Here is a 57,671-nt window from a genome sequence, read left to right as displayed (position 1 = left end):
GCTCCTCCGGCGACTCCGGCGGGTCGGACGGGTCCGGCTCCTCCGGGGGCGCCACCGAGATCAAGGTGGGCCTCATCCCCATCGTCGACGTCGCGCCCCTGTACCTGGGTCAGCAGAAGGGGTTCTTCGAGGAGCAGGGCCTGAAGCTGTCCTTCTCCAGTGCGCAGGGCGGCGCGGCGATCGTGCCGGGCGTGGTCAGCGGCCAGTTCCAGTTCGGCTTCAGCAACATGACGTCCCTGCTGATCGCCCAGTCGAACGACGTGCCGGTGAAGGCGGTGGCCAACGGCATCGCCTCGACCGGTGAGGTGGGCGGGGACTTCGAGGCGCTCACCGTCAAGGGGGACAGCCCGCTGAAGTCGCCGAAGGAGCTGGAGGGCAAGAAGGTCGCCATCAACACGCTCAAGAACATCAACGAGACCGCGGTACGGGCCTCGGTGCGCAAGGCGGGCGGCGACCCGGACGAGGTGGAGCTGGTGGAGCTGGCCTTCGACCAGATGCCGGCCGCGCTGGACGCCGGGCGGATCGACGCGGCGATGGTGGTGGAGCCGGCGCTGGCCACGATCAAGAGCCAGGGCGGCCGGGAGATCGCCTCCCCCATGATCGACATCGCCCCGAAGCTCACGGTCGCCATGTACTTCACCTCCGCCGAGTACGCGCAGGAGCACCCCGAGGTGGTGAAGAAGTTCCAGGCGGCCACCGCCGAGTCCCTCGCGTACGCCGACGCCCACCCCGACGAGGTCCGCGAGATCGTCACCACGTACACGAAGATCCCGGCGGACGTGCTGGCGAAGGTGACCCTGCCGAAGTGGCCGGCCGAGCCCGACCGCGCGGGCGTCGAGGAGCTGGCGCGGCTCGGCGAGGCGGACGGCCTGTTCAAGCGGACGCCAAACCTGGACGAGCTGCTGCCGTGAGGGGTGCGAACGCCGCACTCGGTGCGGCCGGGCTCGCGGCCTTCCTCGCCCTGGGCGAGGCGGTGCCGCGGCTCGGCCTGGTCGGGGAGGAGTACTTCCCGCCCACCAGCCGCATCGCCGACGCGCTCGGCACGGAGGCCGCCGACGGCACCTTCTGGACGGCGCTGGGCGACACCCTGACCGGCTGGGCGCTGGGCCTGGCCGTGGCGGTCTGCGCGGGGATCGTCGTGGGCGTGCTGCTGTCCGTGGTGCCGTATCTGCGCGAGGCGACGGCGTCCACGATCGAGTTCCTGCGCCCGATCCCGTCGGTCGCGCTGATCCCGCTGGCCGTGCTGCTGTACGGCACCGAGCTGCGGTCGGTGCTGCTGCTGGTGGTGTACGCCTCCTTCTGGCAGGTGCTGATCCAGGTCCTGTACGGCGTGCGGGACGTCGACCCGGTCGCCGAGGAGACGGCACGCTCCTACGGCCTGGGCACCTGGGCGCGGATCCGGTACGTGCTGTGGCCGACCGCGCTGCCGTACGTCATGACCGGAGTGCGGCTGGCGGCGGCCGTGGCGCTGATCCTCGCCGTCACCGCCGAACTGGTCGTCGGGGCGCCGGGCCTCGGTGCCCGGATCGCCGTGGCGCAGACCTCGCAGGCGGTCCCCGAGATGTACGCGCTGATCGTCGTCACCGGGCTGCTGGGCCTGCTGATCAACGTCGGCGCGCGGGCGGTGGAGCGGCGGGCGCTGGCCTGGCACCAGTCGGTGCGCGGGGAGGTGGCGGTGTGAGGCGCCTGCTGCGGCGGCTGGTGTTCGCGCTGGCGCTGCCGGTGGTCCTGGTGGCCGTCTGGTGGGTCTCCTCGTCGGGCAGCGAGGACGTGTACTGGCCGCCGCTGCGGACGATCGTGTCGGCCTTCCCGGACGTGTGGACCGGCGAGCGGTGGCGCGGTGACGTGCTGCCCAGCGTGCTGCGGCTCGCCGCCGGTTACCTGCTCGCGGGCGTGGCCGGTGTCGCGCTCGGCACGCTGATCGGCTCCTACCGGCGGGTGCGGGCGGTGTGCGAACCGGTGCTGGAGTTCCTGCGCGCGGTGCCGCCGCCGGTGCTGGTGCCGGTGATCATGCTGTTCGCGGGCATCGGCGACACCATGAAGATCGTCGTCATCGCGAGCGGATGTGTCTGGCCGGTGCTGCTCAACACGGTCGAGGGGGTGCGGGCGGTGGACACCGTGACGGCCGAGACGGCCCGCTCCTACGGCATCACGGGCGCGGCACGGCTGCGGCACGTGGTGCTGCCCTCGGCGAGCCCGCAGGTCTTCGCGGGGCTGCGCCAGGCGCTGTCCGTCGGCATCATCCTCATGGTGATCAGCGAGATGTTCGCCGCCAGCAACGGGCTGGGCTTCACCGTCGTGCAGTTCCAGCGTTCCTTCGCGATCCCCGACATGTGGACCGGCATCCTGCTGCTCGGTCTGCTCGGGTTCGTGCTGTCGGTCCTCTTCCAGCTGGTCGAGCGGCGGGCGCTCGGCTGGTACCACGGCCTGCGCGCCGCCGCCCGGCGGTCCCGGTGAACCCGCGCCCGGCAACTCGTGTCTCGTGAAAGGGCGGTCCATGCTCGACGTACGCGGCCTGAAGAAGGTGTACGAGGGTCCGGGGCGGCGGGTCGAGGCGGTGCGCGATCTGACCTTCACCGTGGCGGCCGGCGAACTGGTGTGCCTGGTCGGCCCGTCCGGGTGCGGCAAGACGACGCTGCTGAAGTGCGTGGGCGGACTGCTCGAACCGACGGCGGGCGAGGTGTTCCTGGCCGGCCGCCGGGTGGCCGGCCCGCCGCCCGGGATGGCGTTCGTCTTCCAGGAGTACGGGCGCAGCCTGTTCCCGTGGATGCGGGTCGGCGCGAACGTCGAACTGCCCCTGAGGCAGAAGGGCCTGGGCAGGGCGCGGCGCGGGGAGCTGGTCGCGGACGCCCTCGCGTCGGTCGGGCTCGCGGACGCCGCCGGGGCCTACCCCTGGCAGTTGTCCGGCGGCATGCAGCAGCGGGTGGCCATCGCGCGGGCGCTGGCGTACGAGCCCGAGGTGCTGCTGATGGACGAGCCGTTCGCGGCGGTGGACGCGCAGACCCGCGCCGACCTGGAGGACCTGGTGCGGGCGCTGTGGCGGGAGCGGGGCATCACGGTCCTGTTCGTCACCCATGACATCGACGAGGCCGTCTACCTGGGGCAGCGGGTGATCGTGCTGTCCGCCTCCCCCACCGTCGTACAGGAGCAGCTCCGGGTCGACCTGCCGGACGGGCGGGACCAGGTGCACACCCGGGTGGCGCCGCGCTTCGCGGAGTTGCGCACCCGTGTGTACGAGCAGATCCAGGCGGCGAAGCGCTCGGCGGCGGGGGCGCCGCTGAAGGAGCCGCGGCGGGCGGACGCCCCGCCCCCGCACTGAGCACGGGTCACTCGGCGGCGGGGACGACCCTCAGGTGGGCGGCGGCACGGCGGGCGCGCGGCAGCCGCTGGCCGGTGCGGCGCGGCTCCCGCAGGACCAGCGTCAGCCGGGTGTAGCCCAGCTCCTGGAGCGCCCCGGGCGTTTCGACCACGACCCGGCACTCGGTGGTGCCCCGGCGCGGGTCGGGGTGGTGCAGCGGCCGTACGGCGCCGTCGTGGTCGACGGCCCGCGCGCCGACCGCGCGGACCCAGTGCGGCAGGCCCTGGCGGTAGGCGGCCTCCATGATCGGGTCCTGCGCGATGTCCCGGCGGACGGCCTGCAGGCCGGGGTCGTGGCCGTACCGCTCCAGGGTGGCGGCGAAGTGCGCCAGCATGGGCAGGCACCAGCTCGACTCGTGCTCGCCGAGGACCGTGGCGGCGTCCGGGTGGAAGAGGACGAACCGGAGGAAGTTGTCGTCCGGCATGGCCGTCGGGTGCGATCCGACGCCCTGGAAGAGTGTCCGGAAGGCGCCGTTGGCCAGCACCACGTCCCAGCGGTGGTCGACGACGAAGGAGGGAAAGGGGACGGCCTCCAGGAGCGCGGTGTAGTCCTGGAGATAGGCCTGGGCCTCGGGGGTCGCGGGGGCGGGCCGCGGCGCCGACCGCTGCCCTCCTACCTGAAATGCCATCGGGAGGTCACCCCTCTTGCCTATGCGGCCTTCTCGCGGCGTCCCGCATCCTGGCGCCCCGACGCGCGGCGTGTCAACTATCGTGGCATTTCGTGCCTGTTGACGGCTGAAATAGGCCACAGTTGTGGCGATGCCTGGATGTGAGTTCGAGCGGCAGGCTACTCTCCGGGCAGTTCACGGCACCTGCTTGTGAGAAGCCTGTGAGGCCTGAGAGACGTAGGAGAGCTGTCGGTGACGGGTGGCTTCGAAGGTCCGGGCACCATGCCGACCACCACGCTGACCGCCGTCGTCGCCCGGGTCGGCGCACTCGCGGACCGGCTCGGCGTGCCGCACCCCGAGGTCTTCGACGTCGGCCGGCTCTCCGCCGCCTGCGGCGTCCCCGAGGCCGTCGTCGCGGCCCTGCTCGGCGGGCGGCCGGCGGGTGAGCCCGATGTCCAGACCAGGTTCGTGCAGCGCCTGGACCTGCTGCGGCGCACCCGGCTGAAGCCGAACGGCCGCAGGTACACCCAGCAGGAGATAGCCGACGGCGCCGGGATGTCCCGGCAGCAGGCCGGCGCCCTCATCAACGGCGACCGGCGCCCCACCATGGAGCACTGCGACGCCATCCAGCGCTTCTTCCGGGTGCACGCCGGGTTCCTCACCGCCGAGGACCCCGAAGCGCTCGCGGGCGCCCTCCAGCGCACCGAGCAGGAGTTGCTCCAGCAGCTCGCCGACCGGGAGCGGGAGGCGGCCTCGGCCGCCGACGACCCGCTGGAGCGGCTGCTCCAGGACCACGGCGTGCGCGGCATCGCCTGGCGGGCCGCGCAGTTGCCCACCGACCAGCACCGCGACAAGGTCGCCGAATGGCTGGACATGCTCCTGGAGAGCGTCAAGCGGCCCGAGTCGTAGGGCACTCGGGCCCGGCTGCGGACGGGATTGTCAGTGGTGGGCGGCAAGCTGGGAGGGTGCCGCCGCCGTGCGGGGGCGCGTGACCGCCGACGTCGTTGTGGGGAGAGCCGACCGATGACCACCGCCGTACTGACCGACCGCGAGCGCACCGCCGTTCAGGCCTATCTGCGGCTCCTGCACACCGTGCGGGCCGGTTTCGACACCGGGGCGGGGCCGGGCGGCCCTCCCCGGCCGCCGGTCGTCCCGCCGTCGGTGCTGGCCGAGGCGGAGCAGGCGCTGCGCGCCGCGGGACTGACGGGGAACGAGGAGGCGTTCTTCCGGCTGCTGCGGGACTGGTGCCCGCGTCCCTGACGGACGCGGGCGGCCCGGTCGCCGTCAGGTGCGCGGGACCGCGATCGCCGTGGTCACCAGGCCGTCCCGGGCGGTCCAGCGGCCGTCGAAGCGGCTCAGGCGCCGGCCCGCCACGGTCGGGCCCGGCACCAGGAGGGCGGCGTGCAGGGTGCCGCGGCGCGGGTCGGCCGGGTCGACGGAGATCTCGATGTCCGCCTCGGCGAAGTCCAGCCACTTCCCGGTCAGGGGGAACCACGCCTTGTAGACCGACTCCTTGGCGCTGAACAGCAGCCGGTCCCAGTGGACGCCGGGCCGCGCCTCGTCCAGTCGCCGCAGGCGGGCCGCCTCGGCGGGCAGCGCGATGGCCTTCAGCACGCCGTCGGGGAGCGCCCCGTCGGGTTCGGCGTCGATGCCGAGGGAGGCCAGGTCGGACAGGCGGACCAGGGCGGCGGCACAGTATCCGTCGCAGTGGGTCATGCTGCCGGTGAGGCCGTCCGGCCAGCGCGGGGCCCCGCGTTCCCCGGTCAGCACGGGCTGCGCGGGTACGCCGAGCTTCTCCATCGCCCGGCGGGCACAGGAGCGCACGACGGTGAACTCCCGGCGCCGCTTGGCGACCGCCCGGGCGACGATCGCCTCCTCCTCGGGGTAGAGGGGCAGGTGACCGGCGTCGTCGTGTCCGAAGGCCTCCACGGTGACGACCGTGTCGGGCAGCAGTTCCTCGATCAACGGGTCACCTCCTGGCGCGACGCCGCCGTGGACGCCTGCGCCGACGGCAGGATGCGGCGCAGTCGCCCGGGGTCTCCGGGCCGCTTGCGCCACTCGCGGGGATAGCCCACCGACACCTCCTCGAAGCGGACCCCCTCGTGCCAGGTGGTGCGCGGGATGTGCAGGTGACCGTAGACCATGGTGTCCACGCGGAACCTGCGGTGCCAGTCGGCGGTCAGCGTGGTGCCGCACCACATGGCGAACTCGGGGTACCACAGGATCTCGGTGGGGTGCCGGTGCAGCGGATAGTGGTTGACGGGGATCGTCGGCAGGTCCGCGGGGATCTCGGCGAGCCTGCGCCCGGTCTCCTCGACCCGCGCCCGGCACCAGGCCTCACGGCTGGGATAGGGGTCGGGGTGCAGCAGGTACTCGTCGCTGCACACGACGCCGGTGCCCCGTGCGTACTGAAGGCCCTCGGCCTTGGTCGCGCTCCCCGCCGGCAGGAACGAGTAGTCGTAGAGCAGGAAGAGCGGCGCGACGACCGCCGGGCCGCCCGCGCCCTCCCACACCGGGTAGGGGTCCTCGGGGGTGGTCACGCCCAGTTCGCGGCACATCGCGACCAGGTGCTCGTAGCGGGCGACACCGCGCAGGTCGACCTCGTCCTTGGGGTGCGTCCACAGTTCGTGGTTGCCCGGCACCCAGACGACCCGCCGGAAGCGGTCCGCGAGCCGCCCCAGCGCCCAGCGGATGTCGGCGACGGTCTCCGCCACGTCGCCGGCCACCAGGAGCCAGTCGTCGTCGGACTCGGGGCGCATCCGCTCGACCAGGGCCCGGTTCTCCTCGTACCCGATGTGCAGATCGCTGATGGCCCACAGCTTCCCCGGAGCATCGGCCCTCGACGTCATCCCCCACCCCTTCCAGACACCCGTTCGACGCCACGAGATCACATCCCCGCCCGGGTCACAAGGCGGCCCGGTCCCGCCGCGCCGGGCCCGGGGCCGCCCGCACCCGGCCGTCCCGACGCGTCCGTGTGACGCTCGTTGCGTCCGGGGCCGCGCGTACCCCTATGATCGCCCCAACACCACCGCCACGACTCTCCTTTCGCGCAGAGCGGCTCGGTGTCCCTCCAAACCCCTGGCCGGGCACGGCCCGCTCCGCCCTGCCCGCGAAACCCCGGAAGGCGGCTTGCATGGCTTCTCCCGTACGCGTCTGGCTCAACCGCACGTACGCGGAGAACGTCTTCTTCATGGATCAGCTGCGCCGAAATCCCGCCGACCGGGCCGTCGAGATCCATGCCACGCACGGCGATCCGGACTCCCCCGTGCTGGCCGCCGCGGACACCGCCGAGCTGGAGCCGGAGGGGCTGTCCCCCGCCGGGTACGTCGAGTACGCGCTGGACCAGTGCGCGCGGCGCGCCATCGACGTCTTCGTGCCCCGGCTGTACCAGTCGGCGCTCGTGGCGCACCGCGCCGAGTTCGAGGCGGTGGGCACCGCCCTGCTCGCGCCGCCCCCGGAGGCGGTGGCCGTCTTCCGGGACAAGGTGATCGCCTACGAGGCGGTCCGGGCGATCGGCGTTCCGGTGCCGCCGTGGTGGCGGGTGCGCACGGCCGACGAACTGGTCCGCGCGGTGGAGGAACTGGAGGCGGGCGGCCACCGAGCGTGCTTCAAACCGGCGTCCGGCGCGGGCGGCGTGGGCTTCCGTACGGTCACCCGGGACTCCTTCTCGCTCGCGCACCTGAGCGGCTTCCCGAGCCCGTCCGTGCCGCTGCCGCTGGTCGTCGAGGCGCTGCGGGCGGCCGAGGAGCCGGTGGACTGGCTGGTGATGCCGCGTCTGGAGCAGCCGGAGGTCTCGGTGGACTGCCTCACCGGGCCCGACAACCGGGTCCGCCTCGCCGTGGGCCGCACCAAGCACGGCCGCCGCCGCGGGTTCACCCTGCACGAGCAGTGGCTGGCACCGGCGCGGCGGATCGCCGAGGCCTTCGGGCTGCACCACCTGTCCAACGTGCAGTTCCGGATGTACGGCGACCGGCCGGTCCTGATGGACGTCAACACCCGCCCGGCCGGCGGGCTGCACCAGCTGGCCCTGTGCGGCGTCAACGTGCCGTGGGCGGCGGTCCGGCTGGCGCTCGGCGACGACCCGGGCGAGCTGGAGCCGCCGTTCCTCGGGCAGGACTACGCCGTGGTGGCGGGGCCGCGTCCGCTGCGCCCGGTGTCCGTGCCGCACCAGCGTACGGACCTCCCCGCCGCCGCGACGCCGGCGACCGCCCCCGCACCGGCGCAGGCGGCGGCCGCCTCCGCGCCGGTGGGACTCACCTGAGGTAGGCCAGGCCCGGGTGCACCGCCCGGTAGCCGTCGACGAGGCGGTGGGCGACGTCCACCGAATCGACGAGGGGGTGCAGGGCGAAGGCGCGGACCGCGGTCGCGCGGGAGCCGGTCTCGGCCGCGGCCAGGACGTCGCGCTCGACGGCCTTGACCGCGCAGACCAGACCGGTGGCGTGGTCCGGCAGCGGGTCTGCGGCCAGCGGGTGGGCGCCGTTCGCGTCGACCAGGCAGGGGACCTCGATCACCGCGTCGGGGTCGAGGACGGACAGCGTGCCGCGGTTGCGGACGTTGAGGATGAGGGTGGTGCGTTCGTCGCGGGCGACGGCCCGCATCAGTGCCAGCGCCACCTTCTCGTAGCCGCCGGACAGGTCTTCGGCCTCGCGCTCGCCCGCGCCCGCCGTCTCACGGTTCTCGGCCATGTAGGTGGCCTCGCGCTCGGCGCGGGTGCGGTCCCAGGCGGCCAGGGCGGGGGTGCCGGGGCGGCGCATCTCGTCGTAGAAGCGGGCCTGCTGGTCGCGCAGGAACGCGCCGCGGGTGCGGTCGGCCTCCTGGTGGGCGCGGACGGTCTCCCGGTTGAAGTAGTAGTAGTGCAGGTACTCGTTGGGGACCGCGCCGAGGGAGCGCAGCCACTCGGGGCCGAAGAGCCGGCCCTCCTCGAAGGAGCCGAGCAGCGCCGGGTCGGCCAGCAGCCGCGGCAGTTGGTCGCGTCCGCCGACGCGCAGGCCGCGCAGCCAGCCGAGGTGGTTGAGGCCGACGTAGTCGACGAAGGCGTGCTGCGGGTCGGCGCCCAGGACGCGGGCGACCCGCCGGCCGAGCCCGACCGGCGAGTCGCAGATGCCGACGACCCGGTCGCCGAGGTGCCGGGACATGGCCTCGGTGACCAGTCCCGCCGGGTTGGTGAAGTTGATGACCCAGGCGTCCGGCGCCAGCCGGGCCACCCGGCGGGCGATGTCGACGGCGACCGGGACGGTGCGCAGCCCGTACGCGATGCCGCCCGCGCCGACCGTCTCCTGGCCGAGGACGCCCTCGGCGAGCGCCACCCGTTCGTCGTCGGCGCGTCCCTGGAGGCCGCCGACGCGGATCGCGGAGAAGACGAAGTCGGCGCCGCGCAGGGCCTCGTCGAGGTCGGTCGTGGCGGTGACCGCCGGCGCGTCGGGCACCCCGGCCGCCTGCTCCGCCAGCACCCGGGTCACCGCCGACAGCCGGGCCGCGTCCAGGTCGTGCAGGACGACCTCGCTCACCCGCCCCTCGGCGTGGTCCCCGAGGAGCGCCCCGTACACGAGCGGCACCCGGAATCCGCCGCCGCCCAGCATCGTCAGCCTCACGTCCGCACCCTTCCGTCGCCCGCGGCCGCACTCCGGTCCGGCGTCGATCATGGCACGGCCTGGCCCACCGGGTGGTGACCCGCCTGCACCGGGGCTCCGTTCAGTCGTTGCCGAACAGGGTCCGCACGAAGTACTGCGTGTCGAAGAACTCCCGCATGGCCTTGATCCGCCCGTCCTGGAGGGTGAACACCGACACGATGTTCGCCTCGTAGGGCAGGCCGGAACGGGAGGCGGCACGCGCCACGCAGTCGAGCACGACCGTGTCGCCCTCGGCCACGACCTGGGAGATCTCGATGGTGTAGGGCACCTCCGTGGAGAACAGCTCCATCAGCGGCAGCATGAACTTGTTGAGGATCTCGTCCATGCCGACCCAGCTCCCGGCCAGCGCGTGCTCGCCGGGGATGCGGAACTCGGCGTCCTCCCAGAGGGTCGCCCCTATGGCCTCGGCGTCCCGCTCGTCGATGGCCTTGAGGTAGGCGAGGACGACGCTCTTGGCATCCGTTGACGTCATGACTGCTCCCGTTGTTGGGGTGGTTGACGACAGAGTGCGGGCACCGGCGGCTCGACGGGACCGCGGCACTGCGTTCGCACCGGGCCGGGCCCTGGATCGCCGCGCTCCCTCCACTCTCCGGGCCGACGTGTACGCACGGGAGCCCTGGGACGAACGCGGCCTGACCCTTCGGAGGCTACACCGGCCCGATCACTCGGTATTCAGCCAGAACTCACCGACTCCCCGTCGTGGAACAGGCAATTGCCAAGAAGAGTTCGGCCGGAGAGAGGACAATGAGCGCGGGCGCCGGAAGCGGTACCGACCGACCGCAACGCCGGCGACGCACCGCCCGGCTCGTCGAGGTTCATCAGTCGTGTCTCATGGCAAAGGCGTAGTGCGCCTTCTTCGCCCCGACGGCGAAGCGGGCGTGGCCGTACAGGGTGTACGTAGCAGCCTTACCAGCATTGTTAGTAACACTTGTTTTAGGGCATCACGATGGTTAGGGTTGCCCTACCAGCCCGGCCGGATCGGCCTCCGGCGGACTGGCAAACGTCACACACGGGGTCCGCTTCCGCCTTCGGGCGTCAGCGGGTGACACACATGGGGAGACACCGCCTTGGACCAGGCCTGCACACCGACCTTCTCAGCGGCATTCGTCTGCCCGCACTCCGCTCCGCCTGTCAACGGCGCCAGGAGCCCACGGGGAACATCCTGCGGAAACGGTAATTCCGCCCACTAGCCCCTCACCAGTACCGCCTGTTCACCAGGGCGGCCCTCTCCGCGCCCGGCACCCGCCTCGGCCCGGACATCCCCCCACGCGCCTCTTCGGCCTGCCGCGGCGCCTGGGAGATCAACATGCTCAATTGAATTCTCAACCGCGACACCAACCTGCTGATCCTGATTCAGTCAATTGAGGAGCAGTCATGTGGTTTCGAATACTCGGACCATTGGAAGTCCTCGACGGCAATCGGCCCCTCGCCCTGGGCGGGACCAAACAGCGCGCCACCCTTGGTTACCTGCTCCTCAACGCCAACCGCGTGGTCCCGACCCGGGAACTCCTCAGCGCACTGTGGCCGGAGGGAACACCGCCCACAACGGCCCGCAAGATCCTCCAGAACGCGGTGTGGGGTCTTCGCGGATCCCTCTCGGCCCACGGCACCAACCGCCAGAGCGGGCTGCTGCTCACGAAGGCACCCGGATACGTCATGCAGGTGGAACGCGACCAGGTCGACCTGCACCTGTTCCACCGCCGGATACAAGAGGGGCGCACCGCCCTCGAGTCCGGCTCCCCGGCCCAGGCCGCGGCCATCCTGCACGACGCCCTGTCGCTGTGGCAGGGACAGGCCATGTCCGACCTGGTCGAGAGCGGGATCAACTGGCCGGAGCTGGAGGCGGCGGAAAGCGCCCGCCTCGACGCGATGGAGGACTACTTCGAGGCCGAACTGCGCTGCGGGCGGCATCAGTCCGCGCTCGGCGCACTGGAGTCGATGGTCGAGGCCCAGCCGCTGCGCGAGCGGCTGTGCGGGCAGCTGATGCTGGCCCTGTACCGGTGCGGTCGGCAGGCGGACGCGCTGAACGTCTACACCCGCGTCCGGGCGTCCCTGATCGAGGACCTCGGCCTGGAGCCGCGACGCGAGCTGCAGTCGCTGCAGCAGGCGATCCTGACCCAGGACTCCACGCTGTCACCGCCCGAGGCCCCGTCACCGGCGCTGGAGCTGGTACGGACGGGTGCGGGGCACTCCGAGTCCCTGACGCCCGCCCGGTCAGCGCGGCAGCCGTGGGCGACCGCGGCCCCGGAGCCCGCGGGGGTGCGCGAGAACCCGGTCCCGGAGCCCGTGGAGCACGGCTCGGGTCTGTCCGCCGACGTGCCCGCCCTCGCGACCCGCGTACGCGCGCCGGCCCAGCGCACCGCCTCGGCGAGCCGACGCCGCCCGGTGAGTGTCCTGTTAATCCGGACCGGACTCCAGTCGTCCGCGGGAGGCAGGCGGCCGAAGGGCACCGACGAACTGCACGACCGCCTGACGGGGCGCATCCGGGACCTGGTGGGCGACCTGGGCGGATCGGTGATCAGCTCGATAGGAGCCACCCAGCTCGCCGTGTTCGGACCCGGGCACGACGACGACCGCCACGCGGAACGGGCCGTGCGCGCCGCCCTGGCCGTCCGGGACGAGTTCCACTCCGCCCCCGCGGTCACCCCGCTCGACCGCGCCGCCCGGCGCACCGGGGAGGCCACGGTGTACGCCGCGGTGTCCACGGGCGAGGCGCTGCTGCGCTACGAGGGCGCCGGTGCCGTCCGCTCGGCGGACGGTGCGCTGCTCGACGAGTGCCAGGCCCTGCTGTCCCAGGCCTCCGCGGGGGAGGTTCTGGTCTGCGGGAACACCCGGCAGCTGACCGCGTCGGAGCATTCCTTCGTGTCCGTCGGCGACTCACCGCAGGCGTGGAAGGTGAACCGGGCACCCGCCCGCGCCCAACGGCCGCCGGCGACGGCGAGCGTGGTGGACAGCGAGATCGAACTCGACGTCCTGCGGGGCATGCTGGAGCGCGTCCGGCGCCGCGAGACCCCCCACGTCGTCACGATCGTCGGAGAACCCGGCATCGGGAAGAGCAGACTGCTCAAGGAGTTCGAGCGGCGCGCCATGGGGCAGCCGATCGCCACGTGGTTCCTGGCGCCCGCCGGATCGGAACGGGGCCGGCGGCCGGCCGGTGTCGCCCAGCCGTTCCAGCTGCGCAAGAGCCCGCTCTTCGATCCCTACGGGAACGAGACGCTGGAGTTCGATCTGACGCGGTCGCTGGAGTCCGGCGAGAACCTCCTGGAGAGGATCGCGCTGGAGTGCCCCTTGATCATGTTCGTCGATGATCTGCACGACGCGGACAACACGCTGCTGGACTTCGTCGGCCGGATGAGCAGTGAGATGCCCCAGGTCCCGTTGTTCATCGTGGCCACGGCGCGGCCCCAGCTCTTCGACCGGCGTCCGGGCTGGGGCGGTGGAACGCCCCAGTTCACCACGATGTCCATCGATCCGCCGGTGGCGTCCTGGCGGACGCCGGCCGGTCCCGCGGCCGCACCCGCCAACCGGCCGCTTCCCGGCCTCGCCGACTGCACGCCCTGACCGCCTCTCCCCCGCGCCACAGGGAGGGGGGCCAGGGGCCGGCCACCGAACCTGTCCCTCGGCTCAGTGGTGCAGCCCCTTCTTCCCGGGTGTCCAGAACGGCTTGACCTTGATCTGCATGCGAGGCCACTTGCGCACATGGACGAGGTGGTCCCGGACCGCCTGGCAGGTACGCGCCTCGCCGGCGACGTAGGCCATGCCGGCCTCTTCGGGGAGGTCCAGGTCCGACACCGCGCCGAGCAGGGCCTTCGAGGAGACGGGGGACGCGCCCTTCCGATGCACGCGTCCCAGGACGTGCGGTCCCGGCACGGGCACCTCGTCCTCGGGGGACTCGCTCTCCAGCACCCCGTACACCCGCGCCTCGTCCCCGAGCGCCCTGATCATGGGCCCGAACGCGGCGGACGCGGTCTCCTCGCCGACGAACACGTGGTACGGAGCGTCCGCCCGGAGGTCGAAGTCGCCCAACGGCCCCCAGAACGAGACCTCTTCGCCGGGCTCCACGTCACGGACCCAGCGCAGTCCGATACCCTCGCCGTCGTAGAGATGCGCCCGGATCTCCACCTCTCGCCCGTCGGCCGACTGGTCCCAGACCGAGTAGGTGCGCAGGGTCTCGCCCGGACGCAGGATCCCGTACAGCGACAGGGGGTCGTTGATCTGGATCCGCAGGTGCCGACCGGGCGGCACGACCGTTCCCCTCAGCCCGTCGGCGGCGATCCTGATGCGCTTCATCGTCGGGGTCACCAGTCCCGTGTCGGTGACGACCCCCTCCGTCCGCTGCTTGGCGAAGATGTGTTCCAGGGGGTTGAGTGACGGGCGCCGCGCGGGCTTCACCGTACCGTCCGACATGAGGACTCCTTCTCCCCGGCGCGTCGATCAGCCGCTCAGTCTCTTGCACCCGGCCTCTTGCGCACCGCGACTGTGGACTATGCGTCGATTACTCATTAATGTTTGACGCCATGACTTAGATTACTGCCACTAACCAACCATAGCTTGCCTATCATGTCAATGACTGGAAGTGAGGACAGAAGATGCCGCAGCAGACGTCAAGCAGCCGCGTGCAGAAGCGGCGGCAAGCCACCCTGCTGGAGATCCGCAGCACGGCCCGCCAACTCCTGCGCGAGCACGGCCCGACGGGCGTGACGGTCAACGCCGTGGCCCGCGAGATGGGCATGAGCGGCCCCGCCGTGTACCGCTACTACCCCAGTCATGACGCGCTGGTCGAGGCAGTGATCGCGGACTTCTACCAGGAGTTGACGACGACGATGCACGCGGCGCGGGACGCCTGCCCGCCCGGACAGCCCGGCAGACGGCTCACCGCCACCTGTCGCTCGATGCGGGCCTGGGCCATCCAGCACCCCGGCGAGTTCAGCTGGATGTTCGCCAGCCCGGTCGACGCGGCGGCCCGCACCGACGCCGAGTCGCCGCGGCTGCGCGCCGGGCAGCAGTTCGAGAAGGTCTTCCTCGACCAGTTCGTCGACATCTGGGAGCAGAACCCCGTCCCGGCCCGGCCGTTCAAGGACCTGGACCCCTCACTGCAGCGGCAGATCCTCGCGTACGCGAAGCGGTCCGACAGTCCGCTGCCGCCCGAGGCACTGCACCAGTTCCTGACGAGCTGGATCAGGCTCTACGGCCTGCTGTGCATGGAAGTCCTCCACCAACTGGACTTCGCCTACTCCGACCTGGAGCCGGTCTTCGAGGAGACCCTGCGGGAGCTGTGCGCCATGCACCACCTGGAGTACGACCCCCCGCAGGCGTCGTAGCGGCGGCCCGGCCGGCACCGGCCGGGCCGCCGCCGGGCGTCAACGCCGCCCGGGCGCGGGGAAGTGGCCGACGCGCACGAAGAAGTCGACGTACCTGCGGAAGAGTTCCTCGGTGAGCGGCGGGCACTCCACGCCGGTGCCGACCAGGGCCGCCTCCGTGGAGGCCGTGTCGATGCCCGCCGCGGTCTCGTCGCCGGACAGGGCGATCGCCTCGAAGGCGTCGAAGAGCGGCAGCATGGCGTTGTCCCGGTCCGCCCGCACCCGGGCGCGCCAGGCGGAGTGGTCCAGCTCCTCGATCGCGTAGCCGTACGCCCGCAGGTACTCCACGCACCCGCGGAAGGTCGCTCCGCTCTGGTTGAAGAGGTGGAAGGTCTGGCCGGTCGCCTCCTTCTTCCGGGACAGGGCGACGATCGCCGCGCTCACGTAGTCGACCGGCACGAAGTGCACGCTCCCGCCCAGGCCTTCGGGCGCCGCGCCCGCCTGGACCAGGCCCTTGAGGCTGAGCCACACGAAGTCACTGGTCTGGCAGGCGCCCCGGACCCGGTCGCCCGAGATGACGTCCGCCCGGTGGACGGTGACCGGCAGTCCGCGTGCCACGGCGAGGGCCGCGATCTGCTCCGCCACCCACTTGCTCTGCACGTAGCCGGTGGGCTGCGACTCCACCGGCGCGGTCGGGTCCTGGGGCCCGCGGGGCGCGCCGCCGGGCTCCCCGCCGGCGAAGACGCCGGTGGTCGACACGTAGTGGACGGGCACCGACCGGTGCCGGGCGGCCAGCCGCAGCACCTCGACGGTGCCGGACACGTTGGGCGCCTTCAGCTCGGTGTACGGATAGAGCCAGTTGACGGTCGCGCCGGCGTGGTAGACGGCGTCCACCCGCCTGGCCAGGGTGTCGAAGTCCGCCTCGTCGAGCCCGAGGCGCGGGGCGGCGAGGTCGCCGACGACCACCGAGAGGCGGTCGGGGTCGATCTCGTCCCACACCTGGTACCACTCCAGGCTCGTCCTCAGCCGCTCCCGCGCCGCCCGTTCGTCGGCGCCGCGGACGAGGCAGTGCACCCGGCCGTGGCCCGAGCGCATCAGGTCACGGAGCAGGAAGGCGCCGAGGAAGCCGGTGGCGCCCGTCAGCAGCACCTCCTGCGGGTCCGTGACCTCGTAGGACACCTCCGGCGCGGGGACGATGTCGGCGGGCAGCTCGATCTCGGCCGCGAAGTCGACCTCGTCGTGCGGTGCGACGACCTGCTCCCCGAGCCGCTCCAGCAGGACGTTGCGCAGGAAGGCCGCGAGTTCGGCCGGAGTGGGCCGGTCGAAGACCACCGTGGCCGGGAGCCGGCAGCCGGTGGTGGCGATCAGCTGGTTGCGCAGCTCCACGGAGGTGAGCGAGTCGAAGCCCAGCTCGGTGAACCGCTGTTTCGGCCGGATGCCGTCGACGCTCGTGTGCCCGAGCACGGTGGCGGTCTCGGCCAGGACCAGGTCGAGCACGCGGCGCAGTTGTTCCTTCTCGTCGAGTCCGGTCAGCCGCCCGAGCAGGTTGTCGAAGCCGTTGTCGACGTTCTGGGCCGCGCGGCGCACCGGTGTGCGCAGCAGTCCCCGTAGCACGGCCGGTATCTGTGCGGGCCGTTCGCGCAGGGTCGCCGCGTCCAGCGGCATGCCCACCAGGGCCGGTGTGCCCAGCCGCAGCGCGATGTCGAGCATGGCCTGGCCCTGTTCCTGCCCGATGGGCCGGAAGCCGCCTCGCGCGATGCGGTTGAGGTCCGCCTCGTCCAGGTGGCCGGTCATGCCGCTGTCCTGGGTCCACACGCCCCAGGCCACCGAGGTCGCGGCGAGTCCCGCGGCGGCGCGGTGCTCGGCCAGGGCGTCGAGGAAGACGTTGGCGGCCGCGTAGTTGGACTGTCCGGCGCCGCCGATCACACCGGCGACGGAGGAGAAGAGGACGAACGCCGTCAGGTCGAGGTCGCGGGTGAGGTCGTGCAGGTGCCACGCGGCGTCGACCTTGGGACGCATCACGGTGTCGAGCCGCTCGGGCGTCTGGTCCGGCACCAGCCCGTCGTCCAGCACACCGGCCGTGTGCAGGACGCCGGTCAGCGGGCGGTCCGCGGGCACACCGGCCAGCAGGTCCGCCAGCGCCTGCCGGTCGGCGATGTCGCACGCGGCGATGTCCACCTCGGCACCGAGCGCGGTCAGTTCCCGGCGCAGCGCCTGCGCCCCGGGCGCGTCCGGACCGCGTCGGCTCACCAGCAGCAGCCGCGCCACCCCGTGCTCGACGACGAGCCGGCGGGCGAACAGGGCGCCCAGGGAGCCGGTACCACCGGTGATCAGGACCGTTCCGTCGGGCCGCCACCGGTTGCGGTCGGCGGCCGGGTCCTGGGCGGGGGCCGACGGCGCGACACGGCGCAGCCCGGGGACGAGGATCCGGCCCTTCCTGATCGCCGTCTGCGCCTCCTGCGACGCGAGGACCGCCGGCAGCGCGGCCCCGGAGCGCGGGTCGTCGTCGAGGTCGGCCAGCACGATCCGGCCGGGTGCCTCCGACTGCGCCGAGCGCAGCAGCCCCCACAGCGCGGCGGCGGCCGGCTCCGCCGCCCCCTCCCCCAGCGGGCTCATCGCACCCCGGGTCGCCACCACGAGCCGGGTGGCCAGCCCTTCCTGCGCCAGCCATTCCTGGAGCAGCGCCAGCATCCGGTGCGCGTCCGCGCGCACCGCGCCGGGGACGTCCGCCCCGGACGCCGGCTGCCGGTTTTCGGTGAGGTCGAGGAGCAGCGCGTCCACCGGCTCGCCGGCGCCCACGACGGCGGGTACGTCGGCGAAGCGGCGGGCGCCGGGCACGGTGATGCCCCGGCTGCCGCCGAGGATGCCCCAGCGCGGCGAGCCGGTGTCGTCCGGGGTGCCGTGCAGCGGCTTCCAGACCATCTCGAACAGGGCGTCGTAGCCGTGCTTGAGCGCCGGGCCGAGCGTCCGGGTGGTCACCGCGCGCGGGGTGACCCGCTCGGCGCTGAGCACGGGGCGCCCGGCGCGGTCCGCCACCAGCAGGGTGTAGCCGTCCGCGACCCGGTCGAGCCGGACCCGCAGGGCGGCGGCTCCGGTGGCGTGCAGGCGCACCCCGCGCCAGTCGGCGACCGGCGAGTGACCGGCGGCGGGCTCCCCGGCCAGCTCGACGACCCGGGCGGCCATGTCCAGCAGCGCCGGGTGCAGCCCGAAGTACGGGCAGCCGGCCTGCAGTCGCTCGGGCAGGCTCACCTCCGCGAACAGGCTCTCGCCCAGCCGCCAGGCAGAGGTGCGGCCCTCGGGCGCCGGGCCGTTCTCGGCACCGTCCGCAACCGGGAGGGCGGAGCCGTCGCCCGGGGTGATCTCCTCGGCGCCGGGCGGCGGCCATTCCGGCAGGCCCGGCCCGTCGGCCGTCTCCAGGGTGCTGCCCAGGAGGCCCGAGGCGTGGACCGTCCAGAGCGTGTCGGCGGCGTCGGTGCGCGCCGAGACGGTGACGGTGCGGCGGCCGGTGTCGTCCCGGGCGCCGACCCGTACCTGTATCTGGAGCCCGCCCGTCTCGGGCAGCACCAGCGGGGTGGCGAGGGTGAGTTCCTCCAGCAGTGTGCAGCCCGTCTCGTCGCCCGCCCGGACGGCGAGTTCGACGAGGACCGAGGACGGCACGACGTCGAGGCCGAGGGCGCCGTGTCCGGCGATCCAGGGGTGGGTGAGCCGGGAGATCCGCCCGGTGAGCAGGACCTCGTCCCCGTCCGCCACCGGCACCGCGGCGCCCAGGATCGCGTGCCCGGCACCGGCGAGCCCGAGACTCGCCGCGTCCCCCGTGACGGCCTGCTCGTCGAGCCAGTACCGCTTGCGCTGGAAGGCGTAGGTCGGCAGGTCCACCCGGCGGGCGCCCGTGCCGGCCAGGGCGCCGGCCCAGTCGACGTCCACGCCCTGCACCCAGACCTCGGCCAGCGAGGTCAGGAACCGGCCCAGGCCGCCCTCGTCCCGGCGCAGGGTCCCCGCCACGACGACCGGAACCTCGGCCCGGACCACGCTCTCCAGCGTCTCCTGGACGCTCGTGGACAGCACCGGGTGCGCACTGACCTCGATGAACGTCCCGAAGCCCGCGGCGGCCAGCGACTCGACGGCGGGCTGGAAGCGCACCGTCCGGCGCAGGTTCCGGTACCAGTACCCGGCGTCCATCGTGGAGGTGTCCAGCCACTCCCCGGTGGTCGTCGAGAAGAGCGGCACGCTGGAGGCCGTCGGCCGCAGTCCGGCGAGCACCCGGGCCAGTTCGTCCTCGATCCGCTCCACGTGCCAGGTGTGCGAGGCGTAGTCCACCGCGATCCGCCGGGCCCGTACGCCCTCCGCCTCGCACTCCGCGAGGAGTTCGTCCAGCGCGTCCGGGTCGCCCGCCACCACGACGGACGCGGGGCCGTTCAGCGCGGCGACCTCCAGGCGGCCCGGGTACCGCGCCAGCCGGGCCTCGACGTCCGCAGCCGACCGGGCCACGGACACCATCCCGCCCCCGCCGGCCAGTCCGGCCGCGATCGCCTGCGACCGCAGCGCCACCACGCGGGCCCCGTCCGCCAGGGTCAGCGCACCGGCCACGCACGCGGCCGCGATCTCGCCCTGCGAGTGGCCGACCACCGCGGCCGGTTCCACTCCGTAGGAGCGCCACAGGGCCGCCAGCGACACCATCACCGCCCAGGACACCGGTTGCACCACGTCGACGCGGTCCAGCGTCGGCGCGCCCGGCGCCCGGCGGAGCACGGCCTCCAGGTCCCAGTCGACGAACTCGGCCAGCTCCCGGCCGCACGCCTCCATCCGGTCGGCGAACACCGGCGACGTGTCCAGCAGTTCCACCGCCATGCCCGCCCACTGCGTGCCCTGTCCGGGCAGCACGAACACCGCCCGTCCTGCGGCGGCCGAGGCGGTGCCCTTCACCACTCCCGGTGCGGACTCGCCGCGGGACAGCGCGCCCAGGCCGGCCACCAGCTCTTCGCGGGAACCGCCGGTGACGACCGCGCGGTCCTCGAGCACCGCGCGGGTCGACACCAGTGACCAGGCCACGTCCCGGGGTTCCGGGGCGTCGTCGGCCGCCACGGCCGCCAGCAGCCGCGCCGCCTGGCCCCGCAGGCCCTCCGGTGAACGCCCCGACACCACCCACGGCACCACCGGCAGCGCGGAGGCGGGGTCCGGCTCCGGCTCCGCGGCGGTCTCCTCGGGAACCTGCTCCAGCACCAGGTGCGCGTTCGTCCCGCTCACGCCGAAGGAGGAGACGGCGGCCCGGCGCGGCGCCCCCGTCTCGGGCCAGGGCCTGGCCTCGGTGAGCAGCTCCACCGCACCCGAGTCCCAGTCGACCTGCGGTGTCGGGGCGTCCACGTGCAGCGTCTTCGGCAGCACCCCGCGCCGCATCGCCTCCACCATCTTGATCACACCGCCCACCCCGGCGGCGGCGACGCTGTGCCCGATGTTGGACTTCAGCGACCCCAGGTACAGCGGACGCCCCTCCCGGCGCTGCTGCCCGTACGTCGCCAGCAGCGCCTGCGCCTCGATCGGATCACCCAGCCGCGTCCCCGTCCCGTGCGCCTCCACCACGTCCACATCCGCGTACGACAGCCCCGCACTGCCCAACGCCTCCCGGATCACCCGCTCCTGCGAAGGACCGTTCGGAGCCGTCAGACCGTTCGACGCACCGTCCTGGTTCACCGCCGAACCCCGCACCACCGCCAGCACCCGGTGCCCCAGCCGACGCGCGTCCGACAACCGCTCCAGCAGCACCAGACCCGCACCCTCCGACCAGGCGGTGCCGTCGGCGGCGGCGGCGAACGACTTGCACCGCCCGTCGGCGGCGAGACCGCGCTGCCGGGCGAAGTCGATGAGGCCGCCGGGGTCGCAGCTGACCGTCACCCCGCCGGCGACGGCCAGGGTCGACTCCCCGGACCGCAGCGACCGGATCGCCGAGTGCATCGCGACGAGGGAGGAGGAGCAGGCCGTGTCGAGCGACACCGCGGGCCCCTCGAAGCCGTACGTGTAGGAGATCCGGCCCGAGGCGACGCTGCTGAGCTTGCTGGTCATGAGGTAGCCCTCGAACTCCTCGGGCGCGTTGAGCCCGAGGTAGCTCTCCTCGACGATGCCGACGAACACGCCGGTCCGGCTGCCCTTGAGCGTGGTGACGTCCAGTCGCGCGTGCTCGAACAGCTCCCAGGAGACCTCCAGCAGCAGCCGCTGCTGCGGGTCCATCGCCACGGCCTCGCGCGGCGAGATGCCGAAGAATCCCGGGTCGAACAGGGGGGCGGCGTGCACGAAGCCCGCCTCCACCGAGTAGCTCTTCTCCTTGATCCGCTCGATGTCCCAGCCCCGGTCGTGCGGCAGTTCCGTGACCGCGTCCGTCCCCTGGTCGACCAGGTTCCACAGATCGGCCGGCGAGGCGACGTCGCCGGGATAGCGGCAGGCCATGCCCACGATGGCGACGGGCTCCTCGTCGGCCGCCTCCCGCTCGGCCAGCCGCCTGCGGGTCTCCTGGAGGTCGGACGTCACCCGCTTGAGGTAGTCGACAAGCTTGTCTTCATTGGACATCGACTCGGTATGCCTTTCAGGAAGTCTGGTCATCGGTCGGCGGGCCGGAGAGTTCCGTGTCGATGAGGGCGAACAGCTCGTCCACCGACGCGGACTCGATCCGGGCCGTCGGCGCCGGCTCGTCCGGGTGGGCGGTGCCCTCCGCCGGGGTGCCGAGCCTGGACGCCATGGCCTGCAGGCGGCGCCGCACCATGTTCCGGTGCCGCTCGTCCTCGGAGACCGCCGCGAGCATGGCGTCGATGCGGTCCAGTTCGGAAAGGACCCGCGCGGAGACGTCGGCCTCGGCCGGAGCCAGCCGCCCGACCAGGTGGTGGGCGACGTCGCGCGGGGTCGGGTGGTCGAAGACCAGGGTGGCCGGCAGGTTCAGCCCGGTCGCGGCCGTGAGGCGGTTGCGCAGCTGCACGGCCGCCAGCGAGTCGAACCCGGTCTCCTGGAAGGCCTGGTCCGGGACGATCGCGTGCAGATCGGGCTGCCCGGTCACCCAGGCGGCCTCCGTGCGGACCAGGTCCAGGACGAGTGCCTCGCGTTCCGTGTCGTCCACAGCCGCGAGCCGGTCGGCCAGCGGGGCGCCCCCCGCGTCGGCCGCGGTGTGCGCGCTCCGGCGCCCCGCCCGCTCGGCCAGGTCGCGCAGCGCGGGCGGCACGACCTCGTGGGCGCGCAGCGCGGCCCGGTCCACGACGCCCGCGATCACCGCGGGGGCACCGGCCTTGCCGCTGCCGAGGGCGACCGCCCGGTCGAAGAGCGCGAGGCCCCGGTCGGCGGTGAGGGGCCGGAACAGGGTGGGACCGGCGCGCCGCGCCGTGCCGCCGTCGGGCCGCTCCTCGCCCGCGCCGACGGGTTCCCACGGCGCCCAGGCCACGGCGGTGGCGGGCAGTCCGATCGCCTCGCGGTGGCGGGCCAGGGCTTCGGCGTACGCCTCGGCCGCCGCCGTGTTCGCCCGGCCGGGACCGCCGAGCGTGCCGGCCGGGGAGGAGCAGACGACGAAGGCGGTGAGGTCCAGATGCCGGGTGAGTTCGTGCAGGTTGCGGGCCGCGACGGCCTTGGGCCGCAGGACCCGGTCGAGCTGTTGGGGCGTCATCGCGGACAGCAGTGCGTCCTGCGGCACACCGGCCGCGTGCACCACCGCCGTCAGCGGGCGGTCCTCGGGTATCGCGGCCAGCACCCCGGCCAGCGCCTCCCGGTCCGCCGCGTCGCACGCGGCCAGCGTCACGTGCGCGCCGGACTCGCCCAGCTCGGCGGCCAGTTCCTCCGCTCCGGGCGCCTCGGCACCGCGGCGGCCGACCAGCAGCAGGTGCCGCACCCCGTGCTCGGCCACCAGGTGCCGGGCCAGCACGGCCCCGAGGGTTCCGGTGCCACCGGTGACCAGGACCGTGCCGTCCGTCGTCCACGGCGGCCCGGCCGGGTCGCCTGCCGGGTCACCGGCCGGGACCGGACGCAGCCGGGGCACGTGGACGCGGCCCTCGCGCACCGCCGGTTCCGACTCCCCGGTCCGCGCCGCCCAGGCCAGCAGGTCCAGCGGCGGGGTGTCCGTGTCGATGTCGGCCAGTACGAGGCCGTCCACGCCTTCGGCACCCGCGGTGCGCAGCAGACCGCGTACGGCCGCCGCCTCCGGGTCGAGGCGCGCCGCGTCGTCCTGTCCCGCGGCGACCGCGCCCCGGGACAGCACCACGACCGGTGTGCCGCGCAGCGCGTCCGCGGCCAGGAGTTCTTGCACGAAGGAGAGCGCCCGGCGCGTTCCCTCGTGCACGTCGCCCGTGGACGCCCACGGCACGAGCAGCAGGTCGAAGGCGTCCCGGTCCGAGGCGGCGGCCAGGGCGGCCGCGCCGAGGTCCTCGAAGCGGGCGGCGCCGGGCACGTCGGCGCCGACCACCGCCCAGCGGGCGGCGGGCCCGGCGGTGACGTCGTGGGCAACCCACTCGATCGCGGACAGGCCCTCGCCGAGCGGCTCGGCGGCCGCGCCGAACTCGTCCTCGGGGACGACCCGGTAGGTGAGCGAGCCGACCGCGAGCACCGGCCGGCCCTCGGGATCCAGGAGGTCCAGCGCGACGGTGTCGTCGTCGATGCGGGCCGTGCGTACTCCCGCGGTGCCGGCGCCCACGGCGTGCAGTCGCACGTCGCGCCAGACGGCGGGCACGAGGATGCCCGTCGCACCGTCCGCCGCGGGAGCCGGGGCCGCGGCCAGCGCGGCGTCCAGCAGGGCGGGGTGCAGGTGGTAGCGCGCGGCCTCGGCCTGCAGTTCCTCCGGCAGGCGTACTTCGGTCGTCCTCGCCGCAGGGCCATGCTGCCGCTCGCGGTCCGGGTCTCCGGTTCGCCCTTCGGCCGGGGCGGGCGCGGGTGCGGCTCCGTCGGCCGCCAGGACTCCGCTGGCCCCGACGCGCCAGGGGACGTCCGCGGCGTCCAGGTCTGCCGGGTCGGGCCGGACGTGGACGGTGACGGCGCGCCGGCCGTCCTGGCCGGGGGCCTTGACGCGGACCTGGATCTGGAGCCCGCCCGCCTCCGGCAGCGTCAGCGGGGCGGCCAGGCCGAGTTCCTCCAGCACCGTGCAGCCCGCCTCGTCGCCCGCCCGGACGGCGAGTTCGACGTACATCGAGGCGGGCAGTACGGCGGTGCCGAGGACGGTGTGGTCGGCCAGCCAGGGATGGGTGCGGCGGGAGACGCGCCCGGTCAGCAGCACCTCGTCCTGCTCGGCGAGCGCGAGCGAGGCACCGAGCAGCGGGTGCCCGGCTCCGGTGAGGCCGAGGCCGGCCGCGTCCTCCCGCCCGGCGCGCGCCTCCAGCCAGTACCGCTTGCGCTGGAAGGCGTACGTCGGCAGGTCCGCCCGCGCCGCCCCCGGCAGCACCCGCGGCCACTCGACGCGACGCCCGCGGGTGTGCAGCAGGCCCAGCAGCGAGGCCAGCGACTCACCCTCCGGCCGGTCCGCCCGCAGCGCCGGTGCCACCAGGCCGGGCTCCCGTTCGGTCCCGGCCGGGACCAGGGCGCTGAGCACCGCGTCCGGGCCGATCTCGACGAAGCCGGCGACGCCCTCCTGCTCCAGGGAGCGCACCGCGTCGAAGAACCGCACCGCCTCGCGCAGTTGCCGCACCCAGTACCGCGGTGAACACGCCTCCCGCGCGGACAGGGCCTCGCCCGTCACCGTCGACACCAGCGCGATCCGCGGTGCCTGGAGGGAGAGTCCCTCGACGACCCGCTCGAACTCGTCGAGCACCTCGTCCATGTGCGGCGAGTGGAAGGCGTGGCTCACCCGGAGCCGGCGTACTCTGCGCCCCTCGGCACGCCACCGCGTCCCGAGGTCGTCCACCAGATCGGCGTCACCGGACACCACCACGTTCTCCGGGCCGTTGACCGCCGCCAGGGACACCCGGCCCTCCAGTCCGGCCAGGTCGTCCGCGACCTGCTCGGGGCCGGCCTGGACGGCGAGCATCGCGCCGCCCTCGCGGGCCGATCCCATCAGCCGGCCCCGCGCCGCCACCAGCCGGGCCGCGTCCGCCAGCGACAGCACGCCCGCCGCATGGGCCGCGGCCACCTCGCCCACCGAGTGACCGGCCACGAACTCGGGGACCACGCCGAACCGTTCGAGCAGCCGGAACAGCGCCACCTCGATCGCGAACAGCGCCGGCTGGGTGAACTCCGTACGGTCCAGCAGTCCCGCCTGCTCCGATCCCTCCCGGGCGAACACCACCTGCTTGAGCGGGTGCGCGAGGTGGGCGTCCAGTTCCCCGCACACCTCGTCGAAGAAGGCGGCGAACTCGGGTACCGACTCGTACAACTCCCGGCCCATTCCCAGCCGCTGCGCCCCCTGCCCGGTGAACACGAAGGCGAGGTGCGGCGTGCCGCGCGAGCGCGAGGGCTCGACCGTCACCGAAGCGTCCGGCGCACCCGATGCCAGGGCCCGCAGGCCGCGCGCCAGCTCGGCCCGGGTGGCGCCGACCACCACCGCGGCCGAGTCCAGCACGGCCCGCTCCGACACGAGGGTCCAGGCCACGTCCCGGGGTTCCGGGGCGTCGTCGGCCGCCACGGCCGCCAGCAGCCGCGCCGCCTGGCCCCGCAGGCCCTCCGCCGTGCGCCCCGACACCACCCACGGCACCACCGGCAGTCCGGTGGCAGGGTCCGGCTGCACCGGCTCCACCGGCTCCGTGGACGGCTCCTCGGGAGCCTCCTCCACGATCACGTGCGCGTTCGTCCCGCCGATGCCGAAGGAGGAGACACCCGCGCGGCGCGGCGCCCCCGTCTCGGGCCAGGGCCTGGCCTCGGTGAGCAGCTCCACCGCACCCGAGTCCCAGTCGACCCGGGGCGACGGGGCGTCCACGTGCAGGGTCCTGGGCAGCACCCCGCGCCGCATCGCCTCCACCATCTTGATCACACCGCCCACCCCGGCGGCGGCCTGGCTGTGTCCGATGTTGGACTTCAGCGACCCCAGGTACAGCGGACGCCCCTCCCGGCGCTGCTGCCCGTACGTCGCCAGCAGCGCCTGCGCCTCGATCGGATCACCCAGCCGCGTCCCCGTCCCGTGCGCCTCCACCACGTCCACATCCGCGTACGACAGCCCCGCACTGCCCAACGCCTCCCGGATCACCCGCTCCTGCGAAGGACCGTTCGGAGCCGTCAGACCGTTCGACGCACCGTCCTGGTTCACCGCCGAACCCCGCACCACCGCCAGCACCCGGTGCCCCAGCCGACGCGCGTCCGACAGCCGCTCCAGCAGCACCAGACCCGCACCCTCGCCCCACACCGTGCCGTCCGCGTCCGCCGCGAACGACTTGCAGCGCCCCGCCGGTGACAGCGCGCCCTGCCGGGAGAACTCCACGAACGAGGTCGGCGTGGCCATCACCGTCACGCCCCCGGCCAGCGCCAGGTCGCACTCCCCCTGGCGCAGGGCCGTCGCCGCCAGGTGGATCCCCACCAGGGACGAGGAACAGGCCGTGTCCACGGCCACCGCGGGGCCCTCGAACCCGAAGGTGTACGACACCCGGCCCACCGCGATGCTGCTGGAGGCGCCTCCGGCGACGTAGCCCTGGACCTCGACGGGGACGTCGTCGAGGATGTCCGCGGCGAACCCCTGGTACATCAGCCCGGCGAAGACCCCGGTGCGGCTGCCGCGCAACGTGGCCGGCACCAGGCCCGCGTCCTCCATCGCCTCCCACGCGGTCTCCAGGAGCAGCCGCTGCTGCGGATCCGCCGCCAGCGCCTCCCGCGGCGACATCCCGAAGAACTCCGGCTCGAATCCGGCGACGTCCTCCAGGAAACCGCCCTCACGCACGTAGGACTTGCCCGGGCGTTCCGGGTCGGGGTCGTAGACGTCCTCGTCCCACCCCCGGTCGGCGGGGAAGCGGGAGACCGCGTCCGCCCCGCGGTGGACCAGCTCCCACAGCTCGCGCGGGCTGCTCACCCCGCCGGGGTACCGGCACGCCATCCCCACGACCGCGATCGGCTCGCACGCGCGGTCCTCCACCTCGCGCAGCCGTCGCCGGGCATCGCGCGCGTCCGCGACCGCGCGCTTGAGGTACTCACGCAGTTCTTTCTCATCAGCCATCGGAATCCAACCGCTTGTTTTCCCGCATCACGAATGTCCCGCACGAGGACTACGCACCGAATTTCAACGGACCCACATTCACACAGACCCTAATCGGGACCGAGTCATGCGCCGGTAACTGCTGCCCCCGGCGCACCGGAGAGCGGGTCGTTACCACCGAGTTCCCCACTTACCGGGGGTGGGATTTCGCAGGTCAAGTCCCGTAGCGGCAGAGAGGACCGGGGAGCGTTAGCCGCCGGTTGACGACAGATGTGCACACCCGATTAATCTTCGTTCCAATTCGGTGATTTCCCGCCGCACAAAACAGGGGGTACTGACCACCCCGCCGAACGCGGGCAACTCGAATCCTGTCACTATTCCGGAAGGTGTGCGAGACGACGTGGAATTCTCCGTACTGGGACCCCTGCGCATGAGCGAGGGCGGGAAGTCCTACACGCCGACGGCCCCGAAGCAGCGACAGCTGCTCACCCTGCTGCTCCTCAACGCGAACCAGGTCGTGTCCACCGGCACGTGCATCGAGGAACTGTGGGACAACTCCCCTCCCAACAGCGCGCTCTCGACCCTCCAGTCGTACATCCTCCAGCTCCGGCGCAGTCTGCGGCGGGTGCCGCGGATCGGCAGCCTGCAGGCGGCCCGCCTCATCCTGGAAACCCGTGACGGCGGTTATCTGCTGGCGGTGCGCAACGACGAACTCGACACCAACCGTTTCTGGTCCCTGGTGCGCGAGGGCCGTTCGGCGCTCCACCACGACGACGTGCGGGCTTCGGCCTGTCTCTCCGAGGCCCTGCGGCTGTGGCAGGGCGCGGCGCTCTCCGACGTACAGCGCGGTCCCGTCCTGCGGGCGCTTCTCGTCGGCCTGGAGGAGGAGCGCACGAGCGTGCGGGAGCAGCGCATCACCGCGGACCTCCGGCTCGGGCGGCACCAGGAGCTGCTGGGTGAGCTGAGCCGGCTCACGGCCAAGTACCCGATGCACGAGGGGCTGCACGCCCAGTTCATGCTCGCGCTGCACCGCACCGGGCGCCGCACCCAGGCGCTGGAGGTGCTGCGGCGGCTGAGCACCGTGCTGCGCGACGAGCTGGGCCTGGACCCCTCGGCGCGGGTGCGCCGTCTGCACCAGGCGATCCTGGCGGGCGACCCGGCCCTCGACGTCCCGGCGTGCACCGACTCCGTGCTGGCCGCCGAGCCCGGCGGACCGGCCGGACGGCCTCTGCCCGCGGGCGGCGACCTGGTGGCCGCCGGCGCGCCCGCCAGGCACCCGGAGCAGCTCGTGCGGCACTGAGCGCCGCACGCCGTGGCGACGAGGGCCGAACCGGCGCGCCCCCCGGCTGCGGGGCGGCGCCTCAGCCCTTCCGGCGCGGCAGGTTGGCCGCGAGGAAGGCGTCGACGACGGAGTGCACGTACTCGGCGCCGAAGGTGCGCTCCGCGAGGAGCCGGTGGAACATCAGCGGGCCCGCGAGCTGGTCGATGGCCAGCTCGGTGTCCAGGCCGCCGGGGAGTTCGCCGCTCTCCTTGGCCCGCTCGATGATCACGCGGAAACCTCCGGAGCCCGCCTGGTACAGCGACTCCTTCAGCTCGGCGAACGCCGGGTCCACGCCGGCCCGCTCGATGACCACCCGCATCCCGCGCTCCCCCACCGGGTCGTGCAGCAGCGCGCGCAGACCGTTGAGCTGGGCGATCAGGTCGTCACGGAGTTTGCCGGTGCGCGCCGGTCGGGCGCTCGCGATGCGCTGGGCGATGGCTTCGTAGATGAGGGACGGGGAGTCCGGCCAGTGGCGGTACAGGGTGGTGCGGCCCACGCCGCTGCGGGCGGCGACGGCGACGTGGGTGACCGCGGCCCACCCCTGCTCCACCAGCAGTTCCTGGGCCGCCGCGAGTGCCGCGGCCCGGCTGCGGGCCGCCCGCGGATCCATGCCGCGCTCCGGCGCCCGCGGGCTGCGTCCTGCGGCGTCGGCAGACGTGGACATGAATACTCCCTGTGGTTCGTGGATCTGCTGTCCGGTACAGAGTGTGCCAGTTCTTCCTCCCCGCCGCCCGGGCGGGCCGTTCCGCCCGGGCGGCGGGGCGCCGGTCATGCGCGGTAGAAGTCCAGGTGGTCGTGGACCCAGTCGGCGAAGGAGCGCGGCTTACGGCCGAGGACGTCACGGACGTCGGGCGACAGCCGGCCGTGCAGTTCGCTGCCGTGCTCGATCGCCTCCCGCAGCGTCGTGATCACCCCGTTCACGGTCTCCTCGGAGAAGTGCCGCAGCATCATCTCCCGGTGTGCGGCGAGCGGGACCGTCTCGAAGCGCAGGTCCCGTCCGAGCAGCGCGCCGATCACGGCGAGCTGCTCCCGCCCGGTCAGCGCCTGCGGCCCGGTCAGTTCGTAGACCCGGCCCTCGTGGCCCGGCTCGGTGAGTGCCCGCACCGCCACCTCCGCGATGTCCCGCGGGTCGACGATCGCCTCCGGCACGTCCGCGAGCGGGCCGCGGGCGACCCCCTCGGCCTTGATCGACGCGGCCCAGCCGAGGTTCATGCTCATGAAGCCGTTGGGCCGCAGGATCGTCCAGGCCACGCCGGAATCGCGCAGCGCGTCCTCCGCGATCCGGTGCCAGTGACCGAGGGGGTTGGTCTTCGGGTCCTCGGCCACCTCCACGCCGAGGGTGGAGAGCTGCACGACGTGCTCGACGCCCGCCTCCCGCGCCGCGGCCACCAGGTGCGCGTCGTGGGTCGCCTTGTTCGCGCCGAGCGACATCAGGAAGACCTTCTGCACGCCGTCCAGCGCGGGCGCCAGCGTCTCAGGACGCCCCAGGTCGGCGGCGACCACCTCCAGGCCCGCATCCGCGGCGAGACCGGCCCGTTCCGGGTCCCGGCTGAGGGCCCGCACCTTGTGCCCGCCCGCGCGCAGCAGCGACAGCACCTTTCCGCCCACGTTTCCCGTGGCTCCGGTCACCAGAATCATCGTCATCTCCTCGTTCGTCCTTGCAAGGTCGGGGTCGGGGGCCGGGGGCCGTCGCGGCGGCCCCGGTCCTAGCGGGCGGTCTCCGGGCGGTCCAGGACGGTGCGCAGGGCGCTCTCCAGGGCCTGCCGGGCGGCCTCGGTGTCCGCGGCCGGACCGGTGGAGCGCCAGGCGACGAAGCGGTCGGGCCGCACCAGTACGGCGCCCGCCCCGCTCACGCCGTAGCTCTTCTCCCACTCGGTACCGGCGAGCCGGTGCACCGGCAGGGCGATGCCGAGCCGCCGGGCCGTCTCGGCGGCCGCGGCCGTCCAGGTGCCGCCCGTGCCGTCGCCGGTGAGCAGGACGAAGGAGCGGCCGAACAGGGCGGTGGTGGACGGGGCCGGCGAGCCCGCGGGCAGCCGCACGTAGGGCGCCCGTGATCCGGGGCGGCCGGTCGGGGCGGCCGGGTCCTCCAGCAGTTCCCCCGCGTCGTCGGGCTCGCGGACCACCGCGCCGTGCGCACACCGGTAGCCGAAGGCCTGGACGACGGGCGGGAGCGGCGCGGCGAGCGCCCCGTCGTCGAGGTAGTCCGCCAGTCGTTCCACGGTGTTGCGCAGCTGCTGCTCCCCGATCATCTCCGAGACCGGACGGCGCTCCGCGTCGTGGCTGTCCAGCAGCCCGCCGCCGGCCTCGCCCTTGACGACCATCGCCAGCTTCCACGCCAGGTAGAAGCCGTCGGTGATCGCGGTGTTGCCGCCCAGACCGCCCGGCGCGGGCACCAGCCTGGCCGCGTCGCCCACCAGGTGGACGCGGCCGCTGCTGAACCGGTCGGCGATCTCGCTGACGATGTCGGTGCGCCCCGTCTCGACGACCTCCAGGGGCAGGTCGGGCAGGCCCAGACCGGTGCGGACCAGCTCGGCGCACCGTTCCTCGGTGAAGGCGGCGAAGTCCGGCGGGTTCTGGGACATGCCGAGCACGTATCCGTAACGGCCGGGCACGTCCGTGGTGTAGAAGACGCCGGGCACCGGCTGCTGGAGCCAGAAGAGCGCGAACTTGCGGCCGTCCGCGACTCCGGGCAGCTCACGCAGCGGCTCGCTCAGGTCGGCGTCGAAGAAGACCCGGAAGATCTCGCCGAGGTTGCCGCGGCCGTGCATGCCGATGCCCAGTTCCCGCCGCACCCGGCTGTGCGCGCCGTCGGCGCCCACCGCGTAGTCGGCGGTCACCGTCCGCTCGGTGCCGGTGCGCACGTCCCTGAGCACGGCCGTGACCACGTCCGCCGACTGGGTGAGCGAGACGAGTTCGGTGTCGAAGCACAGCTCGGCGCCCAGCTCCCCGGCCCGGTCGGCGAGGATCACCTCGGTGCGTTCCTGGCCCGCCATCGCCCAGTCCTCGGGGGAGACGTGGCGCATCGCCATCTCGCCCTCGGTCATGATCCGCTTGAGGACGGGCCCCGCCAGGCTGTCGGCCACCACCATGTAGAACTCGCCGGTGCCGGCGTCCGGTCCGGCGGCCGCGATGCGGTCGGCGATGCCACCGATCCGCAGCGCCTCCATGGTGTGGGGGTACTGTCCGCGCGCCTTCATGACGACCGAGGTGCCGGGGTGCTTCTCCACCACCAGCGGCCGGACGCCGTGGAGTGACAGGAACAGCGCGGTGGTGAGGCCGGCGAGGCCGCCGCCCACGATGAGAACGGGTACGTGCTCGTCCGACACGGCCACTCCTTGGGTCGCTTGGGTCGCTTGGTCCGACTCGGGGTCGTCCCGCCGACGTCGTACGGGGCCGGCGGGCCGGGCGCCCAGTCTGCGGACGGCCGTTGGAGCACCGATGGGGTCCCGGTGGGCGACGCGCTCCTCCAGCGCCGCCCCAACAGGTCATCAGCGGGGGCGTCGAAGGTGGCGGGGGCGGTCCGCGCGAGTGCCGCCGTCACCCTTCGAGACACAGGAGTCGTCGTGGTCGTCTTCGTCAACAAGCTGACGCTCACCGGAGCGGCCGAGGACCTGGAACGCATCTACGCCCATGTCGCCGAGTTCATGCGCACCCGTCCCGGCCTCATCCGCTACCAGCTCGTCCGCTCGCAGAGCGATTCCTCCGTGTACTTCAACGTCGCGGAGTGGGAGGACCAGGCCTCGTTCGAACAGGCCCTGAAGGAGCCGGAGTTCCGCAACCGCCTCAAGGCCCTGGGCACCGTCATCAAGGGCGAGCCGCACCTGTCCGACCTGGTCGAGTCCGGCGTCGGGGAGGCCTGATCCGGTGTCCGGACCCCTGAAGATCACCAGCCCGGTCGACGCCGAGACGTACTCCCGGATCACGCAGTTCTACGCCCATCAGATGCAGCTCCTCGACGAGCGGCAGGCCGAGGAGTGGGCCGACGGCTTCACCGAGGACGGCGTCTTCGCGCAGAACGTGAAGCCCGAGCCCTGGACGGGCCGCGCCGTCATCGCCGAGCGGATGCGGGCCGGCATGGAGCGGCTCGCCAAGCTCGACGTGCAGCGGCGGCACTGGTTCGGCATGGTCGCCGCGGAGCGGCAGGACGCCGCCACCGTACTGACCCGCTACTACGCGATGGTCTTCGAGACCCCGCGCGGCGGCCGGGCCGCCACCTACCTCAGCACCACCGGCGAGGACGTCCTGGTCCTCCAGGACGGCCAGTGGCGGGTCAGGCACCGCCTCATCACCCACGACGGCACCTGAGCCGGCCGACGTCAAGCGAAGGAAAGAAGGTTGTGAGCATGACCGAGCTGACACGCGAACGCGTGGCCGCGGCGTACGCGTCACTGGTGACCGGGGACCGGGAGCAGATCCTCCAGTACTGGTCGCCGGACGTCCGCTTCCAGATGCCGGGCAACCACCAGTACTCCGGCTGGTTCGTCGGCCTGGACGACTACCTGGCGAAGATGGGCAAGCTGATGGCCGCCACCGGGGGCCGGATCTCCTCCGAGACGCTCAACGTCCTCGTCGACCAGGAGGCCGGGGTGTCGATCGACGTCTACCGCCTCGACGGCTACCGCGAGCACGCCAAGGAGGGCGCGACCTCCCCCTACGAGCGGCTGCAGGTCGAGGGCGTGCACATGCTGCGCTGGGAGGACGGCCGGATCGTCGAGGGCCGCAGCGCCCTGTTCGCCGACGGTGTCACCCAGGGCAACCTGTGGTGGTCACCGGTGGGCGCCGACGGCGAGCGCTACGAGTACTGACCCTTCGCGAGGCCGTCCGGGAGCGTGTCCCCCAGCACGGCCTCGCGCATTCCAGCGAGGAAGTGCAGCCATGACTCAGCCAGCACAGGGCCTGCTCCAGGACCGGGCCGTGGTGATCACCGGTGGTGGTACGGGAATCGGCCGGGCGGCCGCGCACGCCTTCGCCGCCGAGGGCGCCCGCGTCCTGGTGGTGGGCCGCCGGGCCGGCGTACTCGACGAGACGGCCCGCGGCCACGAGGGCATCCGGCCGTTCAGCGCCGACCTCTCGGACCCCGGGGCGGCGAGTGCCGTGGTGGCGGCGGCCGAGGACGCGCTCGGCGGCATCGACGTCCTGGTCAACAACGCCGTGACGATGAGGTCCGCGCCCCTGGGCCGCATCGACGCGGCCAACGCCCGTGACCAGGTGGCCACCAACCTGCTCGCGCCGCTGTTCCTCACCCAGCAGGCGCTGCCCGCGCTGGAGGCCGCCAAGGGCCTGGTCATCAACGTCACCACGGCCGGCAACCAGCGCGGCTGGCCCGGCCATTCGGTCTACGGCGCCACCAAGGCCGCCCTCGACTTCCTCACCCGCACCTGGGCCCTCGAACTCGCCCCCAAGGGGGTCAGGGTCACGGGCATCGCCCCCGGGCCGGTCGAGACACCCATCGCGGAGCACGCCGGGCTCGACCCCGAGGGGATCGCCCGCCTGCGCGCACGGCAGCGCGAGCGGGTGCCGCTCGGGCGGGTGGGCCGGCCGGAGGAGGTGGCCTGGTGGATGGTGGCCCTGGCCCGTCCCGAGGCGTCCTTCGCCACCGGCCTGGTCCTGCCCGTGGACGGCGGCGCGAGCGTCGTCTTCTGACCGTCCTCACGACTGCCAGCACAAGGGAGCCAGCATGGAATTCGGCATCAACTTCTTCCCCACCGTGGGACCGGACGACAAGGACGCGGCGGACTACTTCGAGGAGAGCCTGAACCTGGTCGCGCTCGCCGAGGAACTCGGGTTCGACCACGTCAAGACGGTGGAGCACTACTTCTTCAAGTACGGCGGCTACAGCCCGGACCCGGTCACCTTCCTCACCGCCGCCGCGGCCCGCACCAGCCGCATCAAGCTGGTGACGGGTGCCGTCATCCCCGCCTTCACGCATCCGCTGAAACTGGCCGGCAAGCTGGCCATGCTCGACAACATCTCCCGCGGCCGGCTCCAGGTCGGCTTCGGACGCGCCTTCCTGCCCGACGAGTTCGACGCCTTCGGCATCGACATGGACGAGAGCCGGGCCCGTTTCGACGAGGGCATCCGGGCCTGCCGGAAGCTGTGGAGCGAGGAGGACGTCGTCTGGGACGGCGCCTTCCACTCCTTCGGCCCGGTCACCCTGCTGCCGCGCCCCTACCAGCGCCCGCACCCGCCCATCCTGGTGGCGACGGCGAAGACGCCGTCCTCCTGCGAGCAGGCCGGCCGTGACGGCCACGGCCTGATGATGGTCCCCTCGATCAACAAGCGCGAGGTCGTGCAGGACATGATCGGCCTCTACCGCAAGGCGTGGGCGGAGGCGGGCCATCCCGGGGACGGCGAGATCCACATGAGCTACAACGCCTATCTCAGCGAGGACGCCGCCGAGGCCAGGGCCAAGGGCAAGGAGTACTCCCAGCGCAGCAACGCGGTCATGCGGGACGCGGTGGCCGCCTGGGGAGAGCGGCGCAGCGAGGTGTACGCGGGCTACGAGAAGGTGGTGGAGAACATCGCCCGGGCCGACTTCGACCGCGCACTGGCCGACAACAAGGTGCTGGTCGGCACCCCGCAGGAGGTCACCGAACGGCTCCGGACGATCCGTGAGTGGTACGGGGACATCACCGTCAGCCTGCAGGTGATCTCCGGCAACCCCAGCCACGAGGAGTCGGCCCGCACCATGCGGCTCTTCGCCGAGCAGGTCGCCCCGCACTTCCGCACCCCGTCGGCCACCGCCGGCTGAGCGGGCGGCGGCCGACGGCGACCGCACGAAGGCGGCGCCTCCCGATCCACCGGGAGGCGCCGCCTTCGTCTGCTCGCGAGCCGTCCGGCCGCCGCGTGCCCCGGCGGGTCAGCGGGGGCCGACGAGGTCGTGGACCAGCAGCGACGTCACGCGGGCCGCGACGGCGGCCACGGTCAGCGCCGGCGGTACACCGGTGCCGGGCAGCAGCGATCCGTCCACCACGTACAGGCCCCGGTAGCCCTCGACCCGGCCGGCGTCGTCGGTCACCGTGCCGAGCGGCACGCCGCCGACCACGTTGCCGCCGGTGGTGCCGATCCGGCTGAACGCGGTACGGGTGCCCGGGTTCGCCTCGTTGAGCCGGTCCAGGGTGTGGGTGATGGCCGACTGGGCGCGGGCCAGGGCCGGGTCCTCGGCGGGCCAGTGCAGGACCACGTCGTCCTTGTCCGGGTGGTAGCGGAAGGCGCCCAGCGCCGGAGCCGGCACGGCCCCGATGGTGGTGGTCCAGCCCTCCCCCTCGGGGGCGTCCGGCCAGGGGAAGTTGAGCAGGGACACCGGTCCGAGCGGGTTGTCCTGCCAGTCCCGCGCGAGGATCGCCGCGGGGCCGCCCTGGCGGGGGTTGTTCTCCGCCATGCCGGTACGGGCCGTGATGACCTCGCTGTTGCCGACCCGGGTGCCCAGCGCGCCGTGCAGGGCGGGCAGTTCGCCGCGCTCCCTGGCGCGCAGCAGCAGCCGGTTGGTGCCCAGGGTGCCGGCCGACAGCACCAGCCGGGTGGTGGTGATCCGGTGCCGGGACAGCACCTCGCCCCGCTCGTCGATCGACTCGTAGTCGACGTGGTAGCCGCCCGCGTCCGCGTCGGCCGGGCGCACGGCGGTGACCACGCTGAGCGGCCGCACGTCGATGTGGCCCGAGGCCTCGGCGCGGGCCAGCACCGTGCGGTCGAGGCTGCGCTGGGCGCCGCTGTTGACGCCGAAGACGTTCAGGCCGTCGATCTGGGACCGTACCCGGGTACCGGCCATCTCCTCGCGGACCACGTCCCAGTCCACGGCCAGGTCGACCTTGTCCCACGGGATGCCGGCCTTGTCGAGCTGGTCGGCGAACGAGCGGGCCGACCGGTAGAACTCGGAGTGGTAGACGTCGTCCGGGATCGGTGCGCAGCCGATGAGTTCCCGCGCCTGCGGATACCACCGCTCGCTCATCTCCCGGTGGTCCAGGACGTCGCCCAGGGTCCGCCGGAACAGTTCGGCCGAGGGCTCGCACATCGTGCCGTTGGTCGCCAGGGACGCCCCGCCCACTCCGGTGCCGGCGAGCACGTTCATGCCGCTGCCCTCGACGAACTCCAGGACGCCGGTGTAGACGTCGAGTTTCGCGTCCGTGAGCGGTGACGTCTCGCTGAGCCATGCGGCGCGTCCGTCGGGCGCGGTCTGCGTCGCGAAGGTGTCGCCCGCGTCGTCGACGGGCCAGCGGCGCCCCCGTTCCAGCAGAACGGCGTCGACCCCCGCCTCCGCCAGCCTGAGGGCGGCGATCGAACCGCCGTATCCGCTGCCTACGATCACCACGTCGGCGCGGTGCTGCTGCCTCTCCACCGAGGGGCCTCCCTGCCTCTTTCGTGCCGGACTGTCGAACACATCGGTCACACCCCACCCGTCAAGCCCAACGGCCGCCGGACGACGGTGGGTGACCGTGGTCCGGCGGCCGTGTGCGGTGGGCGCGCGCTGGGCCGAGGGGGACGGGTCACGTTCCGTCGGCCGTGCTTCCAGTGTGGGGACGGGGGCTGGGAAGCAGATGGGGGCCCGCTGGAGAGCCGCCGGACGGCCCTTGCCGGGTCGAGACCGATCCTCCAGGGCGCGGTGCCAGAGTGCGGCTGTCCCGCCGTTCCGTCGCCCCGAGGAGACAGTCGTGCGTCCGACCAGTCCGACCAGTTCGTCACCGGCACCGGCGCCCCGCGGTGTCGCCCTGCTGTTCCCCGGGCAGGGGGCCCAGCAACGCCTCATGGCCGTGGGGCTGTACCGCGCCCACCCGCCGTTCCGCCGCCTCATGGACGAGGTGCTGGACGTGTGGGGTGCCGAGGGCGCCGCGCTGCGTGCCGACTGGCTGTCCGGCTCCCCGGACGTGGACCTGGACGGGGTGCGCCGCGCCCAGCCCCTGCTGTTCGCGGTCGACTGGGCGCTGGGCCGGATGGTGCTCGACTGGGGGGTGCGGCCCGCGGCCCTGCTCGGCCACAGCGTCGGTGAGGTCGCGGCGGCCACCCTGGCCGGTGTCTTCACCCTGGAGGAAGCGGCCGGGGTGATGGCCGAGCGGGTGGCGCACATCGAGTCGGCGCCGGCCGGCGGCATGCTGGCCGTGCACGCGACGGCCGCCGACATGGCGCCGTTCCTGCACGCCGACGTGGTCGTCGGCGCCGTCAACGCACCGCGCCAGGTGATCCTGGCCGGTTCCGAGGCGCCCCTCGCCGAGTCGGAGGCGAGGCTGCGCGCGGCCGGGTTCACCTGCCGCCGGACCCGCGCCCTCAGCCCCTTCCACAGCCCGGCCCTCGGTCCGGCCGCGCGGGCGGCGCTGCCCGCGCTGTCCCGGCTGCCGCTGCGTGCTCCGCGGCTCGCGCTGCACTCGGCGTACACGGGCGGGCCGCTGAGCCCCGACGAGGCGCGGGACCCGGAGTTCTGGGCCGGGCAGCCGGCCGCCCCCGTGCTGTTCGGCCCGGCCCTCGACGCGTTGCTGGGCACGGGCGACCTGCTGCTGCTGGAGGCCGGCCCCGGGCAGGGTCTCACCGCGCTGGCCAAGCGGCACGCGGCGGTCGGCGCCGGCCGCTCGGCCGCCCAGGCGCTGCTGCCGGTGCGGGCCCGGGGCGACGCCTCGGACCTGACCGTGCTGCGCACGGCGGTGGAACGGCTGCTGGCCGGCGGGTGGCTGGCACACGACCCGCTGCCGGTCCCGGCACCGGCGAGCGGGCCGTGAACGGGCCCAGCACGCAACCAGAGGTCCACCATCCCGCCACCAGGCAGGGCTGCGAGCGTGACAGGCCGGGGCCGGTCGCCGGACCCCGCCGACTGTGAGTGAGGATGTCATGGAACGTCGCATCGTCATTACCGGGATCGGAGCAGTGGCCCCCGGAAAACCGGGCGCCAAGGAGTACTGGGAGCTGATCTCGAACGGCCGCACGGCCACCCGTACGATCTCCTCCTTCGATCCCGCGCCCTACCGGTCCCGGGTCGCCGCCGAATGCGACTTCGACCCCTTCGCCGCCGGACTGGGCCGGCAGGAGGTCCGGCGCATGGACCGGGCCACCCAGTTCGCCGTCGCCGCCGCGCGCGAGGCCGTCGCCGACAGCGGCCTGGACCTGCCCGCACAGGACCCCGCCACCGTCGGGGTGTCCCTCGGCAACGCCGTGGGCTGCACCACCAGCATGGAGCGGGAGTACACCGTCCTCAGCAACGAGGGGGCGGACTGGCTGGTCGACCACCGCTACGCCGTACCGCACCTCTACGACCACTTCGTGCCGAGTTCCATCGCGGTGGAACTGGCGCACCTGGTGGGCGCGCAGGGCCCGGTGGCGCTGGTCTCGGACGGCTGCACCTCGGGGCTCGACGCGATCGGCCACGCCACGGACCTGATCCGTGAAGGCAGCGCGGACGTGGTGATCAGCGGGGGCACCGACGCCCCGATCTCGCCGATCACGCTGGCCTGTTTCGACGCCATCAAGGCGACCACGCCCCGCAACGACGATCCGGAGCACGCCTCGCGCCCGTTCGACGCGACGCGCAACGGGCTCGTGCTGGGCGAAGGGGCCGCCGTGCTGGTGCTGGAGGAGCTGGAGCACGCCCGGCGGCGCGGCGCCCGGATCTACGCCGAGGTCGCCGGGGTCGGCACGCGCTGCAACGCCTACCACATGACCGGGCTGCGGACCGACGGCACGGAGATGGCCGACGCCATCTCGCACGCCCTCGCCGAGGCACGTCTGGCACCCGAGTCGATCGACTACGTCAACGCCCACGGGTCGAGCACCAAGCAGAACGACCGGCACGAGACCGCCGCCTTCAAGACGGCACTGGGGCAGCACGCCTACGACGTCCCGGTCAGCTCGGTGAAGTCGATGATCGGGCACTCGCTGGGCGCGATCGGCGCGCTGGAACTGGTCGCGTGCGTGCTGGCCATGCGCGACGGGCTCGTCCCGCCGACCGCCAACCTCCACGAACCCGACCCGGCCTGCGACCTCGACTACGTACCGCTGCGGGCCAGGGAGGCACGGGTCGACAACGTACTGAGCGTCGGCAGCGGCTTCGGCGGCTTCCAGACGGCCGTGGTGCTGGCCCGTCCCGAGCGGGAGGCGGCATGAGGGCCGACGGCACGGTGCGCACCGTGGTCACCGGTGTCGGGGTGGCCGCGCCCAACGGGATCGGCACCGAGGCGTACTGGGCGGCGACGCTGGCCGGGCGCAGCGGCATCGCCCCGACCACCCGCTACGACGCGAGCGGGTATCCGCTGCGGCTGGCCGGGGAGGTGCCGGACTTCGAGGCCGAGAAGCACATCCCGAGCCGGCTCGTCCCGCAGACCGACCACGGCACCCGGCTCTCCCTGTACGCGGCCGACGAGGCGCTGCGCGACAGCGCGCTCGACCCGGCCGGGCTCGACCCGTACGGCATGGGGGTGGCCACGGCCTCGTCCATGGGCGGGTTCGAGTTCGGGCAGCGGGAGCTGCAGAACCTGTGGAGCAAGGGCGGACGGTTCGTCAGCGCCTACCAGTCCTTCGCCTGGTTCTACGCCGTGAACACCGGGCAGATCTCCATCCGGCACGGTCTGCGGGGCTCCAGCAACACGGTGGTGACCGACGCGGCGGGCGGTCTCGACGCCCTCGGCAACGCCCGGAGGCAGATCCGCAAGGGGACCACCGCGATGCTCACCGGCGGTGTCGACGGCGCCCTGTGCCCGCTCGGCCTCGCCGGGCACCTCAGCTCCGGTGCGATGAGCACCGGCAGCCGGGCGGACCGCGCGTTCCTGCCCTTCGCCGAGGACGCCCCCGGGCAGGTGCCGGGCGAGGGCGGTGCGTTCCTGGTCCTGGAGGACGCCGCGAGCGCTCGCCGGCGCGGCGCGCGTGAGTACGGTGAACTCGCCGGTTACGCGGCGACGTTCGACGCCGCCCCGCAGGCGTCCGGCCAGGCCGGTGCGGGCCTGGTGCGCGCGATCCGGCGGGCACTGGACGACGCCCGTACGGCACCGGAGGACGTGGACGTGGTGTTCGCGGACGCCGCCGGTGTGCCGGAGCTGGACCGGGCGGAGTCCCGCGCGCTCGGCGAGGTGTTCGGACCGGGCGGCGTCCCGGTGACCGCGCCCAAGAGCATGACGGGCCGGCTCTTCGCGGGCGGGGCCTCACTGGACCTGGCCACCGCGCTGCTCGCCCTGCGGGACGGAACGATTCCGCACACCGCGAACGTCGCGCGTCCCGGCCCCGGTCATCCGATCGACCTCGTCACCGGGGAGCCGCGCGCGGCGGACCTGCGCCGCGCGCTGGTCGTGGCCCGCGGACGCGGCGGGTTCAACGCCGCCGCCGTCGTACGACGGGACGTCTGAGGACCGACCGGCCTCCCCTGCCGTCCCTGACCAGCCATCCTGCCCAGCCCACAGCCACGCCGAAAGGACAACTCATGAGCGACGCCAACGCGACCGCGACCGAACTGACCGTGGAGGACCTCACCGGCATCATGCGGTCGTCCGCGGGCGAGGACGAGTCGGTCGACCTGGACGGCGACATCCTCGACTCCGCCTTCGCCGACCTCGGCTACGACTCCCTCGCACTGCTGGAGACCGTGGCCCGCATATCCCGTGACTACGGTGTCGAGCTGGGCGACGACGTCCTCGACGGTGTCGAGACCCCGCGGGAACTCCTGGCGGCGGTCAACCGGACCCTGGCCGCCGCGTAGCCGCGGGACCCCGCACCCGGCACCCGGCACCCGGCAGTCACGGAGACTGCCGGGTGCTCCCTCGTCAGCGGGGCACCGCCGCGCCGCCGCGCCGGGCGACCGTCTCCTCCAGTACGCGGGCCAGCAGACGCGTGGCGTTGCGGTGCAGCGGGAAGTCGGTCCCGGGCGGCATGATGCCGCTCTCCTCCAGCAGCCGGGTCACCCGCGCGGTGAGCACGCAGAACCGGAACGCGGCGAAGACCTCGTAGTACTCCAGGTCCCGTACGACGTGGCCGGTGAGCCGCTCGTAGTGGCGCACCGTCTCCGCGCGGTCGGGGAGCCCGGTGAGCCGGTCCGCGCCGATGCCCTCGCTCAGGTGCCGGTCCAGGTGCAGGAACCAGGCCAGGTCCGACTCGGGCCGGCCCAGGGCGGCCATCTCCCAGTCCAGTACGGCGGCGGGGGTCTCCCCGTCGTAGACGATGTTGCCGAGCCGGGCGTCGCCCCACAGCAGTCGGGGCCGGCCGGGTTCCTCGGGCCGGTTCTCCCGCAGCCAGGCCAGCGCCGTCGTCGCGGCCTCGTTGCCGTCCGCGCCGTAGTACGGCATGAGCCGGGTGTACTCGGTCAGTTGCTGGGTGAGGTGGCCGCTGCCGTACTCCGGCCGGTCGAGGAAGCCGAGGCCGAGCGCCCGGGGGTCGAGCCGGTGGACCGCGGCGAGCATCTCCACCCCGCCGCACCAGACGGCGCGCCGCCGGTGTTCGGGCAGCTCGGCCAGCCAGCCCTCCCGGTGGTACGAGGGGAAGTCGGCGGGCACCCGGCCCTCGATCCGCCGCATCACCAGGAACGGCGCCCCGAGCACCGAGGAACCCGGCTCGTGCCCCAGCAGGGGCGCCACGGGGACGTCCGTGCGGTTGAGGGCCTCCAGCAGCCGGACCTGTTCCGTCCAGCGGTCGTCGGGGTGGATGCGGTGCCCGGTGGGGGCCACCCGCACGGCGAGGGGTTCGCGGCGTTCGGTTCCGTCCTCGGTCCACTCGGCGTCGCACAGCAGGATCTCCCCCGAGAATCCCGCGGCGCCGGGCACCCGGACCGGGCCGACCCTCACCTCGTCGGCCCGGGGTGTGCGGGCCGTGAGCCAGTCGGCCAGCGCCAGGCGGGTCCGTTCGTGGTCGCGCTGCACGGGAACGGGCACGGCTTCCTCCTTCAGCGGTCGGCAGGGGCCCGGACCGCGGTGTCCGGTCCGGGCGGGAGCCCGAGTATCGCCGCGGCCCCTGGCACCCGGATCCAGGGGCGCTGGAGGGGGCGGCCGCCCCCTGCGGCGCGCCGCGCGCCTCCAGCCGGTCTCCCTCGCCCCGCCATCCGGGCACAGCAGCATCGAGGTTCCGGAATCCGCCGCGGATCCTTCACCCCGGCCGGAACTCAGGAGGAGCAATGCAGTTGCAGGGCAGAACCGCCGTGGTCACCGGCGGCACCCGCGGCCTGGGCAGGGCCGTCGCGCGGGCACTGGCCGACGAGGGGGCCATCGTGGTCGCCGCGGCCAGGGACGTACGGCCCGATCCGCCGGACAAGGGCGGCCGGGTCGTGCACGTCAAGGCCGATGTGACGGTGCCCCAGTCGATGGCCGACCTGATGCGTACGGCCCACGAGCGGTACGGCGGTCCGCACATCGTGGTCGCCAACGCGGGGGTGAGCCGGCCCGGTCCGGTGTCGGTGCTGTCCGACGAGGACTGGGACGCCGTGGTCGGCACCAATCTGACGGGCGTGTTCCACACGGTCAGGGCGGCGGTGCCGTACCTCCAGGAGGCCGGGTCGGGCCGGATCATCACGATGTCCTCACTGCTCGGGCGGCGCGCCATGCCCGGCGCGTCCGCGTACTGCGCCTCCAAGGCGGCCGTGGAGCGGTTCACGGAGGTCTGCGCGCTGGAGCTGGCGCCCAGGGGGATCACGGTCAACTGCCTGTCGCCCGGCTTCGTCGAGGAGGGGCAGGGCCGCGCGCTGATGGCCAACGAGACGCTCTGGCCGCGGCTGCGGGACACCCTGGCCGCGGGACGGCCGGGGACGGGAGCCGAGGTCGCCCGCGCCGCCGTGTTCCTGGCCTCCTCGGAGAGCAGCTACGTGAACGGCGCGGTGCTGCCGGTCGACGGCGGCGTGCGCTGGTGACCGGCGTTTCTCCTGCCCGCTATTCCCTCGCGACTTCCCGCAATTCCATCGCGACGACAGCAACGGAGGCGACTGACAGGTGCGAGCACTCACCACTCCCGCGGACGGCGGCACCGAGGTAGGGCCGACCACGGTGCCGGAGCCCGAACCCCGGCCCGACCAGGCCGTGGTCGAGGTCAGGGCGGTCTCCGTGAACCGCGGCGACCTGTCCCTGCTCGGCATGCTGCCGCCGGGCTCCCGGCTCGGCTTCGACGTGGCCGGCACCGTGGTCCGCGCGGCTGCCGACGGGAGCGGGCCGCCCGTCGGCAGCCGGGTGGCCGGCGTGGCCGAACGCGACGGCTGGAGCGAGCGGGTCGCCCTGTCGACCACCCGGCTCGCCGCGCTCCCGGACGGCGTCGAGTGGACCGACGCGGCCGCTGTCCCGGTGGCCGGGCTCACCGCGTTGTACGCCCTGCGGCACGCGGGGTCCCTGCTGGGCCGCCGGGTCCTGGTCACCGGCGCCAGTGGCGGGGTCGGCCGGATCGCCGTCCAGCTGGCCCGGGCCGCCGGGGCCGAGGTGGCCGCCTGGGCCGGTTCGGCGGAGCGGCTCAAGGGGCTGGCCGAACTGGGTGCCGCCGAGGCGTCCACCTACGACGCGGGTCCCGGCGCGACGCGGCCGGTGCAGGTCCTGGTGGACAGTGTCGGCGGCGAGGTGTTCCGCAGCGCGTACCAGCTGGTCGAGCGGGGCGGCACCGTGGTCTGCTACGGCAACACCACCCGGGCCGACCTCTGTCTGCCCTTCGACTGGGGACACGCCAGGCCCGGTGTCCGGATCCAGTACATCCACCTGTTCGACGAGATGCCGCGCAGGCCCGTCGGGAACGATCTCGGCGTACTGCTGCGGCTCGTCGCCAAGGGCGAACTGGACCCGCAGGTCGCGTTCGTCGGCGACTGGACCGACCCCCGGCCCGCGCTGCGCGGCGTCGGCGAACGGCAGGTCAACGGCAAGGCCGTGCTGGTGTTCTGAGCCGGGCGGGGCAGGCAGACCGGTGCCGGACGTGGCGGGGGATTCCCACGTCCGGCACCGGCGTCTGTGCGGGGGCTGCGGTCAGGAGGCTGCCTTGCCCTTCCAGGGCGAGGTGCGCTCGTACCTGGGCCGCCACACCGTCCGGTACACCAGGCGCAGCGGCGCCGGGACCCGGTCGAGCACGGCGCGTCGTTCGTGCTCCGAGGCGCCGTCGAGCAGCCAGGGGAAGAACGTCGAGGCGCCCTTGATGCCGACCTGGTTGCGCTGTTCCGTCACGAAGGCGCCCCACTCGGCCGTCGTCAGCTCGCTCTCCAGCAGCGGCAGTGCCTGGGCCTCCTCGTGGTCGAGGTGGTCGGTCAGGCAGGCGGCGACGTCCGCCATGAGTGCCGGCAGCGCCCGTTCACCGCCGTCCTGCCCGAGCGCGGCGTCGACCTTCTCCACCGCCGTGTCGAGCTGGGCGTGTTCGGACTCCATGGCCTGGAGCATGCCCAACGCCTCGTCACGTCCGGCCAGTTTGGTGCGCAGGACGGGCCACAGCGAGTGGTCCTCGGCGAGGTGATGGATCATCAGGTAGGTCTTGAAGAGCTGCCACGCCTGCCGGAAGGCGGCGGGGTCCTCGTGCTGCGCCGCCTCCAGCAGCCGCAGATCCCGCCGGAAGGCGCGGTGGATCGCGTACATCATCGTCAGGTCGACGGGGGGTGCGCTGCCGGTCTGCGCTCGAGCGTTCACTGCGGTCTCCTGCGGGTCGGGTGTCGGTACGGTGGGCGGGCCGGGCCCGGTGACTGTCCGGGCTCAGACCACGACGGCCATCTCGGCGTTCTCCGCGTCCTTGGCGGAGACCCGGATCACCAGGACGGCGAGGACGAACGCGCCGAGCAGGACGAATCCGGTCACCAGGAACGCCGTTCCGTAGCCCTGGGCGAGCGAGTCGAAGACCGCCTTGCGGACCTCGGGCGGCATGTGTGCCGCGTCCGCCGGCCCGTAGCCCTCCGCCGACTCGGCGGCGGCCGCTCCCATCAGCTCGGTGAGCCGGTCCTTGGTGGCGCTGATCGCGACGGTCCCGAGGGCCGCGAGGCCCAGTGCGGCGCCGACCTGCTGGCCGGCGTTGAGGAGGGCGGAGGAGACACCGGCCTGGGCCTTGCGCACCCCGGCCACCGCCGCGAGGGTGAGCGGCACGAAGCACAGGCCCACACTGCATCCGGAGAGGATCAGCGGGCCGAGCAGATCGCTGCTGTAGGCGCCGTTCTCGCTGAGCCGCGAGAACCAGAAGAAGGCCACGGCCGCCAGCAGCGTCCCGGTGCCGAGCAGGATCCGCGGGCCCACGCGCCCCACCACCTGGCTGCTGATCGTCGCGAAGACGGCCGCGCCCACGGCGAACGGCAGGAAGGCGAAGCCGGTCTTGAGCGGGCTGAAGCCGAGCACGATCTGCATGAAGAGGGTGAGGAAGTAGAAGAGCACGATCATGCCGGCGCCGAGTGCCAGCATGATGGCGTACGCGCCGGTGCGGTTGCGGTTGCGGAAGATGCTCGGCGGCATGAGCGGGGAGTCGCTGCGGAACTCGATGACGACGAAGAGGGCGAGCAGTGCGGCGCCGACGGCCAGCGGCAGCACCGTGCCCGCGCTGCCCCAGTCGTCGGTGGCCGCGTGGATCAGCCCGTACACCAGCAGTGACATGCCGACGGTCGAGGTGACGGCACCGGGCAGGTCGAGGCGCCGCCCCTCGCTGGTGACCCGCTCGGCGGGGAACGCCTTGACCGCGGCCAGCAGCAGCAGAACGCCGATGGGGACGTTGACGAACAGCACCCAGCGCCAGCTCAGGGCGTCGGTGAAGACGCCGCCGAGGACGTTGCCGAGCGCGCCGCCCGCGCCGCCCATGGCCGCGTAGATGCCCATGGCCCGGTTGCGTTCGCCGCCCTCGGAGAACGTACTGGCGATCAGCGCCAGCGCGGCCGGGGCGACCAGCGCTCCGGCCACACCCTGCACGGCCCGGGCGGCGATCAGCCAGCCCTGGTTGGTCGCCATGCCGCCGAGCAGCGAGGCCGCCGTGAGCAGTCCGATGCCGAAGAGCAGGGTGCGGCGCTGACCGTACATGTCCGCGATCCGCCCGCCGAGCAGCAGCAGTCCGCCGAAGGCGAGCGCGTAGGCGTTGACCACCCATTCCAGGTTGGTCGCGGAGAAGTCGAGGGCTCCCTGGATGGACGGCAGCGCCACGTTCACGATCGACACGTCGAGGACGACCATGAGCTGGGCGACCGCGATGGCGGTCAGCGCCAGCCCCTTGCGGGAACCGGATCCCGCTGCGGCGCCGGCCTGCGGGGAAGCGGGCGGGGACGCGTGAGCCTGCCCCAGGGGTCGTTCGGACACCAGAATCTCCTGCCGGTGAGCAATGGGAAGGGGGGATGCGTGGACGGCCCGTCGTCCAGATACGGAACAACTTGCCCCACAACTACGGAACAGTATGTCCCGCGGCAATGTCCGGTGCAAGTTGTTCCACACGGCGGGAACCACGGCTCCGCCGGGCCTCCTGCCCGCGGCCAGCGGCCCACCTGTCCCCCTCCAGCGCGACGGCAGATCGTGAGGACCGCACGCGCAACCGACCACCCGGGAAGGAACTCCCCGATGACCCAGCCGTCGGCCACGCCCCGCCCCGCTGCCCCGCCCCCCTCGGCCGCTCCCCGCCTGGAGGACCTCGCACCGGGCGTCCACGCCTACATCCAGCCGGACGGGGGCTGGTGCCTGAACAACGCCGGCGTGCTGATCTCCGACGGCGCGGTGGCCGTGGTGGACACCGCCGCCACCGAACGGCGGGCCCGCGCCCTGCGCGCGGCCATCGCCTCCCGCACGCCCATGGAGGTGGACACGGTGATCACCACCCACCACCACGGGGACCACCACTTCGGCAACTCGGTGGTCGCCCCGCACGCCACCGTGGTGTCCCACGAGGTGACCCGGAACGAGATGGCCCGGCGCGGGCTGGCGATGCGGGAGGTCTGGCCGGCCACGCAGTGGGGCGACATCCGCCTCGCGCTGCCGACCCTGACGTTCCGCGACCGCGCCACGCTCCATGTCGGCGACCTGACGGCGGAGTTGATCCACGTCGGCCCGGCGCACACCACCAGCGACATCGTGGTCTGGCTCCCCGAACAGCGCGTCCTGTTCGCCGGGGACGTCCTGCTGCCCGGGTGCACCCCCTTCGTCCTGATGGGCTCGCTGAGCGGCACCCTGGAGGCGATCACGCGGCTGCGCGCCCTGGATCCCGCCGTCGTCGTGGGGGGCCACGGTCCGGTCGCGGGCCCGGAGGTGCTCGACGCCACCCGGGACTACCTGCTGTGGGTGCGCGACATCGCACGGGCGGGCCTGGCCGCCGGGGTGTCCCCGCTGCGGGCCGCCCTGGACACGGACCTCGGCCCGTACTCCGCACTGCGGGACCCCGAGCGCCTGGTGGCCAATCTGCACCGCGCCTACGCCGAGGAGTCGTCGCTGCCCCGGGACACCGAGATCCGTTCGGCCCCGGTCTTCGCGGAGATGGCGCAGTTCAACGGCGGCCGCCCCGTCGCCTGCTACGCCTAGCAGGCCCAGGAGCCGGCCCGGCGGCGGGCCGGGCCGCGGCGGAGGACCGCGCTGCCCGGCCCGCCCGGCCGGACGGGGGCACCCGCGTCAGCGGACGGTGCTCCGCTCGGTGAACTCCTTGGCGTGCCCCAGCGTCGCACGGCTGTTGGTGCCCAGCGCGTCCCGGACGAAGGCCCGGGCGTCGGCCACGGTGGTGTCCGGGCCCAGCAGGGTGACCTTGGCGGGGTCGATGACCACGGTGTGCCGGGCCACGGCCGTCGTCACCCCCTCCGACTCCTCCAGCAGCCACGCCCCGACGTGCGCGGTGAGCAGCGGGGGCAACCGGAGCTGCTTGTAGAAGATCCCGGAGGTTCCGCGGCTCACCCGCACCGACTCGGTGGTGTGCTGCGAGCCGTCCCTGGCGACGGTGTCCATCTCGAGGATCTGGATGTCCTCGTCCGGCTCCGTCAGCTTCACCCGGGACACGTGCGGAAGCCGGTCCTGCCACTGCTCGCCGCGCCACAGGAAGGCGTGCACGTCGGCGCCGGGCGCCTCGATGCGCACCCGGTCCTCGAAGGTGCACAGCAGCTCCCCCAGTTCCCCGGCGGATTCCGCGGTGGCCTTCATCCGGCTCAGCTCGGCCTCGCTGTTGCGGTCCAGCGCCCGGTTGATCCACTCCACGTGCTCGGGGGCGTCGTCCTGCGCCGTGAAGTCGTGGTGGAGGACGACCTCGCAGCTGCTCCGGGACAGCGGCCGTATCTGCCACTGTCCCCCCATCGACGTCGCCGGTGCCGTAGTCCTCTCCTGCCGGAAGCCGACCGTGAGCGCCTCCGGGTCGAGCCGGCGCCGGGACTGCCAGTGCTTCACCTCGTCGTTGGCCGTGGCCCAGATCCGCAGCGTCTCCTCGCCGTCGCCGAGCGGCGTCTGCTCGACGTGCACCGACGGCGGGAAGACGCGCGGCCAGTCGGCGGCGTCCGCGATGATTCCGTACACCGTCCGCGCGGGGGCCTCGACGGTGATCGTGTGCCGGGCGTGATGCGTCACTGCCATGGTGGGTCCGGCTCTCCTTCGGTCGGTCTGGACGGGGATGCGGTGGTCGGTACGGCCACACGGACCGTCCGTACGCGCATCAGTAGCTGCCGAGGCCGCCGCAGACGTTGATGGCCTGGGCGGTGATGGCGGCGGCGGCGGGGGCGACCAGGTGGGCGACCAGGGCGGCCACCTCCTGGGGGGCGGTGTAGCGGCCCAGCGGGATCTTGGCCTCGAACCGCTTGAGCACCTCTTCCTCGGCGATCTCCCAGTGGCCCGCGTATCCCTCACGCACCTTCTTGGCCATGGGCGTCTCCACATAGCCGGGGCAGACGGCGTTGACGGTGATGCCGGTCTTCGCCAGTTCCAGCCCGAGCGACTTGGTGAAGCCGACGACCGCGTGCTTGGAGGCGCTGTACGGCGCTCCCAGCATCACGCCCTGCTTGCCGCCCGTCGAGGCGATGTTGATGATCCGCCCGACGGACTTCGCGCTCATGCCGCCCGCGTTGAGCACCTCGCGGGTGACGCGGAAGACGCTGTTGAGGTTGGTCTCGACGACGTCGTTCCACAGCTCGTCGGAGATCTGGGCGGTCACCCCGCCGCCGCTGCGGCCCGCGTTGTTGACCAGGATGTCGATGGGCCCGAAGCGGTCGACGGCCGTCGCGACCGCTCGCGTGACGTCGTCCGCGGACCGTACGTCGGCGGCGAGGCCGTCGATCGTGAGGCCCGCCTCCGTCAGCTCCTTGACCGTCGCCGCCACGTCCTCGGCACTGCGTGCGGTGATGAAGACCTTGATGCCGTCCCTGCCCAGGGTCTCGGCCACCGCCCGGCCGATGCCCCGCGTGGCCCCCGTGACCAACGCGACCCGAGACTGCCCGTTCTGCGGCTCCGCCGTCATGACGCTCCCTCCTGACCTGCCGACACTGGCTGTACCCGGCCGAGCCTGGCGGGCGGCCCTGGAGGATGACTGAAGACCCGGGAGTGCGCACGGCACCCGGCGCGGCCGCCGCCGTCACCGCGCCGCCCCGCACCATTTGACGATGACCGGCTCTCCAGGTCCGGGTGCCAGGATCTGGCGCAGGACGAATCGACCGGGAGGACAGCATGGGCACGACTTCGCCCGCCCGCGACCACGCCGACGCGGAGGTGCCTGTCAGTTCGGGAACGCTCCGCAGTGTGCTGCGCGAGGTTCCGACCGCGGTCACCGTGGTCACGGCGACAACAGGGGACGGGCCTGCGGGTCTGACCGTGGGGTCGTTCGTGTCGGTGTCCCTGGAACCGCCGCTGGTCGGCATCTTCGTCGACGAGAAGTCGTCGAGCTGGCCGCAGATGACGCACGCGGCCACCTTCACCGTCAATGTCCTGTCGGGCGACCAGCAGGAGCTGTGCGCCCGGTTCGCGACCAGCGGCGGGGACAAGTTCGCCGGGCTGGCGCTGCGGACCTCTCCGCTGGGCAATCCCCTGCTGCCCGGCATCGCCGCCTGGCTGGACTGCCGGGTGGAGGAGATACGCAAGCTGGGGGACCACCACTTCGCACTGGCGCGGGTGGCCGGTCTGGGCACCGCGGCGACGGCGGCGACCACGTCGATCGTCTTCCACCGCGGCGCCCTGCACGCGATCCCCTGAGCCGCGGGCCCGGCGCCGGCCACGGCGGCCGGCCGCTCCCCCCGTGAAACGGCCCTCGCCCGCGACGACGGCCCGGAAGCGTTCTCGCTCCGGGCCGTCGTCGCGGGCGGGATGCGATTTCGCGCCGCGTGCCGGTCGTGGTGCTCACCGGCCCGGACTCAACGCCCGCACCGGCCGCCCGGTCGGCTTACCGGCCGGCCTTCGTGGGCACCGGAGCCGGCGGCGTCTCGGGCTGTGCGTCCACCTCGACGGGCGCCTGCGGCTCGGCGGACCTGCGGGGCATGAGTACGGCGACCACCAGGGCCGCAGAGCCGAGGACGACCGCGCCGAGCAGGCTGGTACCGGAGACGGCGTCGGAGAAGGCGGAGCCGACCGCGTCGGCCATCCGGTCCGAGCCCTGCGCCAGCTCCGCCGCCTGCTGCTTGAGCCGGGCGGCCTCCTCGGGCGACCCCGCCTGTACGGCCTGCTCGGCCAGTTGCCGTGCCTTCTCGTCGAAGGACTGGGCCACGGCGTTGCCCGCGGCGACCGAGTCCTTCGCGGCCTCCAGCGCCTCCGGCGGCACCTTGCTGCCCTCGGTCGCGTCGGTGAGGTTCGCGGCGTACGAGGAGGCGAGCGCCGAACCGAGTACCGCGATGCCGAGCGATCCGCCGAGTTCGAGCGAGGTGTCGTTGACGGCCCCGCCCACTCCGAGTTCCGACTCGGGGAAGGCACCCATGATCGTGTCCGTGCACGGGGACACGGCCAGGCCCAGGGAGACGCCGAGCAGGGCGAGCGGCGCCACGAAGTCCCCGTAGGCGGAGCCCGAGTCCACGCCGATGAGCAGGGCCAGGGCCGTCGTACCGCCCGCCATGCCCACCGTCACCATGACCCGGGCGCCCAGGCGCGGCGTCAGCACACCGGTCGTCGCGGCGCCCAGGAACACCCCGAGCGCCAGCGGCAGCATGCGGATGCCGGTCTCCAGCGGGTCGTAGTCGAGGACGAACTGGAAGTGCAGCGTGAGGAAGTAGAAGACGCCGAACACGGCGAGGAAGAACGCCGCGATGGCCAGGTTGGCCCCGGCGAAGGCGCGCTGGGCGAACTTGCGCACGTCGAGGATCGGGCGCGGGTGGCGCAACTCCCACCAGATGAACAGCAGCAGGCCGAGCGCGGCGATGCCCGCGGCGGTGAACGCCGAGGCGCCCCAGCCGAAGTGCGGGCCGTCGATGATCATGTAGATCAGGGCGCCGGACCAGACCACCGAGAGGGTGCCGCCGCCGTAGTCGATCCGGCCGCGGTCGCCGGCCTTGGACGGCGGCACCAGGACGTAGGCCGCCAGGATCGCCACGGCGCACACCGGGACGTTGATCAGGAAGGTGGACTCCCAGCCGTTGCTCTTGAGGAGCACACCGGCGATCAGCGGGCCGGCGGCGATGGAGAGCCCGGAGGTGGCCGCCCAGATGGTGATGGCCTTGGCCCGCTCCTCGCGCGGGAACGTCGCCGCGAGCAGCGAGAGCGTGGCGGGCATGATCATGGCGGCGCCGAATCCCATGACCGCGCGGACGACGATGACTTGGAAGGACGTGTCCGCGAAGGCGCCGGCCACCCCGCCCGCGGCCATGATCAGCAGCCCGAGCGCCAGCGACCCACGGCGGCCGTACTTGTCCCCGATGGCGCCGAGCAGCAGCATCAGCGCGGCGTACGGGACGGTGTACGCGTCGATGACCCACTGCAGGTCGGAGCTGGACAGATCGAGATCGCGGGTCATGTCCGGTGCCGCGACCGTCAGGGCGGTGTTCGCCATGACCGAGATCATCAGACTCAGGCAGAGCACCAGCAGCGCCCACCAGCGTCGGGCGTACGGCCCGCTCATGCGGTCGACCGGCTCGTTGACGATTAACGGCATGGGTCCCCCTCCGTTCTCTGTTCGGCCTGCGGCTGCCGGTCGGCAAGCGCAGAGCAGCACAACGCCAAGTTGCGCACATGTGTGAATGTAGCCGCACTTGCACACACCTGTAAAACTAGAAGGCATGCATCCACACGCGTCGAGCCTCAGAGCCGAGGCCAACCGCCGACACATCCTCGACGTCGCGCTCGCCGAACTGCTCCGCAGCCCGGACGCGTCCATCAACCAGATCGCCCTCGCGGCGGGCTTGTCACGGCGCACGGTCTACGGGCACTTCCCCAGCCGCGACGCACTGATCGCCGCGATCATCGGCGGGGCCATCGAGGCGGTGGAGCAGGCCCACACCGCGGGCCGCGAGGGGGTGACCGATCCGGCCGAGGCGCTGGCCCGCTCCCTCCTCGCGGTCTGGGAGGTGGTCGACCGCTACCGCCTGCTCCTCTCCCTCGCCCAGCAGAGCCTCACCATGGAAGGCATCCGCGACCGCCTCGGCGCCGTCCACGGGGCCGGCACCCAGCTCATCCAACGCGCCCTGGAGGAGGGGACGTTCTCCTCCCCGCTGCCGGCGGAGGGGCTGCGCTACGTGCTGGAAGGAGTGCTGTTCTCGGTGATGGAGGCCACCAACAACGGGCATGTGCGCCCCGAGGAGGCGGGCCGCGCCACGACGGTCACCCTGCTCTGCGCGGCGGGCATGCCGCACGCCCGCGCCGCCGAATTGGTGGCCAGGATCCTCGACGAGTGAAACACCGGGCCGCGGGGCGCCGCCGGGCCCCGCGGCACACCTCCCGCATTCGCCCCGGCCCATTCTCCCGGCGCCCCGGAGAATATCGGGACCGAGGGCACACCGTGCGCCCACTGTCCGCTCATCGCACGGTCTGCGGGCGCCCCTTGCGGCCCGGGAAACCTTTAGGATTGATTTCCCCCTCACCAACTTTGCGCTGCCGTGCGCGTCGTTCACCACACCACTGAGCCGATCTCAGGCAAGCGGGGAGTCCTGATGTGGTTTCGTATGCTTGGCCCTCTCGAAGTCGTCGCGGACGGACGGCCCATACCGCTGGGCGGAACCAAGCAAAGAGCCACACTGGCCTACTTGCTGCTCAACGCGAATCGCGTGGTGACCACCTCCGAACTCCTCAATGCATTGTGGACGGAAGGCGACGCCCCGACGACGGCGCGTAAAATCCTGCAGAATTCCATCTGGGGGCTGCGCCGCGCATTCGCGGCCCATCAGACCGGGCACCTTTCCGAAACCCTGGTGACGAAGGCGCCCGGATACATGATCCGGCTCGATCCCGGCCAGGTCGACCTCCATGTGTTCCACCGGCTGGTCGACGAGGGGCGGCTGGCCCTGCGGTCGGGATCGCCGGACCAGGCGTCGCGGACCCTCCGGGAGGCGTTGGACCTGTGGCGGGGCCAGGCCCTCACCGACCTCGCGGAAGCGGGGTTCCGCTGGCCCCAGCTCGCCGCCGCGGAGAACACGCGGCTCGACGCGCTCGAGGACTACGCCGAGGCCGAACTGCTCTGCGGACGGCACCAGTCGGTGCTCGCCGCACTGGAGTCGGTGGTCGAGTCCGAGCCGCTGCGCGAGCGCATGTGCGGCCAACTCATGCTGGCGCTCTACCGCTGCGGCCGCCAGGCGGACGCCCTGGACGTGTACAGCCGGCTGCGGGCCTCGCTGATCGACAACCTGGGCCTGGAGCCGGGGCGCGAACTGCAGTCCCTCCAGCAGGCCATACTGAACCACGACAGCGGGCTGTACCCGGCCGGTCCGGCAGCGTCCGCCGAGGGCGGCGAAGGCGTCCGCGCGCACGGAACCGCGCCCACGGACCGGCACCCGGCCGAGGCGGCCGAGCCGGGCGAGCCGGGCGAGCCGGGCGAGCCGGGCGAGCCGGGCGGACCGGAGGCCGACCTCCTCGTCCCGGTGGAGCAGCCGACCGGCGTACCGGCGTCCGCCGGGCTCGTCTCCCCGCCACAGCCGTCTCCCCCGGCCCTCCCGGCTCACCCGACTCCCTCGTCGCTGCCGCCGGCCGGGGAGCGCCGCGTCGTGAGCGTGCTGCTCCTCAGGCTGGACTTCGGGCCGGCGCCGGCCGATTCGGCGCCGGACGGGACGGACGACCTGCGCGACGGCACGGCCGACCGCGTCCGCAGCCTCGTCACCGCGTTCGACGGGGTGGTCATCGGCTCGCTCGGCGCCACCCACCTCGCGGTCTTCGACGCCCGTGACTCGGGCGGCAACCACGCGTGGTCCGCCGTGCGTGCCGCCATGGCGATCCGGGACGAGCTCCACGCCGACGATTCGTCCGCCCCGTTCCCCCGGCCCGCCCGCATGCGGGGCGGGCCGGCCCTGCACGCCGCGGTGGCCAGCGGCGAGGCCCGCCTGCGGTACGACGGGAGCGGGTGCACCGAGACCGGATGGACCGTCGACGGCGACCCGCTCGACGAGAGCCAGTTCCTGCTGCAGCACGCCGGGGCCGGCGAGATACTCGCCTGCGGGACGACGCACCGGATGACCGCTTCCGCCGTCCACTACGACCGCGCGGGCGACGACACGCACGCGTGGCGGGCCACCGAGGAACGCACCCGCTTCCCGGGGGCCCAGCTCGGGCTCGCCGACCGGGAGGTCGAGCTGGACGTCCTGGAAGCGCTGTGGCACCGGGTGCGCCATCACGGCACGCCCCATGTCGTCACCCTCTTCGGCGGCCCGGACACCGGGAAGAGCCGACTGCTCGAGGAGTTCGAGCGGCGTCTCCTCAACCAGGCGATCCCGCCCCGCTTCCTCTCCTACTCCCCGCCCCACCAGCCACCGGGACAGGGATGGGGCATCGCCCGGTCGCTCCGGGACCGGCCGGAGCCCCCGTTCGTCCCGCACGGGACCGAGGCCCCCATGGCCCGGCTGGCGGACCTGCTCGACCCGGGGGTGTCGTCCGGCGGCCCGGCGGAGCCGCGTCCGCTCGTGATAGCCATCGACGACCTGCACCTGACCGACGAGTCACTGCTGGACTACGTGGGCAACGTGTGCGCAGGCGCGGCCAGCGGCCCGGTCTTCTTCGTCACGACGGCCCGACCGGAACTCTTCCGCAGGCGGCCGGACTGGGGCCGCGGCACATCGCTCGTCACGGCCCTTTCCCTGGACCCTCCGGCCCTGTACCGAGGGAACATCCTGCGCGACGCCCGCCCGGGCACGCCCGACGCTCCGGGCCCGGTGGACTGACCGCGTCGGCCCGGATGAGCAGGGGTGGAACGGCGGGTGGGGCGCGCAGCCGTACGGGGGTGGGACGGCTGCGCGCCGGCTTTCGGGGTCACACCGCGAGAAGACCCGGATCAGCGCTGCCGCGCCTCGCTCAGGACCTTCTGGCTCACGCCGTCACCGCTCACCGCCGCGTCCAGCACGTCGATGAGCCGGGCGATCTGCGCGTCCCGCACGGAGAGCGCGCGGGAGACGCCCCAGACACCGCCCGCGACGAGCACGAGAGCCGCCGCCGCGAACCGCCAGTCCTCAAAGCTCTTCAGCATCGTCACCCCGGGTCTCGACTATGGACAGTACAAGTTCTACTCAGTAATATTCTTACCACTGACTTAACTTACGGGCTATAACAAATCATAGCCCAGCTATCGTGTCAACGGCTACGACTGCGAGGAAGAAGCAATGGCCCAGCAAACGTCAAGCTCCTGGGTGAAACGGCGCCGGCAGGCCACACTTCTTGAAATCCGCTCCACCGCGCGCCAGTTGCTGCGCAAGCACGGCCCGACCGGAGTGACCATCAATGCCGTGGCACGGGAGATGGGCATGAGCGGCCCGGCCGTGTACCGCTACTACGTCAGTCATGACGCCCTGGTCGAAGCGATCATCACCGACTTCTACCAGGAACTGACCTCGACGATGCTGGCGGCGCGCGACACCTGTCCGCCCGAGCATCCCGGCCGGAGACTGCTGCTGACCTGCCGGGCGATGCGCGCATGGGCCCTCGACCACCCCAGCGAGTTCAGCTGGATGTTCGCCAGCCCCGTGATGTCTGCGGCCAAGGCGGACGAGGAGTCGCCCCGGCAGCGGGCGGGGCAGCAGTTCGAGAGCGTCTTCCTCGACCAGCTCGCGGCGGTGTGGCAGCAGGCCCCTTATCCGGTGCCGGCCTTCACGGACCTGTCACCGTCCATCCAGCAGCAGATGACCGACTACTCCGCCCGGACGAACAGCAGCCTGCCGCCCGAGGCCCTGCACCTGTTCCTGTCGAGCTGGATCAAGCTCTACGGCCTGCTGTGCATGGAGATCCTCCACCAGCTCGACTTCGCCTACACCGACCTCGAACCGGTATTCGAGGAAGACCTCTACGAGCTGTGCACCATGCACAATCTGACGTACGAGCCCCCGGCGGAGTGACACTCGGCCCCGCAGCCCAGGCACTCCCCTCGCCCCGTCGGCGACAGGCAGCGACGGGTCAGCGAGACAGCAGCGCCTCCCGCACCACTGCCGCGACCTGCGGCACCTGGTCCTGGAGATAGAAGTGGCCGCCCGGGAAGACGTGCAGCCGGGTGTCGGCCGAGGTGAGGCCCCGCCACTGTGCCGCCTCCCGGGGTGAGACGATCGGGTCCGCCTCTCCGGTCAGCACCGTGACCGGGCAGTCCAGCGAGGCGCCGGGGGTCATGCGGTAACTCGCCAGGGCCCGGTAGTCGGCCCGTACCACCGGCATGATCAGCGAGAGCATCTCGGGGTCGTTCAGGATTTCCTCGCCGACGCCCCCCAGCCGGCGCAGCTCGGTCAGCAGTTCGTCGTCCCCGCGGAGCAGGTCGCCGGGGCGCGGTCCCGCGGACGGAGCGGCACGACCGGAGGCGAACAGGTGCGTGAGGTCCTTCGACGACCGTCCCCCGCGCAGCGCCACTGCCGCTTCGAAGGCCACGAGCGCGCCCATGCTGTGACCGAGGAACGCGCTGGGACGCCCGTCCGACAGCAGCGCGCCCAGCTCCTCGCCGACGGCCGCGGCCATCCGGCCGATGTCCTCGACCGGCTGCTCGCGGTGACGGTCCTGGCGGCCCGGATACTGCACCCCCAGCACCTCGATGTCCGGGGCCAGCGCCCGCGCCAGTCCCGCGAAGAAGGTGACGGCGCCGCCCGCGTGCGGGAAGCACACCAGCCGGACGTCCCCCGGGCCCTTCGCCCCCATCCGTCGTATCCAGTGGCCAGTGCCCATCGGTCCGTGCCCTCTTCCCGTTGTGGTGTTCCGTCGTCCCGCGCGGCTCCCGCGCTCCGCGGGTGTGCAAGCGGCAGTCGGCCGGCCCGTCCGTGCGGGCCGGCCGACTGCCGCCGTACCGGCTACTCGGCTCCGTCGATCAGCGCGAAGAGTTCCTCGTCGCTGGCGGAGTCGAGGTCGTCGGTGGCGTCCGGGTCCTCGTTCGGACCGGCGCCGGTCAGCTCCAGGAGCCGCTGGAGCTGTTCGGTGACCTGCCGTCGCAGCACGTCGTCGTCACCGACGTCCCGGATGCGCTCCTCCAGCCCTCCCAGTGTGGTGA

At 73.1% G+C, this 57,671-nt stretch carries 46 protein-coding genes and 1 pseudogene (1 of these 47 running past the window's edge); 26 read left to right on the top strand and 21 right to left on the bottom strand.

The features are described from left to right. The 4 genes in view from K7854_RS26610 to K7854_RS26595 are tightly spaced (at most 40 nt apart) and all read left to right on the top strand, a layout consistent with a single transcriptional unit that may run on beyond the window. Positions 1 to 911, top strand: partial view of an ABC transporter substrate-binding protein gene (locus tag K7854_RS26610; RefSeq protein ID WP_226029072.1) — the 3' portion only. The gene continues 61 nt to the left of window position 1, outside the view; only the last 911 of its 972 coding nucleotides appear in the window; its start codon lies off the left edge, out of view; the stop codon is at positions 909 to 911. After that, a complete protein-coding gene (locus K7854_RS26605) occupies positions 908 to 1,681 on the top strand; it encodes an ABC transporter permease (protein ID WP_226029071.1) in 774 nt (257 codons plus the stop codon). The genes K7854_RS26610 and K7854_RS26605 overlap by 4 nt, the downstream gene beginning before the upstream one ends. Next, the gene (locus K7854_RS26600) at positions 1,678 to 2,457 is read left to right on the top strand and encodes an ABC transporter permease (RefSeq protein WP_226029070.1); all 780 of its coding nucleotides are present in this window, start codon (positions 1,678 to 1,680) and stop codon (positions 2,455 to 2,457) included. The genes K7854_RS26605 and K7854_RS26600 overlap by 4 nt, the downstream gene beginning before the upstream one ends. A 40-nt stretch (positions 2,458 to 2,497) precedes the next feature. Continuing rightward, on the top strand, positions 2,498 to 3,319 hold the full coding sequence (locus K7854_RS26595; protein WP_226029069.1) for an ABC transporter ATP-binding protein: 822 nt from the start codon (positions 2,498 to 2,500) through the stop codon (positions 3,317 to 3,319). Between the two features lie 7 nt (positions 3,320 to 3,326). Here K7854_RS26595 and K7854_RS26590 read toward each other — a convergent pair whose 3' ends face one another. Next, positions 3,327 to 3,986 (bottom strand): MmyB family transcriptional regulator, encoded by a 660-nt coding sequence (locus K7854_RS26590; RefSeq protein ID WP_226029068.1) that lies wholly within the window; start codon positions 3,984 to 3,986, stop codon positions 3,327 to 3,329. A 231-nt stretch (positions 3,987 to 4,217) separates the two neighbouring features. Here K7854_RS26590 and K7854_RS26585 point away from each other — a divergent pair, with 231 nt between their 5' ends. Together K7854_RS26585 and K7854_RS26580 are read left to right on the top strand one after the other, a co-directional pair. Further along, entirely contained in the window at positions 4,218 to 4,874 is a 657-nt protein-coding gene (locus tag K7854_RS26585; protein ID WP_226029067.1) for a helix-turn-helix domain-containing protein, read from the top strand. A gap of 114 nt (positions 4,875 to 4,988) precedes the next feature. Beyond that, the gene (locus tag K7854_RS26580; protein WP_226029066.1) at positions 4,989 to 5,225 is read left to right on the top strand and encodes a hypothetical protein; all 237 of its coding nucleotides are present in this window, start codon (positions 4,989 to 4,991) and stop codon (positions 5,223 to 5,225) included. 24 nt (positions 5,226 to 5,249) lie between these two features. Here the strand turns inward: K7854_RS26580 and K7854_RS26575 are convergent, their stop codons facing one another. Together K7854_RS26575 and K7854_RS26570 are read right to left on the bottom strand one after the other, a co-directional pair. After that, entirely contained in the window at positions 5,250 to 5,930 is a 681-nt protein-coding gene (locus tag K7854_RS26575) for a 4'-phosphopantetheinyl transferase family protein (RefSeq protein WP_226029065.1), read from the bottom strand. After that, the gene (locus K7854_RS26570) at positions 5,927 to 6,814 is read right to left on the bottom strand and encodes a metallophosphoesterase family protein (protein WP_226029064.1); all 888 of its coding nucleotides are present in this window, start codon (positions 6,812 to 6,814) and stop codon (positions 5,927 to 5,929) included. Before K7854_RS26570 ends, K7854_RS26575 begins: the two co-directional genes overlap by 4 nt. 284 nt (positions 6,815 to 7,098) lie before the next feature. On the opposite strand from K7854_RS26570, the gene K7854_RS26565 reads away from it, so the two are divergent. Continuing rightward, on the top strand, positions 7,099 to 8,226 hold the full coding sequence (locus K7854_RS26565) for an ATP-grasp domain-containing protein (RefSeq protein ID WP_226029063.1): 1,128 nt from the start codon (positions 7,099 to 7,101) through the stop codon (positions 8,224 to 8,226). On the opposite strand, the gene K7854_RS26560 is transcribed toward K7854_RS26565, so the two are convergent. Together K7854_RS26560 and K7854_RS26555 are read right to left on the bottom strand one after the other, a co-directional pair. Then, complete coding sequence (locus tag K7854_RS26560; protein WP_226029062.1) at positions 8,219 to 9,556, bottom strand: 6-phospho-beta-glucosidase; 1,338 nt, start codon at positions 9,554 to 9,556, stop codon at positions 8,219 to 8,221. The two genes, K7854_RS26565 and K7854_RS26560, sit on opposite strands and share 8 nt — an antisense overlap. Positions 9,557 to 9,656: 100 nt before the next feature. Continuing rightward, a complete protein-coding gene (locus K7854_RS26555; RefSeq protein ID WP_226029061.1) occupies positions 9,657 to 10,067 on the bottom strand; it encodes a nuclear transport factor 2 family protein in 411 nt (136 codons plus the stop codon). A gap of 902 nt (positions 10,068 to 10,969) precedes the next feature. Between K7854_RS26555 and K7854_RS26550 the strand changes: the two genes are divergently transcribed. Then, positions 10,970 to 13,156, top strand: a complete 2,187-nt coding sequence (locus K7854_RS26550; protein ID WP_226029060.1) for an ATP-binding protein — start codon at positions 10,970 to 10,972, stop codon at positions 13,154 to 13,156. 63 nt (positions 13,157 to 13,219) lie between these two features. On the opposite strand, the gene K7854_RS26545 is transcribed toward K7854_RS26550, so the two are convergent. Then, positions 13,220 to 14,002, bottom strand: a complete 783-nt coding sequence (locus tag K7854_RS26545; RefSeq protein ID WP_226029059.1) for a siderophore-interacting protein — start codon at positions 14,000 to 14,002, stop codon at positions 13,220 to 13,222. Positions 14,003 to 14,184: 182 nt separating this feature from the next. On the opposite strand from K7854_RS26545, the gene K7854_RS26540 reads away from it, so the two are divergent. Then, on the top strand, positions 14,185 to 14,916 hold the full coding sequence (locus K7854_RS26540; RefSeq protein ID WP_226029058.1) for a TetR/AcrR family transcriptional regulator: 732 nt from the start codon (positions 14,185 to 14,187) through the stop codon (positions 14,914 to 14,916). Positions 14,917 to 14,955: 39 nt separating this feature from the next. Here the strand turns inward: K7854_RS26540 and K7854_RS26535 are convergent, their stop codons facing one another. Beyond that, entirely contained in the window at positions 14,956 to 21,453 is a 6,498-nt protein-coding gene (locus K7854_RS26535) for a type I polyketide synthase (protein ID WP_226029057.1), read from the bottom strand. 292 nt (positions 21,454 to 21,745) lie between these two features. Beyond that, positions 21,746 to 26,965, bottom strand: a pseudogene (locus K7854_RS26530) (type I polyketide synthase); the annotation flags it as partial. 397 nt (positions 26,966 to 27,362) lie between these two features. Between K7854_RS26530 and K7854_RS26525 the strand changes: the two are divergent. Further along, on the top strand, positions 27,363 to 28,262 hold the full coding sequence (locus tag K7854_RS26525) for an AfsR/SARP family transcriptional regulator (protein ID WP_226029055.1): 900 nt from the start codon (positions 27,363 to 27,365) through the stop codon (positions 28,260 to 28,262). Between the two features lie 61 nt (positions 28,263 to 28,323). On the opposite strand, the gene K7854_RS26520 is transcribed toward K7854_RS26525, so the two are convergent. From K7854_RS26520 to K7854_RS26510, 3 genes are all read right to left on the bottom strand, one after another. Further along, positions 28,324 to 28,947, bottom strand: a complete 624-nt coding sequence (locus K7854_RS26520; protein WP_226029054.1) for a TetR-like C-terminal domain-containing protein — start codon at positions 28,945 to 28,947, stop codon at positions 28,324 to 28,326. Between the two features lie 104 nt (positions 28,948 to 29,051). After that, positions 29,052 to 29,921: an SDR family oxidoreductase gene (locus K7854_RS26515; RefSeq protein WP_226029053.1), complete on the bottom strand. Its 870-nt coding sequence runs from the start codon at positions 29,919 to 29,921 to the stop codon at positions 29,052 to 29,054. A 68-nt stretch (positions 29,922 to 29,989) separates the two neighbouring features. Further along, positions 29,990 to 31,609: an FAD-dependent monooxygenase gene (locus K7854_RS26510; protein WP_226029052.1), complete on the bottom strand. Its 1,620-nt coding sequence runs from the start codon at positions 31,607 to 31,609 to the stop codon at positions 29,990 to 29,992. Positions 31,610 to 31,732: 123 nt separating this feature from the next. Here K7854_RS26510 and K7854_RS26505 point away from each other — a divergent pair, with 123 nt between their 5' ends. From K7854_RS26505 to K7854_RS26485, 5 genes are all read left to right on the top strand, one after another. Continuing rightward, on the top strand, positions 31,733 to 32,143 hold the full coding sequence (locus K7854_RS26505; protein ID WP_226029051.1) for an antibiotic biosynthesis monooxygenase family protein: 411 nt from the start codon (positions 31,733 to 31,735) through the stop codon (positions 32,141 to 32,143). Between the two features lie 4 nt (positions 32,144 to 32,147). Continuing rightward, a complete protein-coding gene (locus K7854_RS26500) occupies positions 32,148 to 32,588 on the top strand; it encodes a nuclear transport factor 2 family protein (RefSeq protein WP_226029050.1) in 441 nt (146 codons plus the stop codon). 38 nt (positions 32,589 to 32,626) lie between these two features. Further along, positions 32,627 to 33,088 (top strand): nuclear transport factor 2 family protein, encoded by a 462-nt coding sequence (locus K7854_RS26495; protein WP_226029049.1) that lies wholly within the window; start codon positions 32,627 to 32,629, stop codon positions 33,086 to 33,088. Positions 33,089 to 33,158: 70 nt separating this feature from the next. After that, a complete protein-coding gene (locus tag K7854_RS26490; protein ID WP_226029048.1) occupies positions 33,159 to 33,926 on the top strand; it encodes an SDR family NAD(P)-dependent oxidoreductase in 768 nt (255 codons plus the stop codon). Positions 33,927 to 33,960: 34 nt separating this feature from the next. Further along, positions 33,961 to 35,034 (top strand): LLM class flavin-dependent oxidoreductase, encoded by a 1,074-nt coding sequence (locus tag K7854_RS26485; protein WP_226029047.1) that lies wholly within the window; start codon positions 33,961 to 33,963, stop codon positions 35,032 to 35,034. 108 nt (positions 35,035 to 35,142) lie between these two features. On the opposite strand, the gene K7854_RS26480 is transcribed toward K7854_RS26485, so the two are convergent. Further along, positions 35,143 to 36,618: a GMC oxidoreductase gene (locus K7854_RS26480; RefSeq protein ID WP_226029046.1), complete on the bottom strand. Its 1,476-nt coding sequence runs from the start codon at positions 36,616 to 36,618 to the stop codon at positions 35,143 to 35,145. 313 nt (positions 36,619 to 36,931) lie between these two features. Between K7854_RS26480 and K7854_RS26475 the strand changes: the two genes are divergently transcribed. The 4 genes from K7854_RS26475 (at position 36,932) to K7854_RS26460 (ending at position 40,947) form a co-directional block, all read left to right on the top strand. After that, the gene (locus K7854_RS26475) at positions 36,932 to 37,987 is read left to right on the top strand and encodes an acyltransferase domain-containing protein (protein WP_226029045.1); all 1,056 of its coding nucleotides are present in this window, start codon (positions 36,932 to 36,934) and stop codon (positions 37,985 to 37,987) included. Positions 37,988 to 38,096: 109 nt separating this feature from the next. After that, positions 38,097 to 39,365, top strand: coding sequence for a beta-ketoacyl-[acyl-carrier-protein] synthase family protein (locus K7854_RS26470; RefSeq protein ID WP_226029044.1), 1,269 nt, complete (start codon positions 38,097 to 38,099; stop codon positions 39,363 to 39,365). Then, positions 39,362 to 40,597, top strand: a complete 1,236-nt coding sequence (locus K7854_RS26465; RefSeq protein WP_226029043.1) for a ketosynthase chain-length factor — start codon at positions 39,362 to 39,364, stop codon at positions 40,595 to 40,597. Before K7854_RS26470 ends, K7854_RS26465 begins: the two co-directional genes overlap by 4 nt. A gap of 74 nt (positions 40,598 to 40,671) precedes the next feature. Then, entirely contained in the window at positions 40,672 to 40,947 is a 276-nt protein-coding gene (locus tag K7854_RS26460; protein WP_226029042.1) for an acyl carrier protein, read from the top strand. Between the two features lie 64 nt (positions 40,948 to 41,011). Here K7854_RS26460 and K7854_RS26455 read toward each other — a convergent pair whose 3' ends face one another. Beyond that, a complete protein-coding gene (locus tag K7854_RS26455; protein ID WP_226029041.1) occupies positions 41,012 to 42,112 on the bottom strand; it encodes a phosphotransferase family protein in 1,101 nt (366 codons plus the stop codon). Between the two features lie 239 nt (positions 42,113 to 42,351). On the opposite strand from K7854_RS26455, the gene K7854_RS26450 reads away from it, so the two are divergent. Both K7854_RS26450 and K7854_RS26445 read left to right on the top strand, forming a co-directional pair. After that, a complete protein-coding gene (locus tag K7854_RS26450; RefSeq protein WP_226029040.1) occupies positions 42,352 to 43,080 on the top strand; it encodes an SDR family NAD(P)-dependent oxidoreductase in 729 nt (242 codons plus the stop codon). Between the two features lie 79 nt (positions 43,081 to 43,159). Then, positions 43,160 to 44,086: a zinc-binding dehydrogenase gene (locus K7854_RS26445; RefSeq protein ID WP_226029039.1), complete on the top strand. Its 927-nt coding sequence runs from the start codon at positions 43,160 to 43,162 to the stop codon at positions 44,084 to 44,086. An 81-nt stretch (positions 44,087 to 44,167) separates the two neighbouring features. On the opposite strand, the gene K7854_RS26440 is transcribed toward K7854_RS26445, so the two are convergent. Next, positions 44,168 to 44,815 (bottom strand): hemerythrin domain-containing protein, encoded by a 648-nt coding sequence (locus K7854_RS26440; protein WP_226029038.1) that lies wholly within the window; start codon positions 44,813 to 44,815, stop codon positions 44,168 to 44,170. 63 nt (positions 44,816 to 44,878) lie between these two features. Continuing rightward, the gene (locus K7854_RS26435; RefSeq protein ID WP_226029037.1) at positions 44,879 to 46,450 is read right to left on the bottom strand and encodes a DHA2 family efflux MFS transporter permease subunit; all 1,572 of its coding nucleotides are present in this window, start codon (positions 46,448 to 46,450) and stop codon (positions 44,879 to 44,881) included. 255 nt (positions 46,451 to 46,705) lie between these two features. Here K7854_RS26435 and K7854_RS26430 point away from each other — a divergent pair, with 255 nt between their 5' ends. After that, the gene (locus tag K7854_RS26430; protein ID WP_226029036.1) at positions 46,706 to 47,656 is read left to right on the top strand and encodes an MBL fold metallo-hydrolase; all 951 of its coding nucleotides are present in this window, start codon (positions 46,706 to 46,708) and stop codon (positions 47,654 to 47,656) included. An 87-nt stretch (positions 47,657 to 47,743) separates the two neighbouring features. Here K7854_RS26430 and K7854_RS26425 read toward each other — a convergent pair whose 3' ends face one another. Together K7854_RS26425 and K7854_RS26420 are read right to left on the bottom strand one after the other, a co-directional pair. Beyond that, entirely contained in the window at positions 47,744 to 48,685 is a 942-nt protein-coding gene (locus tag K7854_RS26425; RefSeq protein ID WP_226029035.1) for an aromatase/cyclase, read from the bottom strand. A gap of 79 nt (positions 48,686 to 48,764) precedes the next feature. After that, positions 48,765 to 49,562 carry an SDR family NAD(P)-dependent oxidoreductase gene (locus K7854_RS26420; RefSeq protein WP_226029034.1) on the bottom strand — a complete coding sequence of 266 codons (798 nt, stop codon included), beginning with the start codon at positions 49,560 to 49,562 and terminating at the stop codon, positions 48,765 to 48,767. 206 nt (positions 49,563 to 49,768) lie between these two features. Between K7854_RS26420 and K7854_RS26415 the strand changes: the two genes are divergently transcribed. Next, positions 49,769 to 50,290 carry a flavin reductase family protein gene (locus K7854_RS26415; RefSeq protein WP_226029033.1) on the top strand — a complete coding sequence of 174 codons (522 nt, stop codon included), beginning with the start codon at positions 49,769 to 49,771 and terminating at the stop codon, positions 50,288 to 50,290. Between the two features lie 187 nt (positions 50,291 to 50,477). Here the strand turns inward: K7854_RS26415 and K7854_RS26410 are convergent, their stop codons facing one another. Beyond that, positions 50,478 to 52,172 (bottom strand): MFS transporter, encoded by a 1,695-nt coding sequence (locus K7854_RS26410; RefSeq protein WP_226029032.1) that lies wholly within the window; start codon positions 52,170 to 52,172, stop codon positions 50,478 to 50,480. Between the two features lie 124 nt (positions 52,173 to 52,296). Between K7854_RS26410 and K7854_RS26405 the strand changes: the two genes are divergently transcribed. Further along, the gene (locus K7854_RS26405) at positions 52,297 to 52,911 is read left to right on the top strand and encodes a TetR/AcrR family transcriptional regulator (protein ID WP_226029031.1); all 615 of its coding nucleotides are present in this window, start codon (positions 52,297 to 52,299) and stop codon (positions 52,909 to 52,911) included. Between the two features lie 534 nt (positions 52,912 to 53,445). Then, positions 53,446 to 55,380, top strand: a complete 1,935-nt coding sequence (locus K7854_RS26400; RefSeq protein ID WP_264087766.1) for a BTAD domain-containing putative transcriptional regulator — start codon at positions 53,446 to 53,448, stop codon at positions 55,378 to 55,380. 110 nt (positions 55,381 to 55,490) lie between these two features. On the opposite strand, the gene K7854_RS26395 is transcribed toward K7854_RS26400, so the two are convergent. Beyond that, positions 55,491 to 55,682: a hypothetical protein gene (locus tag K7854_RS26395; RefSeq protein ID WP_226029030.1), complete on the bottom strand. Its 192-nt coding sequence runs from the start codon at positions 55,680 to 55,682 to the stop codon at positions 55,491 to 55,493. A gap of 133 nt (positions 55,683 to 55,815) precedes the next feature. Between K7854_RS26395 and K7854_RS26390 the strand changes: the two genes are divergently transcribed. After that, positions 55,816 to 56,544 carry a TetR/AcrR family transcriptional regulator gene (locus tag K7854_RS26390; RefSeq protein ID WP_226029029.1) on the top strand — a complete coding sequence of 243 codons (729 nt, stop codon included), beginning with the start codon at positions 55,816 to 55,818 and terminating at the stop codon, positions 56,542 to 56,544. 58 nt (positions 56,545 to 56,602) lie between these two features. Here the strand turns inward: K7854_RS26390 and K7854_RS26385 are convergent, their stop codons facing one another. Continuing rightward, positions 56,603 to 57,325 (bottom strand): thioesterase II family protein, encoded by a 723-nt coding sequence (locus K7854_RS26385; RefSeq protein ID WP_226029028.1) that lies wholly within the window; start codon positions 57,323 to 57,325, stop codon positions 56,603 to 56,605. 149 nt (positions 57,326 to 57,474) lie between these two features. Next, the coding region (locus tag K7854_RS26380; RefSeq protein WP_226029027.1) for a hypothetical protein at positions 57,475 to 57,671 on the bottom strand (197 nt) is incomplete at its 5' end.

This window comes from Streptomyces hyderabadensis (genome assembly GCF_020404845.1).
Lineage (GTDB): Bacteria > Actinomycetota > Actinomycetes > Streptomycetales > Streptomycetaceae > Streptomyces > Streptomyces hyderabadensis.
This window is presented reverse-complemented; position numbering and strand designations above follow the sequence as displayed.

What these genes read in the sequence shown, in the direction of transcription:
- K7854_RS26595 (WP_226029069.1), top strand. Translation starts at nt 2,498, where the DNA reads ATGCTCGACGTACGCGGCCTGAAGAAGGTGTACGAGGGTCCGGGGCGG.
- K7854_RS26590 (WP_226029068.1), bottom strand. Translation starts at nt 3,986, where the DNA reads ATGGCATTTCAGGTAGGAGGGCAGCGGTCGGCGCCGCGGCCCGCCCCC.
- K7854_RS26580 (WP_226029066.1), top strand. Translation starts at nt 4,989, where the DNA reads ATGACCACCGCCGTACTGACCGACCGCGAGCGCACCGCCGTTCAGGCC.
- K7854_RS26570 (WP_226029064.1), bottom strand. Translation starts at nt 6,814, where the DNA reads ATGACGTCGAGGGCCGATGCTCCGGGGAAGCTGTGGGCCATCAGCGAT.
- K7854_RS26565 (WP_226029063.1), top strand. Translation starts at nt 7,099, where the DNA reads ATGGCTTCTCCCGTACGCGTCTGGCTCAACCGCACGTACGCGGAGAAC.
- K7854_RS26555 (WP_226029061.1), bottom strand. Translation starts at nt 10,067, where the DNA reads ATGACGTCAACGGATGCCAAGAGCGTCGTCCTCGCCTACCTCAAGGCC.
- K7854_RS26550 (WP_226029060.1), top strand. Translation starts at nt 10,970, where the DNA reads ATGTGGTTTCGAATACTCGGACCATTGGAAGTCCTCGACGGCAATCGG.
- K7854_RS26545 (WP_226029059.1), bottom strand. Translation starts at nt 14,002, where the DNA reads ATGTCGGACGGTACGGTGAAGCCCGCGCGGCGCCCGTCACTCAACCCC.
- K7854_RS26540 (WP_226029058.1), top strand. Translation starts at nt 14,185, where the DNA reads ATGCCGCAGCAGACGTCAAGCAGCCGCGTGCAGAAGCGGCGGCAAGCC.
- K7854_RS26535 (WP_226029057.1), bottom strand. Translation starts at nt 21,453, where the DNA reads ATGTCCAATGAAGACAAGCTTGTCGACTACCTCAAGCGGGTGACGTCC.
- K7854_RS26520 (WP_226029054.1), bottom strand. Translation starts at nt 28,947, where the DNA reads ATGTCCACGTCTGCCGACGCCGCAGGACGCAGCCCGCGGGCGCCGGAG.
- K7854_RS26515 (WP_226029053.1), bottom strand. Translation starts at nt 29,921, where the DNA reads ATGATTCTGGTGACCGGAGCCACGGGAAACGTGGGCGGAAAGGTGCTG.
- K7854_RS26495 (WP_226029049.1), top strand. Translation starts at nt 32,627, where the DNA reads ATGACCGAGCTGACACGCGAACGCGTGGCCGCGGCGTACGCGTCACTG.
- K7854_RS26490 (WP_226029048.1), top strand. Translation starts at nt 33,159, where the DNA reads ATGACTCAGCCAGCACAGGGCCTGCTCCAGGACCGGGCCGTGGTGATC.
- K7854_RS26485 (WP_226029047.1), top strand. Translation starts at nt 33,961, where the DNA reads ATGGAATTCGGCATCAACTTCTTCCCCACCGTGGGACCGGACGACAAG.
- K7854_RS26470 (WP_226029044.1), top strand. Translation starts at nt 38,097, where the DNA reads ATGGAACGTCGCATCGTCATTACCGGGATCGGAGCAGTGGCCCCCGGA.
- K7854_RS26465 (WP_226029043.1), top strand. Translation starts at nt 39,362, where the DNA reads ATGAGGGCCGACGGCACGGTGCGCACCGTGGTCACCGGTGTCGGGGTG.
- K7854_RS26460 (WP_226029042.1), top strand. Translation starts at nt 40,672, where the DNA reads ATGAGCGACGCCAACGCGACCGCGACCGAACTGACCGTGGAGGACCTC.
- K7854_RS26450 (WP_226029040.1), top strand. Translation starts at nt 42,352, where the DNA reads ATGCAGTTGCAGGGCAGAACCGCCGTGGTCACCGGCGGCACCCGCGGC.
- K7854_RS26430 (WP_226029036.1), top strand. Translation starts at nt 46,706, where the DNA reads ATGACCCAGCCGTCGGCCACGCCCCGCCCCGCTGCCCCGCCCCCCTCG.
- K7854_RS26425 (WP_226029035.1), bottom strand. Translation starts at nt 48,685, where the DNA reads ATGGCAGTGACGCATCACGCCCGGCACACGATCACCGTCGAGGCCCCC.
- K7854_RS26420 (WP_226029034.1), bottom strand. Translation starts at nt 49,562, where the DNA reads ATGACGGCGGAGCCGCAGAACGGGCAGTCTCGGGTCGCGTTGGTCACG.
- K7854_RS26415 (WP_226029033.1), top strand. Translation starts at nt 49,769, where the DNA reads ATGGGCACGACTTCGCCCGCCCGCGACCACGCCGACGCGGAGGTGCCT.
- K7854_RS26410 (WP_226029032.1), bottom strand. Translation starts at nt 52,172, where the DNA reads ATGCCGTTAATCGTCAACGAGCCGGTCGACCGCATGAGCGGGCCGTAC.
- K7854_RS26405 (WP_226029031.1), top strand. Translation starts at nt 52,297, where the DNA reads ATGCATCCACACGCGTCGAGCCTCAGAGCCGAGGCCAACCGCCGACAC.
- K7854_RS26400 (WP_264087766.1), top strand. Translation starts at nt 53,446, where the DNA reads ATGATCCGGCTCGATCCCGGCCAGGTCGACCTCCATGTGTTCCACCGG.
- K7854_RS26395 (WP_226029030.1), bottom strand. Translation starts at nt 55,682, where the DNA reads ATGCTGAAGAGCTTTGAGGACTGGCGGTTCGCGGCGGCGGCTCTCGTG.
- K7854_RS26390 (WP_226029029.1), top strand. Translation starts at nt 55,816, where the DNA reads ATGGCCCAGCAAACGTCAAGCTCCTGGGTGAAACGGCGCCGGCAGGCC.
- K7854_RS26385 (WP_226029028.1), bottom strand. Translation starts at nt 57,325, where the DNA reads ATGGGGGCGAAGGGCCCGGGGGACGTCCGGCTGGTGTGCTTCCCGCAC.